The 52,495-nt window shown below is 40.6% G+C and carries 56 protein-coding genes and 1 pseudogene; 34 read left to right on the top strand and 23 right to left on the bottom strand.

The features are described from left to right. Positions 1–18: 18 nt before the first annotated feature. The 4 genes from E0H79_RS12525 to E0H79_RS12510 are packed head-to-tail and all read left to right on the top strand — an operon-like array spanning position 19 to position 1,901. Complete coding sequence (locus tag E0H79_RS12525) at positions 19–744, top strand: leucine-rich repeat protein (RefSeq protein WP_131261794.1); 726 nt, start codon at positions 19–21, stop codon at positions 742–744. Positions 745–792: 48 nt separating this feature from the next. Then, on the top strand, positions 793–1,065 hold the full coding sequence (locus tag E0H79_RS12520) for a holin (protein ID WP_131261793.1): 273 nt from the start codon (positions 793–795) through the stop codon (positions 1,063–1,065). After that, on the top strand, positions 1,049–1,336 hold the full coding sequence (locus tag E0H79_RS12515; RefSeq protein ID WP_131261792.1) for a hypothetical protein: 288 nt from the start codon (positions 1,049–1,051) through the stop codon (positions 1,334–1,336). The genes E0H79_RS12520 and E0H79_RS12515 overlap by 17 nt, the downstream gene beginning before the upstream one ends. Further along, entirely contained in the window at positions 1,317–1,901 is a 585-nt protein-coding gene (locus tag E0H79_RS12510; RefSeq protein ID WP_131261791.1) for an N-acetylmuramidase family protein, read from the top strand. Before E0H79_RS12515 ends, E0H79_RS12510 begins: the two co-directional genes overlap by 20 nt. A gap of 77 nt (positions 1,902–1,978) precedes the next feature. Here E0H79_RS12510 and E0H79_RS12505 read toward each other — a convergent pair whose 3' ends face one another. Then, positions 1,979–2,965, bottom strand: coding sequence for a site-specific integrase (locus tag E0H79_RS12505; protein ID WP_131261790.1), 987 nt, complete (start codon positions 2,963–2,965; stop codon positions 1,979–1,981). A 349-nt stretch (positions 2,966–3,314) separates the two neighbouring features. Between E0H79_RS12505 and E0H79_RS12500 the strand changes: the two genes are divergently transcribed. Both E0H79_RS12500 and E0H79_RS12495 read left to right on the top strand, forming a co-directional pair. Further along, positions 3,315–3,512, top strand: a complete 198-nt coding sequence (locus tag E0H79_RS12500) for a hypothetical protein (RefSeq protein WP_004972905.1) — start codon at positions 3,315–3,317, stop codon at positions 3,510–3,512. A gap of 532 nt (positions 3,513–4,044) precedes the next feature. Continuing rightward, positions 4,045–4,263 (top strand): hypothetical protein, encoded by a 219-nt coding sequence (locus E0H79_RS12495; RefSeq protein ID WP_004972907.1) that lies wholly within the window; start codon positions 4,045–4,047, stop codon positions 4,261–4,263. A 114-nt stretch (positions 4,264–4,377) separates the two neighbouring features. Here E0H79_RS12495 and E0H79_RS12490 read toward each other — a convergent pair whose 3' ends face one another. The 3 genes from E0H79_RS12490 to E0H79_RS12480 all read right to left on the bottom strand — a co-directional run bounded on the left by E0H79_RS12490 (position 4,378) and on the right by E0H79_RS12480 (position 6,500). Then, positions 4,378–4,746 (bottom strand): hypothetical protein, encoded by a 369-nt coding sequence (locus tag E0H79_RS12490; RefSeq protein ID WP_371971679.1) that lies wholly within the window; start codon positions 4,744–4,746, stop codon positions 4,378–4,380. A 229-nt stretch (positions 4,747–4,975) separates the two neighbouring features. Then, the gene (locus E0H79_RS12485) at positions 4,976–5,692 is read right to left on the bottom strand and encodes a hypothetical protein (RefSeq protein ID WP_131261789.1); all 717 of its coding nucleotides are present in this window, start codon (positions 5,690–5,692) and stop codon (positions 4,976–4,978) included. Positions 5,693–5,801: 109 nt separating this feature from the next. Continuing rightward, on the bottom strand, positions 5,802–6,500 hold the full coding sequence (locus tag E0H79_RS12480; RefSeq protein ID WP_131261796.1) for an exonuclease domain-containing protein: 699 nt from the start codon (positions 6,498–6,500) through the stop codon (positions 5,802–5,804). Between the two features lie 251 nt (positions 6,501–6,751). Here E0H79_RS12480 and E0H79_RS12475 point away from each other — a divergent pair, with 251 nt between their 5' ends. From E0H79_RS12475 to ahpF, 7 genes are all read left to right on the top strand, one after another. Beyond that, positions 6,752–7,984 carry an alpha/beta hydrolase gene (locus tag E0H79_RS12475; protein ID WP_131261788.1) on the top strand — a complete coding sequence of 411 codons (1,233 nt, stop codon included), beginning with the start codon at positions 6,752–6,754 and terminating at the stop codon, positions 7,982–7,984. Positions 7,985–8,161: 177 nt separating this feature from the next. After that, positions 8,162–9,415 (top strand): serine hydroxymethyltransferase, encoded by a 1,254-nt coding sequence (glyA, locus tag E0H79_RS12470; RefSeq protein WP_019836649.1) that lies wholly within the window; start codon positions 8,162–8,164, stop codon positions 9,413–9,415. 163 nt (positions 9,416–9,578) lie between these two features. After that, positions 9,579–9,983, top strand: coding sequence for a nucleoside diphosphate kinase regulator (gene rnk, locus E0H79_RS12465; protein WP_004972920.1), 405 nt, complete (start codon positions 9,579–9,581; stop codon positions 9,981–9,983). 213 nt (positions 9,984–10,196) lie between these two features. Further along, positions 10,197–10,988 (top strand): tellurium resistance protein, encoded by a 792-nt coding sequence (locus E0H79_RS12460; RefSeq protein WP_131261787.1) that lies wholly within the window; start codon positions 10,197–10,199, stop codon positions 10,986–10,988. Between the two features lie 30 nt (positions 10,989–11,018). Beyond that, the gene (locus tag E0H79_RS12455; RefSeq protein ID WP_104852204.1) at positions 11,019–12,146 is read left to right on the top strand and encodes a toxic anion resistance protein; all 1,128 of its coding nucleotides are present in this window, start codon (positions 11,019–11,021) and stop codon (positions 12,144–12,146) included. A 56-nt stretch (positions 12,147–12,202) separates the two neighbouring features. Beyond that, the gene (locus E0H79_RS12450) at positions 12,203–13,120 is read left to right on the top strand and encodes a hypothetical protein (RefSeq protein ID WP_131261786.1); all 918 of its coding nucleotides are present in this window, start codon (positions 12,203–12,205) and stop codon (positions 13,118–13,120) included. 216 nt (positions 13,121–13,336) lie between these two features. Beyond that, the gene (ahpF, locus tag E0H79_RS12445) at positions 13,337–14,902 is read left to right on the top strand and encodes an alkyl hydroperoxide reductase subunit F (RefSeq protein WP_096901839.1); all 1,566 of its coding nucleotides are present in this window, start codon (positions 13,337–13,339) and stop codon (positions 14,900–14,902) included. Between the two features lie 236 nt (positions 14,903–15,138). On the opposite strand, the gene E0H79_RS12440 is transcribed toward ahpF, so the two are convergent. From E0H79_RS12440 to arsC, 3 genes are all read right to left on the bottom strand, one after another. Beyond that, positions 15,139–15,408, bottom strand: coding sequence for a YfhL family 4Fe-4S dicluster ferredoxin (locus tag E0H79_RS12440; protein WP_004972931.1), 270 nt, complete (start codon positions 15,406–15,408; stop codon positions 15,139–15,141). A gap of 27 nt (positions 15,409–15,435) precedes the next feature. Beyond that, positions 15,436–16,818: a tRNA 5-hydroxyuridine modification protein YegQ gene (gene yegQ, locus E0H79_RS12435; RefSeq protein WP_131261785.1), complete on the bottom strand. Its 1,383-nt coding sequence runs from the start codon at positions 16,816–16,818 to the stop codon at positions 15,436–15,438. Positions 16,819–17,042: 224 nt separating this feature from the next. After that, the gene (gene arsC / locus E0H79_RS12430; RefSeq protein ID WP_004972934.1) at positions 17,043–17,471 is read right to left on the bottom strand and encodes an arsenate reductase (glutaredoxin); all 429 of its coding nucleotides are present in this window, start codon (positions 17,469–17,471) and stop codon (positions 17,043–17,045) included. A 98-nt stretch (positions 17,472–17,569) separates the two neighbouring features. Here arsC and E0H79_RS12425 point away from each other — a divergent pair, with 98 nt between their 5' ends. The 3 genes from E0H79_RS12425 to arsH all read left to right on the top strand — a co-directional run bounded on the left by E0H79_RS12425 (position 17,570) and on the right by arsH (position 19,727). After that, positions 17,570–17,887 (top strand): ArsR/SmtB family transcription factor, encoded by a 318-nt coding sequence (locus E0H79_RS12425; RefSeq protein WP_004972936.1) that lies wholly within the window; start codon positions 17,570–17,572, stop codon positions 17,885–17,887. Between the two features lie 4 nt (positions 17,888–17,891). After that, positions 17,892–18,950, top strand: a complete 1,059-nt coding sequence (gene arsB / locus E0H79_RS12420; protein WP_004972938.1) for an ACR3 family arsenite efflux transporter — start codon at positions 17,892–17,894, stop codon at positions 18,948–18,950. Between the two features lie 72 nt (positions 18,951–19,022). Beyond that, positions 19,023–19,727 carry an arsenical resistance protein ArsH gene (gene arsH, locus E0H79_RS12415; protein WP_004972939.1) on the top strand — a complete coding sequence of 235 codons (705 nt, stop codon included), beginning with the start codon at positions 19,023–19,025 and terminating at the stop codon, positions 19,725–19,727. A 49-nt stretch (positions 19,728–19,776) separates the two neighbouring features. On the opposite strand, the gene cadR is transcribed toward arsH, so the two are convergent. After that, positions 19,777–20,178, bottom strand: coding sequence for a Cd(II)/Pb(II)-responsive transcriptional regulator (cadR, locus tag E0H79_RS12410; protein ID WP_004972941.1), 402 nt, complete (start codon positions 20,176–20,178; stop codon positions 19,777–19,779). Positions 20,179–20,253: 75 nt separating this feature from the next. On the opposite strand from cadR, the gene E0H79_RS12405 reads away from it, so the two are divergent. The 3 genes from E0H79_RS12405 to E0H79_RS12395 all read left to right on the top strand — a co-directional run bounded on the left by E0H79_RS12405 (position 20,254) and on the right by E0H79_RS12395 (position 21,561). After that, on the top strand, positions 20,254–20,874 hold the full coding sequence (locus E0H79_RS12405) for a cation transporter (RefSeq protein ID WP_131261784.1): 621 nt from the start codon (positions 20,254–20,256) through the stop codon (positions 20,872–20,874). 226 nt (positions 20,875–21,100) lie between these two features. Beyond that, positions 21,101–21,355 carry a hypothetical protein gene (locus tag E0H79_RS12400; protein WP_004972946.1) on the top strand — a complete coding sequence of 85 codons (255 nt, stop codon included), beginning with the start codon at positions 21,101–21,103 and terminating at the stop codon, positions 21,353–21,355. A 20-nt stretch (positions 21,356–21,375) separates the two neighbouring features. Beyond that, complete coding sequence (locus E0H79_RS12395; RefSeq protein WP_004972947.1) at positions 21,376–21,561, top strand: hypothetical protein; 186 nt, start codon at positions 21,376–21,378, stop codon at positions 21,559–21,561. A 59-nt stretch (positions 21,562–21,620) separates the two neighbouring features. Here E0H79_RS12395 and E0H79_RS12390 read toward each other — a convergent pair whose 3' ends face one another. Beyond that, positions 21,621–22,400, bottom strand: coding sequence for a ferredoxin--NADP reductase (locus tag E0H79_RS12390; protein WP_004972950.1), 780 nt, complete (start codon positions 22,398–22,400; stop codon positions 21,621–21,623). A gap of 102 nt (positions 22,401–22,502) precedes the next feature. On the opposite strand from E0H79_RS12390, the gene tsaA reads away from it, so the two are divergent. Beyond that, positions 22,503–23,258: a tRNA (N6-threonylcarbamoyladenosine(37)-N6)-methyltransferase TrmO gene (gene tsaA, locus E0H79_RS12385; protein WP_131261783.1), complete on the top strand. Its 756-nt coding sequence runs from the start codon at positions 22,503–22,505 to the stop codon at positions 23,256–23,258. On the opposite strand, the gene E0H79_RS12380 is transcribed toward tsaA, so the two are convergent. Next, on the bottom strand, positions 23,255–24,457 hold the full coding sequence (locus E0H79_RS12380) for an MgtC/SapB family protein (RefSeq protein WP_096901885.1): 1,203 nt from the start codon (positions 24,455–24,457) through the stop codon (positions 23,255–23,257). The genes tsaA and E0H79_RS12380 overlap by 4 nt on opposite strands. 248 nt (positions 24,458–24,705) lie before the next feature. Between E0H79_RS12380 and E0H79_RS12375 the strand changes: the two genes are divergently transcribed. From E0H79_RS12375 to E0H79_RS12360, 4 genes are all read left to right on the top strand, one after another. Next, positions 24,706–26,463 (top strand): GspE/PulE family protein, encoded by a 1,758-nt coding sequence (locus E0H79_RS12375; RefSeq protein ID WP_004972956.1) that lies wholly within the window; start codon positions 24,706–24,708, stop codon positions 26,461–26,463. Between the two features lie 112 nt (positions 26,464–26,575). Next, on the top strand, positions 26,576–26,932 hold the full coding sequence (locus E0H79_RS12370) for a NirD/YgiW/YdeI family stress tolerance protein (protein WP_131261782.1): 357 nt from the start codon (positions 26,576–26,578) through the stop codon (positions 26,930–26,932). A 131-nt stretch (positions 26,933–27,063) separates the two neighbouring features. Further along, a complete protein-coding gene (locus E0H79_RS12365) occupies positions 27,064–27,726 on the top strand; it encodes a response regulator transcription factor (protein ID WP_004972960.1) in 663 nt (220 codons plus the stop codon). A 17-nt stretch (positions 27,727–27,743) separates the two neighbouring features. Next, positions 27,744–29,093, top strand: coding sequence for a sensor histidine kinase (locus E0H79_RS12360; protein WP_131261781.1), 1,350 nt, complete (start codon positions 27,744–27,746; stop codon positions 29,091–29,093). A gap of 111 nt (positions 29,094–29,204) precedes the next feature. On the opposite strand, the gene hemP is transcribed toward E0H79_RS12360, so the two are convergent. Beyond that, entirely contained in the window at positions 29,205–29,375 is a 171-nt protein-coding gene (gene hemP, locus E0H79_RS12355; protein ID WP_004972965.1) for a hemin uptake protein HemP, read from the bottom strand. 138 nt (positions 29,376–29,513) lie between these two features. On the opposite strand from hemP, the gene E0H79_RS12350 reads away from it, so the two are divergent. After that, complete coding sequence (locus E0H79_RS12350) at positions 29,514–30,413, top strand: NUDIX domain-containing protein (RefSeq protein WP_096901851.1); 900 nt, start codon at positions 29,514–29,516, stop codon at positions 30,411–30,413. 78 nt (positions 30,414–30,491) lie between these two features. On the opposite strand, the gene E0H79_RS12345 is transcribed toward E0H79_RS12350, so the two are convergent. After that, positions 30,492–31,010: a hypothetical protein gene (locus tag E0H79_RS12345; RefSeq protein WP_096901888.1), complete on the bottom strand. Its 519-nt coding sequence runs from the start codon at positions 31,008–31,010 to the stop codon at positions 30,492–30,494. 72 nt (positions 31,011–31,082) lie between these two features. Next, positions 31,083–33,476: a penicillin-binding protein 1B gene (gene mrcB, locus E0H79_RS12340; RefSeq protein WP_131261780.1), complete on the bottom strand. Its 2,394-nt coding sequence runs from the start codon at positions 33,474–33,476 to the stop codon at positions 31,083–31,085. A gap of 179 nt (positions 33,477–33,655) precedes the next feature. Here mrcB and E0H79_RS12335 point away from each other — a divergent pair, with 179 nt between their 5' ends. Together E0H79_RS12335 and E0H79_RS12330 are read left to right on the top strand one after the other, a co-directional pair. Beyond that, a complete protein-coding gene (locus E0H79_RS12335) occupies positions 33,656–34,573 on the top strand; it encodes an NAD(+) kinase (protein ID WP_208012375.1) in 918 nt (305 codons plus the stop codon). Beyond that, complete coding sequence (locus E0H79_RS12330) at positions 34,573–34,842, top strand: YeaC family protein (protein WP_131261778.1); 270 nt, start codon at positions 34,573–34,575, stop codon at positions 34,840–34,842. The genes E0H79_RS12335 and E0H79_RS12330 overlap by 1 nt, the downstream gene beginning before the upstream one ends. Before the next feature lie 83 nt (positions 34,843–34,925). Here the strand turns inward: E0H79_RS12330 and E0H79_RS12325 are convergent, their stop codons facing one another. Beyond that, the gene (locus tag E0H79_RS12325; RefSeq protein WP_131261777.1) at positions 34,926–35,936 is read right to left on the bottom strand and encodes a glycosyl transferase family protein; all 1,011 of its coding nucleotides are present in this window, start codon (positions 35,934–35,936) and stop codon (positions 34,926–34,928) included. Between the two features lie 231 nt (positions 35,937–36,167). Here E0H79_RS12325 and E0H79_RS12320 point away from each other — a divergent pair, with 231 nt between their 5' ends. The 5 genes from E0H79_RS12320 to E0H79_RS12300 all read left to right on the top strand — a co-directional run bounded on the left by E0H79_RS12320 (position 36,168) and on the right by E0H79_RS12300 (position 42,686). After that, a complete protein-coding gene (locus E0H79_RS12320) occupies positions 36,168–37,310 on the top strand; it encodes an acyl-CoA dehydrogenase family protein (RefSeq protein WP_131261776.1) in 1,143 nt (380 codons plus the stop codon). Between the two features lie 350 nt (positions 37,311–37,660). Further along, positions 37,661–38,770, top strand: coding sequence for a prephenate dehydratase (gene pheA, locus E0H79_RS12315; protein ID WP_131261775.1), 1,110 nt, complete (start codon positions 37,661–37,663; stop codon positions 38,768–38,770). A 73-nt stretch (positions 38,771–38,843) separates the two neighbouring features. Continuing rightward, positions 38,844–39,935: a histidinol-phosphate transaminase gene (hisC, locus tag E0H79_RS12310; protein WP_004972978.1), complete on the top strand. Its 1,092-nt coding sequence runs from the start codon at positions 38,844–38,846 to the stop codon at positions 39,933–39,935. Positions 39,936–39,938: 3 nt separating this feature from the next. Next, complete coding sequence (locus E0H79_RS12305; protein WP_131261774.1) at positions 39,939–42,185, top strand: bifunctional prephenate dehydrogenase/3-phosphoshikimate 1-carboxyvinyltransferase; 2,247 nt, start codon at positions 39,939–39,941, stop codon at positions 42,183–42,185. A 135-nt stretch (positions 42,186–42,320) separates the two neighbouring features. Next, positions 42,321–42,686 (top strand): hypothetical protein, encoded by a 366-nt coding sequence (locus E0H79_RS12300; RefSeq protein WP_004972981.1) that lies wholly within the window; start codon positions 42,321–42,323, stop codon positions 42,684–42,686. Positions 42,687–42,760: 74 nt separating this feature from the next. Here E0H79_RS12300 and E0H79_RS12295 read toward each other — a convergent pair. Next, positions 42,761–43,506, bottom strand: a pseudogene (locus E0H79_RS12295) (IS5 family transposase). A gap of 450 nt (positions 43,507–43,956) precedes the next feature. Between E0H79_RS12295 and yaaA the strand changes: the two are divergent. After that, positions 43,957–44,736, top strand: coding sequence for a peroxide stress protein YaaA (gene yaaA, locus E0H79_RS12290; RefSeq protein WP_131261773.1), 780 nt, complete (start codon positions 43,957–43,959; stop codon positions 44,734–44,736). Positions 44,737–44,818: 82 nt separating this feature from the next. On the opposite strand, the gene E0H79_RS12285 is transcribed toward yaaA, so the two are convergent. From E0H79_RS12285 to E0H79_RS12275, 3 genes are all read right to left on the bottom strand, one after another. Continuing rightward, complete coding sequence (locus E0H79_RS12285; RefSeq protein ID WP_131261772.1) at positions 44,819–46,261, bottom strand: cryptochrome/photolyase family protein; 1,443 nt, start codon at positions 46,259–46,261, stop codon at positions 44,819–44,821. A gap of 254 nt (positions 46,262–46,515) precedes the next feature. Continuing rightward, positions 46,516–46,998, bottom strand: coding sequence for a peptidylprolyl isomerase (gene slyD / locus E0H79_RS12280; RefSeq protein ID WP_131261771.1), 483 nt, complete (start codon positions 46,996–46,998; stop codon positions 46,516–46,518). A gap of 286 nt (positions 46,999–47,284) precedes the next feature. Continuing rightward, positions 47,285–48,595, bottom strand: a complete 1,311-nt coding sequence (locus E0H79_RS12275; protein ID WP_131261770.1) for a D-alanyl-D-alanine carboxypeptidase family protein — start codon at positions 48,593–48,595, stop codon at positions 47,285–47,287. 204 nt (positions 48,596–48,799) lie between these two features. On the opposite strand from E0H79_RS12275, the gene E0H79_RS12270 reads away from it, so the two are divergent. Beyond that, positions 48,800–50,503: a M61 family metallopeptidase gene (locus tag E0H79_RS12270; RefSeq protein WP_131261795.1), complete on the top strand. Its 1,704-nt coding sequence runs from the start codon at positions 48,800–48,802 to the stop codon at positions 50,501–50,503. Positions 50,504–50,598: 95 nt separating this feature from the next. On the opposite strand, the gene E0H79_RS12265 is transcribed toward E0H79_RS12270, so the two are convergent. From E0H79_RS12265 to E0H79_RS12245, 5 genes are all read right to left on the bottom strand, one after another. Beyond that, positions 50,599–51,384 (bottom strand): rRNA large subunit pseudouridine synthase E, encoded by a 786-nt coding sequence (locus tag E0H79_RS12265; protein WP_096901872.1) that lies wholly within the window; start codon positions 51,382–51,384, stop codon positions 50,599–50,601. 107 nt (positions 51,385–51,491) lie between these two features. Then, entirely contained in the window at positions 51,492–51,695 is a 204-nt protein-coding gene (locus tag E0H79_RS12260; RefSeq protein ID WP_131261769.1) for a helix-turn-helix transcriptional regulator, read from the bottom strand. A 79-nt stretch (positions 51,696–51,774) separates the two neighbouring features. Further along, positions 51,775–52,026 (bottom strand): hypothetical protein, encoded by a 252-nt coding sequence (locus tag E0H79_RS12255; RefSeq protein ID WP_131261768.1) that lies wholly within the window; start codon positions 52,024–52,026, stop codon positions 51,775–51,777. 4 nt (positions 52,027–52,030) lie between these two features. Beyond that, entirely contained in the window at positions 52,031–52,246 is a 216-nt protein-coding gene (locus E0H79_RS12250; protein WP_131261767.1) for a hypothetical protein, read from the bottom strand. Further along, positions 52,239–52,495 (bottom strand): hypothetical protein (locus E0H79_RS12245; protein WP_213072766.1); only part of this gene is annotated, 257 nt, incomplete at its 5' end. The genes E0H79_RS12245 and E0H79_RS12250, both read right to left, overlap by 8 nt.

The raw sequence follows: 52,495 nt of genomic DNA, 5'->3' as shown, positions 1-52,495 counted from the left end.
TGAAATTCAGGAGTAAGAATGGCTATTTATACAGGTGTAGCGGACGCAAATGGGGACTTTACAGTCCCTTTTTCATCTAATTATACTGGCGGACAAAAAGTTACAGTGACTGCTGAAAAAGATGCAGCAACAAAGACTATTGAGATTTTTGCGCCAAGCCAAGTGCAAAGTGCAATGATCGCATTCTCAGGGGATTCTCAAAACTTCCCTGGCAATATCGGAGATGTGACAATCAATATCAACGGAGCAATAGGCTCAGATGCTATGAGATCACACTCAAGCAATAGTTCGATATGGAGGAGAGTTACAGGATTAACCATATCAGAAGGGGTTACATCAATCGGTAGTTATGCGTTTGTAGATTGGGCTCAGTCTAAATTCTTATTACTACCACAATCGCTAACATCACTTGGAAATAATGCATTTCAAGGCTGGGGCAATGCGTTAAGTTTAGTAATCCCAGAAGGTATTTCTAACATCCCCGCGGTGTGTTTCTCGGGTTGGTCATCAGCGTCATCTCTCGATTTGCCATCATCAATACAAACAATTGCTGGAAACGCATTTCAACTATGGTCATCTTGTTTGGAGATAATTGTTAGAGCAACAACTCCACCATCAATAGTCTCAACATCATTTCAATCATTAAATGCTGCATGTATTTTCAAGGTTCCAGCGGGGTCTGTCGCAGCATACCAAGCAGCACCCAACTGGTCGGCTTTTGCATCAAGGATTCAAGCTATCTAACACAGCACCTTCGGGTGCTTTTTTATTGCCAAAATTTAAGGGGGCATCGTGTCTGAAACGAAGCAAGCCGCTGCGGAAATTGCAGCAACAGTATCAGCAGCAGCAAGTAAAACCACATATCTTGGGGCAGGCGGTGGCTTCATCGCTTGGCTTTTATCAATAGACATTTTGCCGTGGTTAGGTTTTGCTGTGGCATTAGGCGGCTTTATTGTGAATCTGATCTTTAAGTTTTTAGAAAACAAGCGTGCAGCAGAATTGCACAGAATCAACATGCGCAAAATGATGTGTAGAAATGGAGAGTGTAATGAAGTTGATAGATAACTGGAAACAAGCTTGGAAACTCAAATCAGTACAAGTAGGCGCATTAAGCGCCTTTTTTTACGTCTTGATGTATGCGGCTTTTGAATTGTTGTGGTTGTTTGGTTCTAACTTTCCACAGTTTTGGGCAGCAGTACCACAAGAAATTAAAGAGCTATTACCGCATTCTTGGGTGCTATGGCTTGGCTTTCTGAACAATGTGCTAAGTGTTTTCTCCCGCTTGAAATATCAGCCTGAATTGCATGGAGAGAATGATGAGCAAGAAATTAACTGAAGCACAGATTCAAGCACAAGCCTCAAAACTTGGTATCGAAGTCGCAGCATTAAAAGCCGTGATTGAAGTTGAGTGCAAAGGCTCAGGCTTTAATGTAGATGGCACGCCAGTGATTCTGTTTGAGCGGCATGTATTTCGGCAACGGCTGATTGCTAACGGTAAAGCAGCTACATTAGACAAGGCCATGCGAGAGCGTCCTGATCTGTGCAGCAAAACCACGGGTAACTATGGCTTATATTCCGCACAGCACGGACGTTTGAATGCAGCTGCTCAATATCATCGTGAATCAGCTTTAGAGTCTGCATCATGGGGCATTGGTCAAGTCATGGGCTATCACTGGAAAGTTTTGGGCTATCCGACTCTGCAAAATTTCATCAATGCCATGTACCGTGATGAAGCATCACAGCTTGAAGCAATGTGTCGTTTTATCAAAGTAAATGGCTTAGTAAACGCACTAAAAAACAAAGACTGGAAAGCATTTGCACGTGGCTACAATGGTCCCGCTTATGCTAGAAATTCTTATGATGTGAAGCTTGGCAATGCGTATAAGAAAGCCCTCAAGTGATGGCTTTTGGTGCAAACCCTACGCAACTCGGCGTGCTGGGGTTTGCTGTTTTAGGATACATTAAAATGCGGCTAAAGCTAATCCAATCGATTTGCAATCTCGCTTGCAGTTGCATTGTAGTAAACCATGAGGCTGCGTAAATCCTTGTGACCAATCATTCTCGCCAAGTCCAATACTTCAAGTTTTCTAGCAAGTCTGGTGCATGCTTCATGTCTTGAGTCGTGAAAATGCAAATCCTCAATTTCACACTTATCTCTTAACTTTCGCCAAAGCGTATCAAAACTAGCATCTTTCACAGTGAATACGTTATGGCTATCTATTCCCTTCATCAATTCAAGTAGTTCAACGGCACGCTTAGAAAGTGGAACGTGCCGCTTTGTACCATTCTTTGTTTCATCAAGCGTGACATACCTATCTTTTAAATAAACCCGATCCCAAGTTAGTCCACGAATTTCACCAGCTCGCATAGCTGTTTCAAGCGCAAGCAAAAAGGCAATAATAACTTGCTGAGTAAAGTTTTCAGGTTTCTGATTGTTGAAGTCGGCAGCAAGACACAATCGCTCGATCTCATCTTCTGTGATTCGTCTATCACGATGTGCAGGCGGTGGTGGCATCTTTAAATCACTCATGGGTGACTCATACACCCATTTCCATTCTGTACGTGCTACTGTAAACAAAGCTGACAGTATATTTCCCTCACGTCTAACCGATGCAGGCTTAACTTTCTTTAGTCGCTCATCTCGCCAAGTCACAAAGTCATCTGTAGTAATTTTGGCAATGTGCTTTTTGCACAGCTTAGGGAAGTTTTTCTGAAATGCCTTGAATCGCTTAATCTCAGCATCGCAGCCTTTATGCTTTGGACACACTTCCGCAATGTATCTTTCAATTGCACAATTTAATGTATAATCAGGTAGCTTTCCGCGTGATAACTCTCGTAGTTCAGTTTCACGTTTTGATGCCCATGCGCGTGCTTGAGTCTTAGTATCGAATGTCGCACTTTCCCGAGTACCATTCACACTAAGCTCTGCTCGCCAGGCATTACCCCTTTGTCTAAAGGTGGCCATATTTATCTCTCAAAAAGTCGTGGCGTAATTTTGGCGTAATCGATTTATAAGGAATGATAGGGAATAATAAGGAAACATGAAACTATATAGTTAAATAGCGGTGCCTAAAACTATAATAATAAAGTAAAAATAAGGAATAGTAGGGAATAGTAAGAAAACCCTAAATTTCGGAAAGTGCCCGCTGAGCGCACCAAATTAGTATATAAGCATTGAACTGTAATATAAAAAATAGTTGAAAAGTATATAAAAAATTAAGATAAACATTCGATCTTATTTGCCATAGCCTGATCACGTTTTTCAGCATATAAAACTCACATATTTTAAAACTGAAAAATCTGAGGGCAGCTTCGTGGGCTATATCGTTAAACTCATTCCAGAAAACTTATATTTTGTTCCGCATGATAATGAAATTGGTACCACGGAATTTCGCAGTAAAGCCGTCGCAGAAGGTTTGTTCTACGATTATGCTGAAGCAACAGCAATGGTAAAGCTATACAATAAAGATATGCTGCAAGATGTTGATTATGAAATTGAGTTAATTGAATAATCGTCGACTTCTTATTATTTGAAAGTATCGCCAAGTTATGCAGAAGCTAATCGCAAAGCTGGAGCTTTTAACCGCATAAAATTATGCCGTAACTGAAAATTAAATCAATTGAAATTTTGCTGTGTGAATGTGTTGAAATGTAGTGGGCTATTGCAGCAAAAAATAAGTTTCACTATATTAAAACTACAGTAGGTCATTCAATGTAATAGACGCTACGATGCAGTTGGACGGATCAATGACAGCTCGTTGAGTTTGTAACTCTTGTTCAAACAATAAAATCAGCACTAGCCTTCCAACATAAAAAAACTCGCAGCAATGCGAGTTTTTTCTGTGCTAGAATGAAAAACAAGCAAATTTACTGTGGTTTTGTAAGTTGTAAATAAAATTTTAAAAAATATGTGTTTGAATTTATTAGATAATTTAAATTTAGTTTAAAAAAATACTACATTGTCAAACAATCTAACAACTCACTTTTTTAAAAAATTTATAAGCTATGGTATAAAAAATTTCCGTCAAGAAAAAGGGAACAACAATGACGCAAATCATCGATATTAAAGTTAAAGACCAGTTTAGCCATATTTACGAAGCAAAAGCATTGCTACGTAATATCCCAGAAACTTCATTGGCAGCGGGTTTGGCACTATTTCACAAAATTGAACACATTATTGTGGAAGGTGAAGTGATTTTACCAAGCATCGAACTTTTGTTTGAAAGCCGCGAGTCTGATAGTATTTTTCGTGTGTTGGAGTAAATATTTGTGAGACTACTTTATTTTTAGAAAAGCTCATTTCGATGAGCTTTTTTGTGCGCAGGATTTTTAAAGCACACGTAAATAAAGTGCTCATTAAGTGTAAAACATATCGCTTTAAACCGTCTGATCTTCTACAAGTTGGATATTTACATCGTATTTATCAAACTCTTGAATAATTTTTTGAATGACCGCTTGCCCAATGTCATCATCGGGTTGAAAACTCAACTCTTGATTGGTTTGACTATCAAAACATTCAATTTGCAAGATTTGCCAGAGCTGGGCATCTGTACTTTGTTGAATCACTATGCGTCGCGGTTGTAAATGTGCTGAAATTTGACGCGGCAACACATTGGTAATCGCTAACTGTATTTGGCTTTCCTGATCTTTTGGGCTTAAAAAGGTAATCACCCAATTGCCAACTTTACTGAGTTGCATTGGATTGTCATAAGCATCAAACGCTAAAAAAAATGCATGATTCATCATGACCCTGTGCCTCAACAATTCTGGAAAATACTATATCGCTGATTTTTATGAGTCGGGGCTATGCCGCTAAAGTCTTAGCTTTTATAGGGATAATGAATCTAAGGTTTAGATGTGGATTTATATGTGTTTTTAAAGTGTTGAAAAGTAATAAAAATAAATTAATCCATATATCCCTGAGCATGGTTTTAATTGTTAAAAAGACTTAAAACTAAGTAAAAAAATCTAAGCTTTAAGTCGGATTAAGCTTTTGTAGGGAGTGATTGATTTGCTGCAAAATCTGATTGAGTGCTTTTGGCGGCAAACGAGTTTCTTGTAAAGAGGTAATCCATTGCATTTGGCAGAGTTTTAAGCTGCGAATATCCTGCGCTTGTAAAATTCGCTGAATCAGTTGTTTTGCCATTAATCCACAATGACGCTGTAAAGTATCCATCATGAGAAATTTTACATCTTCAAAACTCAAGGCAGTAATTTCAGGCTGTATTTCTGCTTGTGGTTCAGGTTGTTCAGCGGGCTGTTCTGTATTAATGGCAGCTGCAACACGTGCTTCTAAATATGCAGGAACTGAATTTACTTGAAGATGTTGGGTGCGGATTGGTTCTGCCAAACTCTCAGCATGGGCTTGCGGGGTGCTGCTTGCAAGTTGGCTATGAATTTCTGTGTGTAAAGTGGTAGATGATGCCTCTTGCTCTTGTTGCAGCAGAATGTTAGCCGTTTGCTCTTGGTGTTGCAAAGTGTCTTGCTCAAGCGCAGCAGGGGCAATCAGGTGCATATCTAATAGCTGTTCAATCAATTCAGGTGGTGCAAGACGTTGCTTGAACTGATCTCCGAGTAAATCAAAATCTTCAGTACCAATCAGTACCAATAAACGACGTTGACGTGCATTTAAATCACGTGTGCGCTGTTGTAATGCATCTAGACCGAGTTGAGTTTTTTGATAATTAAACATGAGCCTTAATTTATTTCCCCAATAAATTAAGGCAAAGCATAGACTTTGAAAATTACAATAATATGAATAATTTATGACAGGTAAATGCAATAAGATTCACTTGAAACATTTATAAAGTCAAAATGCTGGTATTTTCGAGCGCCTTGCGTAAGTAAGGATCTAAATCTTCTTGTCTTAATAACCATTGCACATAATCGGCAGGAAGGTCGGCAATTGCCGTACCACGATGTTTACCAAAATTGATAATTTGTGGAATACGTGCTTCTTCTGAGGCAGTGTAGAGTTCTTCAATACTTTGAATTTGTAATTGATGAACTTCGTGCATCAAAATATTGGCCGTTAAAATAATATCCATATCGGCACGATGCGCTTTTTTAATCATATCACGCGCTTTTTCGCTGCCTTTGGTAATCATATAAATTAAAGCTGAAATATTGTGTGCTTCGGCGTTTGGCCATACGCGACGTGCAAGTGCCAAAGTGCAAATGGCTTTAATTTTAGAAGTATCCACACCACATTTTTCTAAAGCGCGAATATCGTAATCAATATTATGCCCAATGATATAGGTGGTTTCGGCAGGTAATTCAAAACTGCTGTAATGCGGTTGATCAATTAAATCCGATTCTAAAATATGATGCACCGCCATCGCTGCGAATGAAATCGGCTCATCGACTTGATATAACTGATCGAAAATTTTAGTTTTATCTAGACTGATTTTGCCATCTTGAATTTGAATGGGGGCGTAGGCAATCTCAATGGGTTGTCCATTTAAAGTATGGGTTTCTGTGTCGAGAATAATTGCCTGCATGTCCTGATTCGCTTGCGTCATTCAATAAAAATGCAATCTAACATTAGCCGCTGCGTATGACAAATTGAATTGAAATTTAATAGGCACTTGTATATGTGATCAATTTACTGATTTTTACCGTAAGTGTTTAATTTTAAATAAAATACACTTGCATATTAATTGTTGAAATCTTGCCTGATACGATAAAAAAGCGTACAAATAAAGATTGCGAAGGATGCAATTAATAAGAATATGAAGACAAGGGTAAGCAAATGAAAAAAATATGGTTAAGCGTGGCTTTAGCCAGCAGCAGTTTGTTTTTAACTGCGTGTAATGATGATCATGACGATACGAGTGTTGTGGTTATCGAGGATGGCATTCCGAAATATAATATTAGTCAGCCATTAGTCGTGACGCCTGAAAACTATGCATTGTCTGATATGACAGCAGTGACTGGGCAAAGTGTCAAAATGACCTATAGGATGTTAGGCGTAAATGGAAGTGAAGTACAAGCGACTTCTTTGTTATTTACACCTAAAACAACGCCACCAATCACAGGTTGGCCTATTGTGGTTTGGGCGCATGGTACAACAGGTGTAGCAGATAAGTGTGCTCCAAGTAAAACAGCATTAAATCTACATGTTGAAGACATGATTAATAAGCTGTTAGCTGCAGGCTATGTGGTAGTCGCACCAGATTATGAGGGTTTAGGTGAGCCAAGTTCAAATGAAGCTCATCCTTTCTTAAACTTGCAGAGCGCTGCATTTTCAATTACAGATGCAGTGGTTGCAGCGCGTAATTATTTGGGTAATCAAGCCGCTAAAAAATGGGTAACTGTGGGGCATTCACAAGGTGGACATGCTGCATTAGGGGCTGCGCAGTATGCATCACGTGTTCAGTTGGATTATAAAGGTACGATTGCGATCGCACCTGCTTCTAATTTAGCTGCAATTTTGACTGTGGGAGAACAGAGAGCTGCTCAACTAACAAATTTAGAAGACAAAATTAATACCTTAGCTATGTTGGATACTTATACCGCATTGATTACGGCGGGGCTAAGAAATAAAAATCCTAGTCTAAGTTATCAGCAAGTATTTAAATCTCCAACTGATGGGATTGCAGCACTTGCAGACACGGAATGTTCAGATGTTTTAGGTGCAACACTAGGGGCAGCAATGGGGCAATATGCTGCGGGAAATAAGTGGAGTATCGATGGATATCCGCGGACGCAACCGAATTTCTTAAGCTTGCCAGATGTGAGTCAATTTTTATCGAAAGATTCGCAACCATTACAAGTCAAAGTTAATCAGCCAGTTATTATTTACCAAGGTGGGGCTGATGCGGTAGTACCTAAAGATGCAACAGATTTATTATTGAGTGGTCCAGCAGCTAAGCAATCGAATATTCAATACCATGTAGATATGACTTGGAACCATAGTACTGTGTATGAGAAGAATTTGGATGAGATTGTTAAAGATGTTCAATCACTAATGCCTATTCAATAAGTTGTTGAATTACGATAAAGATTGATTTGACCTAAAATAGCTCGTGTTTTATCTGAAACATGAGCTATTTTTATGTAAAACTGAGCAAAGTTCATTCTCTCAGTTCACAAACTTTATGCTACAATACGCGCCAATCTTAGCACGGCTTAAAAGCCCTAAATTAATAGGACCTCGCTAATGTTTGCCAATATTTCTATTGCCGAATTTGATCCAGAATTAGCTCAAGCGATCACCAATGAAGATGCGCGCCAAGAAGCTCATATTGAGTTAATTGCTTCTGAAAACTACTGCTCACCTGCAGTAATGGAAGCTCAAGGTTCAAAACTTACCAATAAATATGCAGAAGGCTACCCAGGCAAACGCTACTACGGCGGTTGCGAATACGTAGATATTATTGAACAATTGGCGATTGACCGTGCTAAAGAACTCTTTGGTGCAGATTATGCTAACGTTCAACCACACGCTGGTTCACAAGCAAACTCTGCAGTTTACTTAGCTTTACTTAACCCAGGCGACACTGTGTTAGGTATGAGCTTGGCACATGGTGGTCACTTGACTCATGGTGCAAAAGTAAGCTTCTCAGGTAAAACATATAACGCTATCCAATATGGTTTAAACCCAGAAACTGGCGAAATTGATTACGAAGAAGTTGAGCGTTTAGCGCTTGAACACAAACCACGCATGATTGTTGCGGGTTTCTCTGCGTATAGCCAAATTGTAGATTGGCAGCGTTTCCGCGACATCGCAGACAAAGTTGGTGCTTATTTATTTGTAGATATGGCACACGTAGCAGGTCTAGTGGCTGCTGGTGTATATCCGAACCCTGTGCAAATTGCTGACGTAACGACTACTACTACACACAAAACATTGCGTGGTCCACGTTCTGGTCTAATTCTTGCGAAAGCAAACGAAGAGATCGAGAAAAAATTACAATCTGCTGTGTTCCCTGGTAACCAAGGTGGTCCATTGGTACACGCAGTTGCAGCAAAAGCAATTTGTTTTAAAGAAGCAATGGCGCCTGAATACAAAGCGTATCAACAACAAGTTGTTAAAAATGCGCAAGCGATGGCTGAAGTTCTTATTGAACGTGGTTATGATGTAGTATCTGGTGGTACGAAAAACCACTTGTTCTTGCTTTCTTTAATCAAGCAAGATATTACAGGTAAAGATGCAGATGCATGGTTAGGTGCTGCGCACATTACTGTAAACAAAAACTCTGTACCGAACGATCCACGTTCTCCATTTGTAACTTCTGGTATCCGTATCGGTACTCCAGCGGTAACTACACGTGGTTTTGGTGAAGCAGAAGTACGTGATCTTGCAGGTTGGATTGCAGACATTCTTGACAGCAAAGGTGACGAAGCTGTAATTAATACTGTAAAAGCAAAAGTTGAAGCTGTTTGCGCGAAATTCCCAGTTTACGCAAAATAAGCACAGCCTTGAGAAAAGCCCCTCAAGGGGGCTTTTTTTATGGATGTAAAAAATTGATTTTTCGTTCAATAAGCTGAATTTCTGTTATAACTTAAGCGTATTGAATATGATTGTAGGCAAGCTGATGATGACAGTATTGTCGGAATGACAGGAATAAAAGTAAATGATTAGACCAAAGATTATTATTTCAGAACAAGATTTGCACCGTTTGGAAACGATGCTTGAGCATCAACCTAAATTGACGCCAACGATGCAACATCTAGAAGATGAATTGGCACGTGCTGAAGTGGTTGCGCCACAAGATGTACCGAATAATGTGGTGAGCATGAATGCCCGCGCATTGATTACCATTGCACCTGCAAAAGAACCGACTGAAATTACCTTGGTTTATCCGCATGACTTTAAAGGTGAGAAAGGGCAGGTGAATGTGGTTGCACCTGTCGGGACTGCCATTTTAGGTTTAGCTGAAGGTCAGGAAATTGAATGGCCACAGCCCGATGGTCATATGATGAAAGTCAAAATTGAGAAGATTTTGTATCAGCCAGAGCGTGAAGGCGATTATTTATAATCTGTTTATCATCCTGCGTTAGGAACATTGAAAGCCATGTTGATCATGGCTTTTTTATGCACTGGTGTTTTGAATCAGGCATCTTGTGACTGATGTTATGCGAATCTATAAAAAAGCATTTAAGCAGATCGAAATAAAAAATTGCAAAATATTACATGACCTTAGCCGAAAAACACGTACTATAAAATCATGTAAAGAGGGTTGTTATGGTCTATGGCTCAGTTTGAAGTGTTACTGCCTTTGCAAGAGATTACGGTGGATCGTGCAGAGCTTTTGGCGATTCAACGCAATGATTTAGTTCCGTTGTTGAATGATCAATATCGTCTAAATCATTATGCAGATCAGGTGATTCAAGCGCAGTCAGTTTTATTGGATGGGGTGGATCCACATTTAACTCAGCAATTGAGTGTGACCATTGAGCAGTTGATTCAGGCGCTTGGCAAATCTAAAAAAGTGTTAAAGCAACGTAAGTTTAATGCACTACAAAAGTGGCTAGGCATAGATTTGGAATATGGTGCGGGGCAAGTGCAATATTATAAAAACCTAGATCATTTATTAGGACAAGCAGATCGTTTAAGCCAAAAGCTGCAAATCGAAATTCAGAAATCACAATCACGTTTTCAGCAGTTGGTTGGTTTGCGTGAGCAAATGGCGAAATACATTCAAGCTGCCGATGAGTTTTTAGTGGAATATCCACGATTTGTGCGCAATCAGCATCCTTTGGATAATTTTAGCGAACGACTGGCCAAGAAAATTTATAGTTTAAAGACTTTGCAAAGTAGTAATGATATTGCGATTACTCAAATGCAATTTTCACAGCAACTCTCTTTTAGTTTGTTAGATCGCTTTAAAGAAGCGCAGCAGGTACTCATTCCTGCATGGCAATATCATGTCAAACAAAGTCAGCAAAGTGGCTCACACAGTCAGCTAGAAAAGCTGGATCAAAGTCGTGAGCATTTAATTAAGACATTAAGAAAATCCTTAGAAAAACCTGCGCAATCATAAGGCATGGTTTTGATTAGATAGAGGCGAAATATGACAACTTCTGAACAACGCAACGTCGCTGTGCAAGTGAGTGATGAACAGACTCAGCAACAATTTCAGCAACTCAATTTGCAGGAAATTGGCTTACAGCCTGATGACTTTCAGGAGGTGCTGGCTGCGCGTAAAGAATTAAGCGATCTTAGCCATCATTCGGTTGCAGAATATGGCAAAAATATCGCCACTAAAACGTCAAGTTATACCGATGAGCTTTTAGGTTTGGTGCAAAATAAGGATTTGGATGTCACAGGGCAAAAGCTGAATCAGGTGGTGCAGGTTGCACAGCAGTTAAATACCAACAGTATTTTAAATCCAAACAAAAGCAGTGGCTTTTTGGGTGGTTTATTCAATAAGTTAAAAGGCGCTAAACAAAGTTTTGATCAAAACTTTAACAGCACCAAAGCGCAAATTGATAGTCTGGTCACAGAAATTGAAAGCTCACAAAATGGTTTAAAAAACCGTGTAGATACACTGGATAAAATGTTTCATGGTGTGCAAGATGAATATAAACAATTGGGGATTTATATTGCAGCAGGTAAGTTAAAACAGCAGGAAATTCAGCAGCAAATTTCTGAATTTTCCGCGCAGCCGCAGGATCAGACCACGACTCAAAAAATTTATGATCTCAATCATCTTGCTAATAATTTAGAAAAGCGGGTGAGTGATTTGCAGGTGTTGCAACAATCTGCCATGCAAACTTTGCCGATGATTCGGATTATCCAGTCCAATAATTTAATGTTGGTCGATAAATTTTATGCGATTAAAAACATTACCTTACCTGCGTGGAAAAACCAGATTAGTTTGGCGATTTCTTTAAATGAGCAGAAAAACAGTGTGCAACTGGCCAACAGTATTGATGATGCCACCAATGAATTGCTGCGCCGTAATGCAGATTTATTGCATCAAAACTCGGTTGATACTGCCAAAGCCAATCAGCGTTCGGTGATTGATATTGAAACCCTTGAACACGTACAAAATACCCTCATTAAAACAGTGAACGATGTGATCCAGGTACAAAAAGAAGGCATGCAAAAACGTGCAGAAGCGACTACGCGTTTGCGAGCCTTACAGGAGAATCTGAATCAATTGGTGATTGGTTCAAGTCAACAGTCTGGTCAATAAATGCATTTTGACAATGACTTCATTTAATCTGAAATTTACCTGATAAGGAGTCGGATTTGCCCCCACTTGATGAATATGCCATTCAGCCACAGCAGCTAAAAACAGGTGTTGTGGCATTACAGCAGCGTCAAAAAAAGCTCAGTTTTTTGGCTGTGCTGTCTATGACGGTGGTGCTTATATCGGCAATTGGCTTTTTTATTCAGCAAGATGTGATTTATAGCTTCTTTGGTTTAAGCACTGAAGTTCAGCAATTACACATGCCTGCAAGTGTCGATGCGACTTTGGCAAATTTAGGGCAGCAACCTGATTATTTTTTCAGTTTGTTGAACTGGTTGGGTTGGTTGATTTTAAAACTGTCGGTGTCATTTATTGGTGCATTCGTTCTAGTTCATCTACTCAAGAAAATTCGTTTTTTTTATATTCGCTTTCAGTCCTTTGTCTTGAAATTTGTAGCTTGGTTGCTGAGTTTTATTTTACTTTGGTCGGCATTGAGTTATGTTCAGCATGACCGACAAGATGATACGCAGCAGGTATATGCCAAAATTGTGCATTATGAAAAGCACATTCAAGAAAGTGAATTGGCGCGTTATTTACAAAATGCAGAAATGGCAGCGCCTGTTAAAGCCTATTTGTTGGCGCAAACGGCATTGATGCATCATCCCGCAGATAAAGATGCAGCCATTCCGCAAGTGTTGACCTTGGTCAAAGCAGAGCAGCAAGATCCGCAATTTTTACATTATGGATTTAAACCTGAACAATTATGGACGATGCAGCAGCAAGTTTATGGCAAAGCTTTAACGCCTATGGCGCAAAGCGTACATAAGCAAGTGCAGCAAGCACAGCAATTAAATACGCTGGTTTATTATATGAATCTCGCGGTTATGGCGCTTATGTTAATACTGTCTGCGGTACTCTGGTTTTTATCGCGACATTTACAGCAGCGTATTCTGCGGATTCAACAACAACTTGAATAAAAAATGATTAGGCTCAATTGCTTAAGGCAGACATTCAGTTTTTATGTTAATGTCTAAATTGAATAGCTTTAGGTATTTTAAATGAAATAGTAAGCTTGAAACTCACTATCATTTAAAAAAACGATCATAAATATAAAAATAAACCGTTTCCCCTATGTAACTATTTTTCGTAAGATGACATCAACAAATAAATTTACTCCCTTGGAGACGTTAGCCATGTTAGACCAAAATACTTCTACACAACTTAAAACTTTATTAGAACGTCTTGAAAGCCCAATCGAGCTTGTCGCGACTTTAGATGGTTCTGATAAATCTGCCAAAATTAAAGAATTGGTTGAAGAAATTGCAGCACTTTCGCCACAAGTTACTGCACGTTTTGACGGTAACAACGCACGTGCACCAAGTTTTGGGATTGCAAAAGTAGGTGAGCAACCGCGCGTATTCTTCGCAGGTTTACCAATGGGGCACGAGTTCACTTCATTAATTTTGGCTTTATTGCAAACTTCTGGTTATGCACCAAAAGTATCGGATGAAGTATTAACGCAAATCAAAGAATTGAATCTTTCATCTCACTTTGATGTGTTTGTATCGTTGAGCTGCCACAACTGTCCAGATGTAGTACAAGCTTTGAACCTCATTGCGATTTACAACCCTGGCACAACAGCAACCATGATTGATGGTGCATTCTTCCAAGAAGAAGTTGAGCAGCGCAAAATTATGGCTGTGCCGATGGTATTCCAAGATGGCAACCACATTGGTCAAGGTCGTATGACTTTGGAAGAAATTGTAGCTAAATTAGATACAGATTCTGCGAGCAAAGATGCAGCGAAACTGAATGCCAAAGAGGCGTTTGATGTCTTGGTAATTGGTGGCGGCCCTGCAGGGAATACATCTGCAATCTATGCAGCACGTAAAGGTATTCGTACAGGTATTGTGGCTGAGCGGATGGGCGGTCAGGTGATGGATACCATGGATATTGAAAACTTCACTTCTATCCAAAAAACACAAGGTCCAAAGTTTGCGGCAGAAATGGAAGCGCATGTGCGTGAATACGATGTCGATATTATGAATCTACAAAAAGTATCTGCCATTAAAGGTGCTGATGAAACTGCCAATGGTTTGGTCGAAGTGACTTTGGAAAATGGCGCAACACTTGAATCGAAAACGGTGATCTTGTCTACAGGTGCACGTTGGAGAGAGATGAATGTACCTGGTGAAGCAGAATACCGTACCCGCGGCGTGGCATACTGCCCACACTGTGATGGCCCGTTGTTTAAAGGCAAACGTGTTGCAGTGATTGGTGGTGGTAACTCAGGTGTAGAAGCAGCGATTGACCTTGCAGGGATTGTAGAGCATGTGACTTTGGTAGAGTTTGATACTAAATTACGTGCAGACCAAGTCTTGCAAAACAAATTGAACAGCTTGCCAAATACTACTGTAATTACCAATGCATTATCGACTGAGGTGATTGGTGATGGCGCACAAGTGACTGCATTGAAATATAAAGACCGTGCGACAGATGTTGAGCATACTGTTGAACTTGCAGGAATTTTCGTACAAATTGGTTTATTACCAAATACGGACTTCTTAAAAGAGTCAAAAGTAGAGCTGACGAATCGTGGTGAGATTGTGATAAATGAGCGCAATGAAACCAATGTAAAAGGTGTATTTGCGGCAGGTGACTGTACAACTGTACCGTACAAGCAAATCATCATTGCAACAGGTGAAGGCGCGAAAGCATCACTTTCAGCATTTGATTACATCATCCGTTCAGGTCAATAAGTCTGAACGAATACATCTGAATACGCGGATTAACCATCCTTAAATTGTATTCGCTAAAAAGATAGCGCCTGAGTTCCCCAATACTCAGGCGCTATGTTCAGTAAAGTGCGTTATCGCACAGTATTAAAAGTTTATTTATTCTATTTTTGGTTTTAAGAACTGAGTCGGCTAACAACTCAGTTCTTTTTTTATTTTTAACATCCAGTTTGATTTACAGCAGTTAGATTCATTTCAGTCTAATTAGCCTTATTATTTTGTCCAAATAAATTCAACTGATTAAACTTTTCCTGTAGCTGCTCTTTGGTTTCGACATGCTCAGGATGCGGAATAATACATTCAATTGGGCAGACTGAAACGCAGGTTTGATAGTCATAAAACCCAACACATTCTGTGCAACGCGCCACATCAATTTCATACACCTTTTCACCCTCATAAATTGCTTCATTCGGGCATTCGGGTAAGCACATATCGCAATTGATGCATTGGTCGGTAATCAGGAGTGCCATCGCAATACTCGCTTAGTTTATTGCCACTTAGTTGGCTTGATAAGCCAACGATGAGGCAGAAATATCTGCAGTCGAATTTGGTAAGTTGCGAATCAGCAGGGCATAACGCATATCGACATCTGCAGGTATAGGGATTTCTACAATATGCCCTGAACCTTTGGCATCTTCAATCAGATTGCCTTTTTTATCTTTAATTTCAGTTAAAGTGAAATAGATATTGCCTTGTGGCGTCATCAATTCTAGAGAATCGCCCACTACAAAACGGTTTTTTACATCAATTTTAATGTAGTCACCATTACGTTCTAAGACTTCACCACAAAATTGCTGATGATCAAAACTTGATGAACCTGTTTCGTAGTTTTGGTATTCGCTGTGCACATGACGACGCAAGAAACCTTCGGTATAACCACGGTTAGCTAGGCCTTCTAATTGAGTCATTAATGCAGGGTCAAATGGTTTGCCTGCAAGTGCATCATCAATGGCTTTACGGTAAATTTGTGCAGTACGTGCGCAGTAGAAATAAGATTTGGTGCGACCTTCAATTTTTAGTGAATGGATGCCCATTTTAGTTAAACGGTCAACGTGCTGCACTGCACGTAAATCTTTAGAATTCATAAAGTAAGTGCCGTGTTCATCTTCTTCGGCAGCAAACATATCTTCGTCATTACGTTGTAATAACACAGGCTCGTTAAATTGATGCTGTGCCTGCATGTGTTGTTCATCTGCATCGGCAGTTTCAGAAAGATTTTTGACAGGAATTACGTCACCTGTTTCATCTTCTTTTGCATCGTGAATTTTATATTCCCAACGGCAGGCATTGGTACATGCGCCTTGGTTGGCATCACGTTTATTCATATAGCCTGAAAGCATGCAACGACCTGAATAGGCCATGCACAGCGCACCATGCACAAATACTTCAATTTCCATGCCAGGCACGTTGTTTTTAATTTCTTCAATTTCATCAATCGACAATTCACGCGAAAGAATGACACGGGTTAAACCCATATTTTGCCAGAATTTCACCGTTGCCCAGTTCACCGCATTGGCTTGTACCGATAAATGTACAGGCATGTCGGGGAAATTTTCACGCACCATCATAATCAGACCTGGGTCAGACATGATCAGCGCATCGGGTTGCATGGCAACCACAGGTTCTAGGTCACGAATAAAGTTTTTGAGTTTGCTGTTATGCGGTTGGATGTTCACCACCACATAAAACTTTTTGCCTAATTCATGTGCTTCTTGAATACCAATTGCTAAGTTTTCATGATCAAATTCGTTATTACGCACGCGCAAACTGTAACGCGGCTGACCTGCATAGACTGCATCTGCACCATAAGCAAAGGCATAGCGCATGTTTTTTAAAGAACCAGCAGGAGAGAGAAGTTCGGTGACGTGGGAAATGGTCATGATCAAAAAGCAATAGCAGAAATATGGCTTTATTGTATGAATCTAAATTTAGGATTCAACCTAGTAAATAGCTCGGGATTCAGAAGAAAACTTGTGCTGAAACGCTGGGGCTAATCTTGATATAGAAAGTTCCTCATCCTGAGCTATACAAAACGCACGAGAAGGGACTTTCAATACCAATTTGACAGATTGCTTATAATCAATTTCTGATGGATGAAAGCGTGTTAACGTACACGTTGCCCATGTTTATCAATCACCACTTCACCATCTTCTTTGCTGAAGCTTTTTAATTGTGGTTGAGTGAGCAAGTCTAAGACCAGTTCAGAAGGGCGGCACAGTTTCACACCTAACTCGGTCACGACAAATGGACGATTAATTAAAATCGGATGCTCGACCATCAATGCAATTAATTCCGCATCGCTGTGTGAGCTACCTTCAAGTTGCAACTGTTCGTATGGTTCTACATTTTTGCGGATTGCATCGCGCACGCTTAAACCTGCTTGTTGAATCATGCTAGTAAGTTCAGCTTGTGTAGGTGGGGTTTTTAAATATTCAATAATTTCAGGTTCTTGTCCTGTATTACGAATTAATTCTAAAGTATTGCGTGACGTTCCACAGGCAGGGTTATGAAAAATTTTGATGGTGTTGCTCATGCGTAGTGACTCGTTTTAGGTCGATAAAATTTCAATATTGCATTTATATATGGATATGCGTATATTCGCAATAGTTAATATTGAAGTGCAGATAAAAAATGAATCAAACTGATTTTTTTAAATGTTTGTCAGACCCAACCCGACTGGACATTCTGAAATTGGTGATGGCTCAACACAATATTTGTGTATGCGAATTGACAGAACAATTGCAGTTAAATCAACCGAAAATATCACGTCATTTGGCGTTGTTACGGAATTTATCTATTTTGCTAGATCAACGTCAGGGGCAGTGGGTGTATTACCGTTTGAACCCAGATTTACCCGAATGGGCGTTTGCTGTTTTAAATATTATCGCGCAGCAAGATGTCAGCCCGATGACGCACATCAACCCTACAATTGCAACACATTGCGAGTAAGCACATGGCACAGTCCAAACTTTCTTTTTTAGATCGTAATCTGACCTTATGGATTTTTATTGCCATGGGGCTAGGTGTTGCGATTGGCGTGGTATTTCCTGCAGTATCGGCAAGCTTAGATCAAATGAGTGTGGGAACAGTCAATCTTCCCATTGCGATTGGTTTGATTTTGATGATGTATCCACCATTGGCAAAAGTCGATTACGCAGCTTTGCCAGAAGTGTTTAAAGACCGCCGAACCTTGTTGTTGTCTTTGGTACAAAACTGGTTGATTGCTCCGTGTTTGATGTTCGCTTTGGCGATTATTTTCTTGCAAAACTATCCTGAATATATGACAGGTTTGATTTTAATTGGTCTGGCACGCTGTATCGCGATGGTCTTGGTCTGGAACAACTTGGCTTGTGGTGATAACCAATACGTGGCTGCATTAGTTGCGTTTAACAGTATTTTTCAGATTGTATTCTTTAGTACTTATGCATGGCTGTTTCTGAGTTTCTTGCCGCCGTATTTTGGCGTGGCAGGACAAGTGATTGATGTTGGTTTTTGGACAATCACCCAAGCTGTTTTAATCTATTTGGGTATTCCTTTTTTGATGGGCTTTTTAACACGCTTGATTTTAGTGAAAAGCAAAGGCTTAGATTGGTATCAAACGTCTTTTTTACCCAAAATTAGCCCATTTAGTCTGTTGGCATTGCTATTTACCATTGTGGCGATGTTCGCACTAAAAGGCGCAGAAGTACTGAGCTTGCCGATGGATGTTTTACGCATTTCCATTCCATTGATTATTTACTTCGTTGCCATGTTCTTTATTAGCTTCTTTATGAGCAAATGGATGGGCAATGATTATCCACGGACGACCGCCATTTCCTTTACCGCAGCAGGGAATAATTTTGAATTAGCACTTGCTGTTGCCATTGCAACGTTTGGCTTGGCTTCTCCCGTTGCATTTACCACGATTATTGGCCCTTTGGTTGAAGTGCCTGTGTTGATTGCTTTGGTGAGTGTGTCTTTATGGCTGCGTAAAAAGTTTTATCAAAATGAGTCGATTGTCAGTTCAAAGTAATTTTCTTCATTTTGAGGTTTAAGATAAAAACATGGGCATGCGTTGCCCATTTTAGTTTTAAGAGTATGCAGCATGGTATTACCCAATATTGATTTAGATTTATTGCCTACACCAAGTTTTGAACAGGTGCAGGCAAAGCCGTTGAACCATCCGCCACGTATTTTATTGATGTACGGTTCAAACCGTGAGCGTTCTTATAGTCGTTTGGCGGTACAGGAAGCGGGCAGAATTTTGGAGCACTTTGGCGCTGAGGTAAAAATTTTCCATCCCAAAGGTTTGCCTTTACCTGAAGATGGCGATGCTTCACATCCCAAAGTTCAAGAGCTGCATGAATTGTTGGCGTGGGCAGAAGGTATGGTTTGGTGTAGCCCAGAACGTCATGGTTCAATGAGCTCAATTTTTAAAGCACAAATTGACTGGATTCCGCTTGCCGCGGGCGCAATTCGTGCCACACAAGGTAAAACGCTTGCTTTAATGCAAGTGTGTGGCGGGTCGCAGTCATTTAACAGCGTCAATCAATTGCGTATTTTAGGACGTTGGATGCGGATGATCACCATTCCCAATCAGTCTTCTATTCCTAAAGCCTTTTTAGAGTTTGAGGAAGATGGCCGCATGAAAGCGTCTAGCTATTACGACCGTATTGTCGATGTGATGGAAGAGTTATATAAATTTACTTTGCTGACTCGCGGGCAAGCAGCATATTTGGTAGATCGTTATTCTGAACGTGTGGAAACTGCCGAGCAGCTATCGAAGCGTGTTAATCAGAAGTGTTTATAATCCAATTTTAGATACGTAAATACTGCATTACAAAAGGCTTAGAGAGCGATTATTCGGCTTCAAGTCGCTTTAAAATCTGACAATCATCAATGGTTGTTTGCGTGGTGCAGGCTTGTCTAAGTTGCTGAAGTTGTAGCTGAAAATGCTGCAACTCGGCAATTTTATCTTCTACATGCCTTAAATGTTCATCAATCAATTCATTCACAGCGCAGCAGTTTTGTTTCGGCTGTTTTTCTAATTCAATTAAGGCTTCAATTTCTTTTAAGTTCATATCTAAAGCACGGCAACGCTTAATAAAAATCAAACGTTTGAGTGCCTCATCATTGTAATAGCGATAATTATTTTCGGCACGAAAGCTTGGGGTGAGTAAGTGCTTCTTTTCATAAAAACGAATGGTATCTGTGCTGACACCAACTTTTTTAGCTAATTCATGAATTAAATATTGTGCCATGCTTGACCTTGGACTAAGTCTATAGTTTTAAATGAGCATAATCGAAACAATTTCATTTTGAAAGAAGGTGTGTCTATGGCATGTACGTGTAGTCATGAACCTGCGCCAATCAAACCGAATAGTAAATTTAGAACCGCGTTATGGATTGCATTGGTGATCAATCTCAGCATGTTTTTTATCGAGTTGATAGGTGGTGCCTATGCCCATTCATCATCCCTATGGGCAGATTCACTGGATTTCTTTGGAGATGCTGTCAATTACGGGATTTCACTTGCGGTGTTAAGTGCAAGTTTGTATTGGCGTGCTACTGTGGCTTTGGTCAAAGGCATCACGATGGCCTTGTTTGGTGTGGTGGTGATGGGCAAGGTTATCTATGCCTATATACAGGGTATTCCACCTGAAGCCATAACCATGGGTATTATTGGGATCATCGCCTTATTAGCCAATGTGGTTACTGTATTGATTTTATATGCATTTCGAGATGGTGATTCGAATATGAAATCGGTGTGGTTATGTAGCCGTAATGATGCGATTGGTAATTTCGCAGTTATTTTGGCGGCAGTGGGTGTATTTGGTACGGGTAGTTTGATTCCAGATCTTGTGGTAGCCGTGATTATGGCGAGTTTGGGCTTAACAGCGGGGTATCATGTGATTCAGCAAGCTTTGGCTGAACGAAGAATGAATGTACCAGAATAAAGAATAAACGTAAAAAGCACTCCATCTGATTTGAGTGATTTAGATGGAGTGCTTTTAATTTTTTGTAGTCGCAATAATTTTAAAATTTGAAGTAAAAATAACGATAAGTTATTCCAAATTGCTATTTACAAAAAATAATATATAACTAAAATTAAAAATAAATTGATGTATTTAAAAATAATTTACACGATGAATAATATTTAATTTTTTTTAAATTGAGGGTTAAATGAAACTAATTAAATTATTTTCTATAGCAAGCCTGATTGCTTTGGCTGGCTGTAGTTCTAAAGTAGTGACTTATGATACTGCAGGGCAAGTGATTGGTTCATGTGTCGCTACACAGGGCTTTATTTTGGGGGCTAAAGCTGTGTGTTATGGTGGTGCCAACATACAAGGCATTAACTATTCTAAAGTAGATGAGCGCACGGGTTTATTGCCAACCATACCAAATAATTCGCAGATTTCACTGCAACAAGACTAATTTTTTAGAGGGGTAATACAATGAAAATTTCTAGTTTAATCGCATTAACAGCGGCTATTTTGATGACAGGTTGTGCTTCAAAAGTGACAACTTATGATTCGAGTGGTCGTATGATTGGTTCATGTCAGGCAGAGCGTGGGTTTGTAATTGGTGGTGGTGCACACTGTGAAGGACGTGCTAACCAAGAAGGTCGCAGTGTACGTTAATTGATGCTAATGACAAAAAACCGAGCTATTTAGCTCGGTTTTTTTAGATTCAACAGCTTTTATTTTTCAACGAAAGCACGTTCAATCACGTAATCGCCCAATTCACCCATACGTGGTGATTCTTTTAAACCATGTTGGTCAAGTAATGCTGCAACATCCTTTAAGAATGCAGGGCTACCACATAACATGGCACGGTCAGTTTCAGGGTTAAAACGTGGTAAACCAATTTTTTCAAAGATTTCACCCGATTCAATTGCCGTGGTCACACGTCCTTGGTTTGGATATTCTTCACGTGTAACGGTTGGGTAATATACCAGTTTTTCACGAATACCAAGTTCTTGGAAAAACTCGTGATTTGGTAATTCATTTAGAATTAAATCTTGATAAGCCAATTCAGAAATGAAACGTGTACCGTGAACCACAATCACTTTTTCAAAGCGTTCATAAGTTTCAGGGTCGCGGATGGTTGCCAAAAATGGAGCTAGACCTGTACCTGAAGAAAGTAAGTATAGGTTTTTACCAGGATTTAAATCATCCAGTACCAAAGTGCCTGTAGGTTTTTTAGAAACCAGCAATTCATCGCCCACTTTTACTTTTTGTAAAATAGACGTTAAAGGGCCATCAGGTACTTTAATTGAGAAGAATTCTAGCTCTTCTTCATAGTTAGCACTGGCAATCGAGTAAGCGCGCATTAAAGGCTTGCCATTTACTTCCAGACCAATCATCACAAATTGACCGTTTTTAAAACGTAGTGCGGTATCGCGAGTCGTTTTAAAACTGAATAAAGTGTCATTCCAGTGGTGTACGTGAGTAATCTTTTCGACGTTGAAAGCAGCCATTAAAGGTCTCAATAAATTATCAAATTAGAACAGCTTGCTATTCTAATCTAAAATCATTCTCTATAAACTGAATATATTTAATTGAGCTTATCAGAAAAAGTGATGAAGATTGATCTAAAAATGCCAATAATCGGATTTATGCACTCTCCCTACCGAGAAAAATTTGGTATTCCTCGTCAACCAAATCTGGTACAGGTCGAATCGTATATTGAAATGCAAGCGCCTTATAACGATGTGTTGGCATTTCAAGGGATCGAAGCGTTTAGTCACTTATGGTTAATCTGGCAATTTCACGACAATAAAAACCAAACCGATGCTCATCCAACCGTACAGAAACAGCAAAACCCCTGTTTTCGTGCACAAGTGCGTCCGCCACGTTTGGGTGGTAATCAAAAAATAGGTGTGTTTGCGACGCGCAGCATGTATCGACCTGCACCCATTGGTTTGTCTGTGGTGCAATTTAAACAGGTCAAAAAAGTGGGTAAGTCACTGCGAGTTTATGTGACAGGAGCAGATTTGTTGCATGGCACGCCTATTTTGGATATTAAACCTTATATCCAATATTCAGATGCTGTGCCTGATGCACAAAGTGGTTATGCGCAAGATGAACCCATAAGAAAAACAGTGCTATGGATGGACACAGCAGAAGCGCAAAAAAATCAGTTACTCGGCTCAGGCGTATTGCAACCACAAATTGTGCAGGAATTGGAACAGGTCTTGTCTTTAGATCCACGACCTGCATATCAGGATGATGCTGAACGAATTTACACCATGAATTTTGCAGATTTTGATGTCAGTTTCCGTGTTGATCAGCACGCAGTACATATCCTAAAAATTGTTTTAATCGCTGTCGATTAAACCAGCATATATAAAATAGCCACCAACGCCAGCATGTGCAGAATTTGGGCAGGGGCGAAATACAGTGCAAAGCGCAAACCACCAATGAGCGCGGCATTGACGCATTTGGCAATCGCATGTGCCACCACACCTAAAATTAAGGCATACAAAAGTACCTGCTGGCTCGGTGGACCTTGCATCACCACGGTTGCAATTGCGGCATGAACCTCAAATAACGAGGCGAGCAGGGTACCAATGATTAAACCTGCATCCCCAAGGGTTTGTTCCAAGCCGTATACCATCGCTTGAATTGCGGTCAATGTCGCCACAATAATTGCGGCTTCTTTAAGGCTAAACATACGGGTATCGGTTTCTGGCTTTGCCGTTGCCGTACTTTTATGTTTTTTGAGCAACCAGACACCCGCTACAACCAAAATCGCGATTCCGACCAAACTTGGAATAATTAATAACTTAAACCAAATCAGATTGACACCCGCCACAATAATCAACATTTGCGCTAAAGTTGCCACGCAAGACATCAGCGCTGCACCTGCATTGGCACGTGCGTCGCCACGACCTGCGCGTACTTCCATGCCTAAACTGGCAATGGTTGCGGTGCTTGATACAAAACCTGAAGCAATTGCAGATAATATGAGGGCGTTGCTGCTTGAGAGTAAACGCTTGGCGATATGCGCCAAAGCCTGCACACTTAGAATTAAAATCAATAATTTTAAAATCACATAAGGATTAAGCACATTGCCCCATAGTGCAGTATTAGGCGTCAGTGGCAAGGCAATTAACACCAAAGCCAGTAAAAACAAGCCATCACGTAGTTCAGCTTCGGTAATCCACTGACTGACAATGCCATGCATGGTGTGCTTGGTCATGAGTAAACCTGTCAAAATGACCGATAAACCTGCTGCCAATGGAATATTCCATAAACACAAGGCACCAATAAAATAGGTCATGACGAAGGCCAGTTCTGTGGTTGCACCTGGGTCATCTTCCGCTTGATTTTTGAGGGAATATAAGCCTATTCCGCCAACAATCAGTGCGCCTACAATGGCAATGCTCATGCCCAATAAGAAGCAAATTGCACCTAATAATGCGCAAATTCCAAAGGTGCGTACGCCTGCAAAATGATGATGTTGTCCATTTTTTTTACTGCGTTCGCGCTCTAATCCAATCAGTAAGCCACAGCCGAGTGCTGCTGCAAACATGGTGAGCAGTTCGGGAAAATTGGTTGTAACCAAAGATGGAGGAGTCAGAAAATCCACAGCAACATTCCAAATACAAGGTGTTATTTTAAACATCATATATTTGAATTGTGTTTATCGCCATTTATGAATCTATTTTCACTCTAAAATTATGGCTTAATCGAACCATACAAGATTACTGTATTAAAGAAGTCATTCAGCCCTGAAAGCAAACTCTGCTATAGTAAACCCAGATTTTGGGGCATATAACAATGAATTTTAATTTTGAAATAGACAGTACTTGGTGCTTAGAACAATTAGTCAAAGATGGTAAAATTACCGAACGTGATCAGGCTTTGGTACAAACCACGCATCGTCAACGTGATCAATTAAAATGGCATCCGTTACAATGGATTGCCAACTTTAATTTGGTCGATCAAAGTCATCCCCAAACCACTTTAACTTTAAACCGTTTATGCCAATGGCTGGCTGATAAATCAGGCTTGCCATTCTATATTATTGATCCGTTAAAAGCCGATGTTGCTGCTTTAACAGCTGTGATGTCGCAGGAATTTGCACTGCGTAACCGTATTTTAGCGGTGGAAGTGACTGCAGATGCGGTGTTAATTGCGACAGATCAACCTTATAAAAAAGAATGGGTTGCCAACTTAGAACATAGTTTATTGCCCAAAAAAATTCAGCGAGTTTTACTCAGCCCAGATCAATTACAGCGTTATTTGATCGAATATTACCAAGTGAGTCGCGCAGTACACTCATCACAAAAATCTTCTGCACATGACCGTGAAAATAAAGGGGTCGAGGCTTTATTGCAATTGGGCGATACCCAAAACCCAGATGCCAATGATCAACATATTGTGAAGTTGGTGGATTGGGTGCTGCAATTTGCCTTTGAACAAGGCGCAAGTGATATTCACCTCGAACCACGTAAAGACACAGGCAAAGTACGTTTTCGTATTGATGGCGTGTTGCACACCATCTATAACATGCCTGCCAATACGCTTACCGCAGTCATCTCACGGATTAAAATTTTAGGGCGTATGAATGTAGCCGAAAAACGTAAACCGCAAGATGGACGTTTAAAAACCCGAACTCCAAAAGGACAAGAAACTGAACTGCGTTTATCGACCTTACCAACGGCGTTTGGCGAAAAACTGGTGATGCGTATTTTTGACCCAGAAGTATTGGTACGCAGTTTTCAGCAATTGGGTTTTGATAGTCGTTTGTTGAATGAATGGCATGCCCTGACTGCACATAGTCACGGCATTATTTTGGTTACAGGCCCTACAGGTTCGGGTAAAACCACCACGCTGTATTCATCGCTAAAGCAATTGGCTACCGATGAAGTCAATGTCTGCACCATTGAAGACCCGATTGAAATGTTAGAACCGAGTTTTAACCAAATGCAGGTGAATACCGCAATTGATTTAGGTTTTGCCGATGGTGTGCGTGCCTTAATGCGTCAAGACCCTGACATTATTATGGTCGGAGAAATTCGAGATCAGGATACCGCAAATATGGCGATTCAAGCGGCACTGACGGGGCATTTAGTTTTATCGACACTGCATACTAATGATGCGCCGTCAAGTTTGACTCGTTTGCATGATTTGGGCGTGCAGCCATTTTTGACTGCTGCCACAATTTTAGGCGTTTTGGCACAGCGTTTGGTGCGTAAGCTATGTCCGCATTGTAAGCAGGAAGGCTCAATAAATGAAAAAGACTGGGAACATTTGACCTTTGACTACATTATGGAAATGCCTGCACAAGTGTTTAAACCTGTCGGATGCGATGAATGTCGTCAAACGGGCTATAAAGGTCGGGTCGGAATTTATGAGTTTATGCCTTTAAGTTTAGACACCAAACAGCTCATCAGTGCCAATGCCAATTTAAATGAATTACGTCAGCAAGCTAAAAAAGAGGGCATTGAACCGTTGCGTATTGCGGGCGCGCGTAAAGTTTTAGAAGGCATGACCACTTTAGAGGAAGTGTTGCGCGTAGTGCCATTAAATTAGCAGATTCAAACTTTTTACGATGAATTTTAAAAAAATGGAAATCTTAAGATTCAGTTCATCTTGCTTTGTTTTAATCACCATAACGAAATGAGCAACACAAAAAGGTGAAGCAATGAAATTTACAATGAAAGCAATGTTGATGGCAGGTTTAATGGCAGCAGCTTCAATCACCATGGCAAACGACAGCATTAATACCCAAGCACTACATCAAAATGTAACGGTAAAACAAGCATTAAGCCTGAAAGATGATAGCAAAGTGCAGTTAAAAGGTTATGTGGTGAAATCTATTGGTGATGAAAAATATCAGTTCCGTGATAACACAGGCACCATTACGGTCGATATTGATGATGATTTATGGAATGGCAAAGCCGTTTCTGCCAAAACGCCTGTTACCTTAATTGGTGAAGTGGATATTGATCACAAGCCTGCAAAACGTATTGAAATAGATGTCGATCAGGTTCATTTCTAACATTCAATGCGTGCGCATGATTTACTTCAAGCAGCATTCATCACTGAAAAACCACATACCTCACAGGAGGGATGTGGTTTTATAATTCTTAGATTCTTAATTGAAGTACATCAAAAATAACAGAGGATGGCATGCGACTACTCTTGGCTGAAGATGATGTATCACAAGCAGAAAGTATTAAAACCTGGCTGGAAATGGATGGTTATAATGTCGATTGGGTCGAGCGTGGCGATCACGCCATTTTAGCCATTCAGCAGCATCATTATGATTGTGTGTTGTTAGACCGTGGGTTGCCTAAAAATAGCGGTGATGAAATTCTGCACGCTTTACGACAGCAGCAACAGGATACTCCTGTTATTTTCATTACTGCGCGCGATAGTATTCAAGATCGGGTACAGGGACTTGATTTAGGTGCCAATGATTATTTGGTCAAACCGTTTAGCCTTGAAGAACTATCGGCGCGGGTACGCAGTCAGTTACGCAGTGCGCAAAGTCATCCGACACAGCAGCTTGAATTTGCCAACTTGGTTTTAGATACGCAAAGCAAACAAGTGAAAGTGGATGATCAACAGGTCAATTTAACGGCCAAGGAATTCCAGATTTTACATAAACTGATGCAAAACCCGCAGCATGTGGTGACTCGTGAACAGCTCGAAGAGTCTTTATATGCATGGGGCGATGAAATTGAAAGTAATGCGATTGAAGTATTTATTTATCAATTACGCAAAAAAATTGGCAGTAGCCGCATTAAAACCATCCGAGGTTTAGGCTATCGTATGCAGCAAGATAACTAATTCAGTTTGATCTCCGCATGTCTAAACAGGTCATTTCTTTACAGTCCAAACTGGTTAAAAGCTCCGTTTTAAGTTCGGTCTTGGCGGGTGGACTCGCCCTGATTTTATTATTGGCGGTTGCCAGTTATCAGACCATGCGCGTGCATGATGACATTATGGATGAAATAGCCGATATGTTGCTGCGAGCAGACTTGCGTGACCATGCAGGCAATCAGGTCGATGAGTTGAGTGAGCAATTTCATATTGCCTATCAATTGGGATTAGATGATCTGATTTTGACTACCTCTGAAGATGAACATGACATTTCTCAGCTTCACTTGTCTCAGCTTGCCGTGGTATCTGAGCATGGTTTTTCATTTCACTGGCAAGATGGACAAATTTGGCGCAGCTATGTGGCAGAGGAAGATGGCTTGCATGTGATTGTCGCGCAGCCGCTTAAATATCGCTTCAAGGAAATTGCTGCAACCAGTTTAGGTTATGCCGCTATTTTATTGCTGTTGTGGTTGCTGCAATGGGCCATTGTGCATTTTATGATTGGTCGTCAATTTAAGCGGATTCAGCAACTCTCCCAACAAATTGCAGAAAAAAATCAACATGATTTGACGCCAATTATCCCCACACAACCTGAATTGAAAGAACTGCAACCCATGCTGCAGCAATTGAATAAATTGTTGGGGCGAGTAGAGCAGTCTTTAATTGCAGAACAGCGATTTACAGCAGATGCTTCGCATGAATTACGCTCTCCTTTATCTGCCATTCAATTGCGTTTGCAGGTGCTAAAACGTAAATACCAACAACAACCTGAGTTGGCACAAGATTTAGAGCAAATTCAGCGTGATGTCAGTCGTGGTACACAAGTATTGGAAAATTTGCTGTTATTGGCACGTTTAGACCCGACAGATGCGGCATCGTTAAATAAAAGTGCGGTATCTATAGCAGACTTGGTGCAGGAAGTTTTACAAAGTCTGACGCCGTTTATTCAGGAAAAAGCCATTCAGATTCAGTCAGATATTCAACCGATACAAGTGCAAGGCAATCCTGAATTGCTATTTAGCTGCCTGCGCAACTTGATTGACAACGCAGTGCGTTATGCAGCACCTCAAGGACGTATTTGGATTGAAGCGAAACCGCATGAATTGATGCAGGAAATTTGCATCGCCGACAATGGTCATGCAGTGACTGATGACGTTTTGGCACGTTTGGGCGAACGCTTTTACCGTGCTTTAGGCAGTAAAGCTCAAGGTTCTGGTTTAGGACTGTCGATTTGTAAGAAAATTATAGAGTTGCATGCAGGAAAAATTGAATTTTCACGTGCTGAACAAGGTGGTTTAAAAGTGCGTATTTTGTTGCCTAAAGCCCAGTTGTAAATATGATTGGTTTTAGGAAGCAAGTTAAAATTAAACAAGTCAGAACTTAAAAGCAGTATGCGCTGATTCATACTGCTGTTTCCACGTTTATTATTGTGTTGATTATTTTAATTATTTTGTGAGAATAAGACGATTGTTACGGGTTAAGCGTAAACGATATTCTTCGCCTGCATGCAAAATACGAATTTCGCGTCCTAGCGCAAACAAGTTATTTGAATGTAACATAGGTAGGGCATGCTGAGTGTCTGAATGACGTGAAAATAAATTAAATGGGGCGTTCATTTTGAGTTACTCCGTGGTGTGTAAGAATTGTTTTAAATGATAATCATTATCATGTAAACCTGTCAACGGATTATTTTTAATTTTATAAAAGTCTACAATTTGCAGTAAAACGTACATTGCAAAAAAGGAATCGGGTTCATGTCCAAGCCAAATATTCATGTGGCAATTGCGCTGTTATTTCATCAAAACAAAGTGTTGGTGGGTTGGCGCGAAGCCAAACAACATCAGGGCAATAAACACGAATTTCCAGGTGGGAAAGTGGAAGCAGGCGAAACTCCTGTAGATGCTTGCCGCCGTGAAGTGTTTGAAGAAGTTGGTGTTGGCATACAGCATTGGCATGCTTTTGATATTATTTGCCATGAATATGATGATGTGATTGTCAATCTGCATATTTTTCAGGCTGCTGTACCCGCAGCTTTATTAAAAGATATTCAAGTGCCTTGGACATGGTTTAGCCGTCCGCAACTTTTAGAGCTGAATTTTCCACAAGCCAATCGTGCAATTGTGCAACGACTAGTGTGGCAACAGGCAATTAAAGTCAGTGAAGATTTAAAACATTTAGCAAATTTGCCTAAGCAAAAACTGCTGTATTGGCGGGTTGAACCCAATGCTGCATGCAAGGTCGAATTGTCAGAATATTGCATTGAGCAACTGGGGCAAGTGATTGTCAATTTGGAATTGTGGAAGCAATTAAATACGATTCAGCAACACGCCATTGCAGCAATTCATTTAAAACAATCGCAACTGATGCAATTACAAAAGGGCGATTTAAAAGTTGGGCAGCGTTATATTGCAGCGTGTCATGATATTGTTTCGGCACAACATGCACAGCAAATTGGTTGTGAAGCAATTTTACTCAGTCCTGTTTTAGTAACCACCACGCATCATGATGCCACACCTTTAGGATGGGAAAAATTCCAGCAGATCGCTGAATTTGTCGATATTCCTGTTTTTGCTTTGGGTGGCTTAACTCAAGATGATTTAACTACCGCAGAGCAGCATCATGCCTATGGCATTGCAGGTGTACGTTTTATTTGATTTTTTCTAGTTTGCGCAAATAAAAAAATCGCTGATGTAATCACACTCAGCGATTTTTAGTTTATTAAATTATCGTCCTTACAAATCTTTCAAAGCTTGTTGGGCTTGCGCAAGGCTTTTGGCATTATTTTGTTGCTGTGCTGCTTTTTGAATGACTAGCCATAATTGACGTTTCATAGCATCGCTTTGTGCATAGCTTAAACCACGACGTGCCAAGGCTTCTGCATTAGCGGGTTGCTTCTTTTGGTTGGCAATTAAAGCCAAATATAAATAGGTTTCAGCCGCTTGCGGGGCAAGTCGCTGCGCTTGCAAAGCTGCTGTTTCGGCCTGATTGAATTGACCTTGTTTATAAGCGGTCTGGGTTTGCTGCATCAACTTTTGAAAAGCAGGCAAACTACGACCATCCTCTAATTTTTGTTGCACGGTTTGTTGTGGCACCACCACTTGCAACGATTGACGCTTAATTTCTTCACGTTCATAAGGACGAATCACCACACCTTCTGGTGTCGTCACAGTTTTAGGTTTTTCAGGCACAGGCTGAGGAGCAGGCGGTTCAGGTAAACTCTGGCAAGCTACAATCGTTGCCATCGCACCCATAGCGAATGTGGTGAAAAAAACTTGTCTTAAACGTGATAATTTCATAAGCGTAACTGACCGATATCCTCAAGTTTAATTGATATAACTGCCACTTGAGATGACACGACCATCAGTATTGTCATCTGTTACGGGTTCAGTTTCACGGATATAATTTTCGATACTGTCACTGGTTTCAGGAGCTGTTTGCTGAGTTTCAGTATCGGGTTGGTAAACGGGTTCAACTTGATAGTGTGAAAAACCACATGCGGTTGCCTGACGCGGTACATTATTACGATTCACTGGAATATACATCGCACCTTCACAGCCTTGTGCAGATAAATGCCCAGAACTGCGGTCAATCCAATGCCATTGAATTTGTTCGGTCTGACGTAAGTTGACAGGTTTTTGACGCAATTGCTGCATCACATTACTCCAGACAGGCAAAGCACCAGACGAGCCTGTTAAGCCTGTGACTTTGTTATCATCCAAACCAAGCCATACAACGGCTAAATAATTGCCTGAATAGCCCGCAAACCATGAATCACGAGTATCATTGGTTGTACCTGATTTGCCTGCCAATTTTAAATCTGTCGATAAGCTATTGTAAGCTGAACGACCTGTACCAGAACTCATCACTTGCTGTAAGCCATAATTCAAAATATAGGCGGCAGAAGGATCAATAGTTTGTTGTACGGTTAAACCATAACGATCCAGTAAACGTCCATTGGCATCGACTACGGTGCGAATCGCTTTGGTCGGATATTTAAAACCACCTGTGGCAAAGTTACCGTAAATGTCCATCACTTGCATTGGTGATAAATCTACCGCACCCAAGAAAATAGATGGATATTGCGGAATCGCATCACTTGGTACACCAAATTTAATGAGGTGATTACGGAAGGTGGATAGTCCAAACTCCTGACCCAAACGAACTGCAGACAGGTTATAAGACTGCGATAAGGCTTGTGACATAGACACAATCCCATGGTCGCTGCCACTGTAATTACGTGGTGTCCAAGATTTACCATCAATTGGGATGCTGATCTGACTGTCTTCTACAGGACTTGCCCAATTATAACGACCAGACTCAATTGCACTTAAATAAATAATCGGTTTGAGCAGTGAGCCAACTTGACGTTTGGCGTCCAAGGCACGGTTAAAACCCGTAAAATCTTGCGTAGAACCTACCGCTGCCACTAACTCGCCATTTTCAGGATGAGAAATCAGCACCGCGCCTTGTAAATCTTTTAAACGCTTTGGATTGGCTTTACTTAAACGCTCAACCGATGCTTTAAAAGCATTTTGTACGTTGGTTTGTGCAATCGGATCAAGCGTCGTGAAGATACGCAAACCCTGATTGGTCAAATCTCCTTCTTGATATTCAGTACGTAATTGACGGCGGACAATATCTAAAAAGTCAGGGAAACGGGCAGGGCCAATGGTCGGTTTTGTAATGACATTTAAGGGACGCGCAGTTTCTTTTTCATATTGTTCTTGGTTTAAATAACCCATCACCAACATATTGTTTAGCACAATGTCACGGCGCTTTTTGGCAGCTTCTGGGTTACGCCAAGGATTATATAATGATGGGCCTTGTACCAAACCCACCAAAAAGGCTTGCTGTGAAATGTTTAGCTCACGCAACGGCATACCAAAATAAAACTGTGAAGCCAGACCATAACCATTAATAGAATAGTTACCGTTTTGACCTAAATTCACTTCATTTAAATAGGCTTCTAAAATTTCATCTTTGCTGTAATGCAACTCAATTAGCATAGCCATGAGTGCTTCATTGGCCTTACGTTTTAAAGTGCGCTCAGGACTTAAATAAAAGTTTTTCACCAATTGCTGTGTAAGGGTAGAACCGCCCTGACGTTTGCCACCCGTGACGTTGCTGACAATAGCACGCGCAGTACCACGAATTGAAACGCCGTGGTGTTGATAGAAATTACGATCTTCAGTAGCAATAAGTGCTTCAATGAGCGGTTTAGGTACTTTATTCAGTTTAATCAGCACACGATCTTCATTGTGCTGCGGATAGATTCCGCCAATCAACATCGGTTCTAAACGTGCAATACCTGTATTAGAAGGTTTGGTGGCACTCACTTCACTAATTTGATTATTGGCAAAGCTGACTTTTAAAACCTGTTCAGGCTCGACACTGTCGCCAAAGTCAAAACCACGGGTATGTACAAATAAAGTATTGCCATCGCTAACATAACTGCCTGATTTGGCGTAATTATCTGTATTTTTATAGCCGAGCAGTTTTAGTTCTTGAGTAAAGTCGGTCTGGCTGACAGGTGCATTGCTATACACTTCTAATGGGCGTGCAAAAACCTTGGCTGGAATATCCCAACGCTGGCCTTCAAATTTGTCTCTGACAATATTATCCAGACGAATCAAGTAAATACTAAATGCAATAAATCCACCGATAACGATGATGCAAAATAGTAATGCAATTATGCCTATGCCACGCTCAGACTTCATAAATCGCGATAAGATCCTGATAAATTTTGCTAATCATGCGAAGCTTTTACTGAATTTGCAATAATTAATCTGTGACTGAAGGGAAAATATCGTCATAAAATTGAGCAGAAATGTAGTTTTAAAGTTTTTTTAAATCAACTAGGTTAATGCTATGATAGGCGTCGAATCGTAGCGGAGCGATATCGCAGGTGCAAATTTCACATAAGAACTTTCGGAACATTGGACTGATTGGTCGTCCAGACAAATATTCTGTCGTAGAAACACTATGTCTGATTCACGACCATATTTTAGGATTGGGTTTGCATCCCGTTTTTGATTCAGAAACTGCTCAACTTGTACCTTATAACAATACCCAAACGGTCAGCCGTGCTTTATTAGGTGAAGTGGTCGATTTGGTGATTGTAGTTGGTGGTGATGGTTCATTGCTGCATGCAGCGCGCGCTTTGGTTAAATACAATACCCCTGTAATTGGTGTGAACCGCGGGCGTTTAGGCTTTTTAACCGATATTAAACCGACAGAAGTAATCTTTAAACTCGATCAGGTTTTGCAAGGACATTTCCAGTCAGACCGTCGTTTTTTACTGGAAATGGAAGTGCGCTCTAAAGGCGAAATCATTTATGAAGCGATTGCCTTAAATGATGTGGTGCTACATTCGGGTAAGTCGGTTCACATGATTGACTTTGAACTGAATATTGATGGGCAATATGTCTATCGTCAGCACAGTGATGGTTTAATCGTTTCAACCCCAACAGGTTCAACGGCTTATGCCTTGTCAGGCGGTGGCCCAATTGTGCATCCGAGCATGGATGCAATTGCATTGGTGCCTATGCATCCTCATACCTTGTCTTCACGCCCAATTGTAGTGGGTGGACACAGTGAAATTAAAATCAATATTCGTGAAAACCGTGTGTTGCCGATGGTCAGTGCCGATGGTCAACATAGTGTTTCATTAAATGTTGGAGATAGTTTGCATATCCGCAAACATCCTTATAAATTAAATTTATTACATCCACCAGGTTATGACTTCTATATGGCTTGTCGTACTAAGTTAGGGTGGAATCAAGATTTTGAATCAATGCAACAGCAGGATGAATGATGAATATTGAACAAATGCTTGCCGTACTCGATCCTGAAATTGTTGGACGTTTAAAAACGGCAATTGAAATTGGCAAGTGGCCAAACGGTGTTGCGCTGACCCAAGAGCAACGTCAAATTTGTATGCAAGCAGTATATGCGTGGGAAATGAAAAACCTGCCTGAAACTGAGCGTAGTGGTTATATTGACCGTGGCACTAAAGAAGAAGGCGAGCAGTGTGATGATGATCATCACAATCATGAAGAATTTAAACCAATTCGTTTTGTTTAAACGATGCAAAACTGCTTTCAGAAAAAATGAAAGATGAAAAAGACACCTGAGATGGGTGTCTTTTTTGTATCTTCAATAAAGTTTTAGTTGTGACGATTTTGCCAAAGCTGCTGTGCGTTTCGCATTGCTGCTGCATAATCATCACAAACGCCCATGGTATATAACGCGATACCCATGGTTTCGGTAATGGCAACTTCACCATATTCATGGACTTGCTGACCTAGCCAGACGGCTTTAAATACTGCCAAATCCAATTCTTCTTCTACAGGGCTACGGTTATCGGTCAGTTTAGGCAGTTCGTGTTCATATAAAGCGCCATTTTTGATGCCACAAATTAATGTCTTGGCATCAGGGTTGCGCTCAAATTCACCGCCTTCGCCTTTAATTACTGCACTGTTTTGATAACCCAACTGAAATGCGGCTTGTTGATGCGAGCTGCGATAAGCGGGGTGGAAGATCGCCTGCATGGTGGCTTTGGCATTAAATGGATTGATTAAACGGGCAAGGGTATGAATAGGAGAACGTAAACCCATCACATTGCGTAAATTAATCAACTCACTCAAAATCGGTGAAATAACATCTAAAGGTAAATAAGCAAAATTACGCTGCGCTAATTGTTGCTCAACGTCTAGGTCATTTTGGCAAATTGGATAATCTAAATATTGCAGTGCTTGTTCGGTATATAAACGGTTGATGGTATGCCCAGAAGCACCATGCATCACCACTTTATAGCCATGTTTTGCTAAAGTCAGCGCTGCCAATAAAAACCACGGATAATGTCTGCGTTTACCTGCATAAGATGACCAGTCTAAATCGACCTGAAGCGGTTTAAATTGCAGTTGATCATGGGTAGCTTGTACAAAACCTGCCAACTCCTCTACAGATTCTTCCTTCACACGCAGCAACATTAAAAAAGCACCCAATTGCACATCCAACACTTCATTGCGCAAAATCATAGAAAAAGCTTGATAGGCCTCGTCATAGGTCAGTGAACGTGCGCCTGTTTTGCCTTTGCCAATAATTCGAATAAATTGTGCGAATGGATGTTCTGCATCTTTATAAATATTTCTTTTATTGGGGTTTGTATTTGGCATAAGCGAGTTCACACACATCTTTAGTTAGTATACTAGTGTATAAACTTCGGCAACAGTTTGCAGCACTATTCATAGCTTCAGCTTATACAAGCTTCGTTTGCACATCTGAAATGACGACTAAAGTTTGACTGTAAAGTAAGACAATCTGTAGGGATAACACATGACAGCCTGCATAAAAATGCATAGCATGGATACTGTTGAAAACAACAATTGAAAAATAAAGGATTGGATATGCTGGCTTATGATGCTGATTTAGAATTATTTAGAGATAACTTTCGACGTTTTATGCAGGAGCATATTGCACCGCATTATGCTGCGTGGGAACGTGAGGGCATCATGCCGCGCAGCGTGTGGAATCTGTTAGGTGAAAATGGTTTTTTATGTATTGATGTGCCTGAAGAATATGGCGGCTATGGTGTTCCAACGCATTATTCCCTAATGTTGGTCGAAGAGTCGGCACGTGCAGGTTATAGCGCACTCTCTACAGGTATTTCCTGTCACTCTGAAATTGCTGCGCCGTACATTTTGCATATTGGTACAGAAGAACAAAAACAATACTGGCTACCTAAAATGGTGTCGGGTGAAGTAGTTGGTGCAATTGGCATGACCGAGCCAGGTGCGGGTTCAGACTTACAAGCCATGCGTACTAATGCCATTTTGCAAGAAGATCATTATGTACTGAATGGCTCTAAAACCTTTATTTCCAATGGTCAGCATGCAGACTTGGTGGTTTTGGCAGTAAAAACTGATCCGCAAGCACGTGCCAAAGGCGTGTCGCTCATGTTGGTCGATACTCACTTGGAAGGCTTTAAAAAAGGCACCAATTTGGAAAAAATTGGTTTGCATTCACAAGATACGTCAGAGCTATTCTTCGACAATGTCAAAGTGCCGAAAAACCAACTGTTGGGACAGGCAGGGCATGGTTTTGCCTATTTAATGCAAGAATTGCCACGTGAACGTACCGCGATTGCAGCCACAGCATTGGGTGCTATTCGTGGTTCAATTGATGTGACCACACAATATGTGCAAGAGCGTCAGGCGTTTGGACAAGCCATTGGTCAGTTCCAGAATACCCGTTTTGTATTGGCACAGGCTAAGATTGATGAATTGGCAACTGCTGCTTTTTATAATCAAAACGTCGAATTGTATATGCAGGGCAAACTGGACGTCGAAACTGCAGCCGCTTTAAAAAGCTTTGCGACAGATATGCAAATGAAAATTGCCGATCAATTGCTGCAACTGTTTGGTGGCTATGGCTATATGACGGAATATCCAATTTCTCGTTTCTTTGTCGATGCACGAATCCAGCGGATTTACGGTGGAACCAATGAAATTATGAAAGAAATTGTCGCGCGTGGTTTATTGGGGCGTTAAATCAATGCCTTAAAACCCGAATGAATAAAGCTCAATGATCATCACCAGAGTCAGCCCAGTGCTGGCTCTTTTTTTATGAATTTGATCAGACTTAAAAGCAATGAGCTGATTGATAATTACACTTAAAAATAAAATTACTCCGCTTAGAATTAAAGATGTAAAAGGGAAAAGCGTAGTTACCCAGTTTTAGCAGTACGTTGTGCAAAGTTGCGGCTTAAATGTATAGATTGGTGATGCTTTGATCAACTGTATGTTTTTAAATCTGAAACACTGAAAGTTGTATTGCGCAACATTTGAAAGCTAACTATTGTTATACTATTTGCAAAATGTTTATGAAGGGCGACATAACAATGATCCAAGACGATCAGAACACAACGACTTCTCTTGATCTCGCTAAAATCCGTGAAGATATTGACTCTGTAGACCAACAGATTCAACAGCTGATTAACCGTCGGGCACGACTTGCAGAGGCGGTGGCGAAAGCAAAATTTGCAGCAGAAGAGAATCCGTTGTTTTACCGTCCTGAACGTGAAGCACAAGTTTTACGTAATGTTATGGAACGCAACGAAGGGCCGCTGTCTGATGTGACCATGGCACGTTTATTCCGTGAAATTATGTCGGCATGTTTGGCACTTGAAGCGCCACAAAGTATTGCGTTTTTAGGGCCAATTGGTACTTATACGCATTCCGCAGTACTTAAACATTTTGGTCAAGATGCGATTGTGCGTCCTTTGCCTACTATTGATGAAGTTTTCCGTGAAGTGGAAGCAGGCAGTGCACACTATGGTTTAGTACCTGTCGAAAACTCATCTGAAGGTGTGGTGAACCATACTTTAGATTGCTTTAAATCATCGCCATTAAATGTGATTGGTGAAGTAGAATTGCGTATTCATCACCAATTCCTTGTGTCAGAAAACACTCGTAAAGACAGCATTAAACAAATTTATGCGCATCAGCAAACTTTGGCACAATGCCGTAAATGGTTAGATGTGCATTATCCGGGTGTAGAACGTGTGGCACTCAGCTCCAATGCAGAAGCAGCGCGCCGTATTCGTAATGAATGGCATTCTGCTGCAATTGCTTCTGAAATTGCGGCCAATATTTACGAACTCGAAATTTTACATAGCAATATTGAAGATAACCCAGAAAATACCACACGTTTCTTGGTGATTGGTCGTGAGAAAGTTCCACCAAGTGGCAATGATAAAACTTCATTGTTGGTGTCTGCACATGACCGCGCAGGGGCATTGCTTGAGATTCTTGCACCATTTGCGAAGCACAATATTAGCTTGACCAGTATTGAAACACGTCCTGCCTTGCCTGAAAAATGGGCCTATGTATTCTTCATTGACCTAGAAGGGCATGTCGAGCAAGACAATGTACGTGCAGCGATTGAAGAAATCCGTCCATTGGTGAAAGAAATTCGTGTCTTGGGTTCTTATCCTGCTGCCGTGTTATAACCGTATTTAATTTAGTGGTGTGCATGTTTGTCATGCGCGCCACATTCACCACCTAGTCAACTGGAAGTGTAAAATGTCGTTTGTCCCAGCCAATGAAGGCATCTCGAAGTTAAAGCCTTATCAACCAGGTAAACCAATCAGTGAACTTGAGCGTGAGTTGGGGATTACAGATATCGTCAAACTTGCTTCAAATGAAAACCCATTGGGCTGTTCAGACAAAGTCAAAGAAGCCGTTGCAGCAGAAATTGCTGAAATTGGTCGCTATCCAGATGGTGGTGGTTTTATTTTAAAAGACCAAATTCAAAAACAATTTGGCTTTGCGCATGACCGTATTACTTTGGGCAATGGTTCAAACGATTTGCTAGAAATGTTTGCTCGCGCATTCGTTTCAGATCAAGATTCAGTGTTGTATAGCCAACACGCCTTTGCAGTATATGCTTTGGTGACACAAGCGATTAATGCTCAAGCGATTGAAGTGCCTGCCAAAGGTTTTTCACATGACTTGGATGCTATGGCGGCAGCAATTCAAGACAACACCAAGTTAATCTTTATTGCCAACCCAAATAACCCAACAGGCACATGGTTTGAAGAGGCTGAATTTGAAGCCTTTATGCAAAAAGTTCCTGCACGGGTGATTGTGGTATTAGATGAAGCCTATGTGGAATATTTTCCAGAGAACTTCAATAGCCTTAAATTCCTTGAGCAATATCCAAACTTAATCGTGAGCCGTACTTTATCTAAGTGCTATGGTTTGGCGGCGCTGCGCGTTGGTTTTGCTTTAGCTTCTGCAGAAGTGACCGATTATTTAAACCGTATTCGTCAACCATTTAACGTCAATCACTTGGCAATGGTGGCTGCGGTTGCGGCATTAAAAGACGAAGATTTTATCGAAAAATCACGTATTGCCAACAAAGCAGGCATGGCGCAATTGGAAGCAGGCTTTAAAGCATTGGGTCTGAATTATGTGCCTTCACGTGCTAACTTTATTTTGGTAGATGTAGAAGCCGATCCAGGTCAAACTTTTAATGCCTTATTGAAAGAAGGTGTAATTGTACGTCCTGTGGGTATTACGACCCATTTACGTGTTTCAATTGGCACAGAAGCAGAAAATGCCAAGTTCCTGCGTGCATTAGCCAAAGTATTGGGCAAGGAAGCGAAGGCATAAAACATGGCGCAACCATTGTTTGAAAAAGTTGCATTTATCGGACTCGGGCTAATAGGCTCGAGTTTGGCACGTGTAATGCTGGCAGAAAACTTAAGTCGGCATATTGTGGCATCGACCCGTTCTGAAAAAACGCTGCAAGATGCTTTGGAATTAGGATTAATTGAACAAGGCTTTAACAATCCTGTAGATGCGGTACAAGGCGCAGATTTAGTGGTGTTGGCGCTACCTGTGCAAGCCACAGAAAAAGTCTTGCGATTAATTCAGCCACATTTGGCAGATAATGTAATTCTGACCGATGTAGGCAGCACCAAAGGCAGTGTCGTGGCTGCAGCCAAAGCGGTTTTTGGAGAACATTTACCTGCAGGTTTTGTACCCGGGCATCCAATTGCTGGGGCAGAGCATACAGGCGTGCATGCAGGCAAGGTTGATTTATTTGCCAATCACAAAGTCATTTTGACACCATTGCCAAGCAGTGCGCCGTGGGCAGTCAATAAACTGATTCAAATGTGGGAAAGCGCCAAAGCCGAAGTAATTTGCATGGATGTGGAAAAACATGATGAGGTATTGGCGTATACCAGTCATCTTCCACATTTAATGGCCTTTAATTTGGTCGAACAATTGGCAAATCGGGAAGATAATTTAGACATTTTCCGCTATGCTGCAGGTGGCTTTCGTGACTTCTCACGTATTGCTGCCAGCGATCCACAAATGTGGCATGACATTTTCTTGGCCAATAAAACTGCATTGTTAAAAGCGGTGGATGGCTTTGAAAGTCAACTCGCGATTATTCGCCAACTGATTGAACAAGAAGACTCGCATGCTTTAATGGGCTTGCTTGGACATGCACAAGCGGCACGACAGCATTTTAATCATATGCTCGCCAAGAAACCTTTTATGGAGAACAATAACGTGACACAACAATTTACGATTTTGCCAGGTGCTAAGACTTTCCAAGGTAAATTTACCGTACCGGGTGACAAATCTGTGTCACATCGTTCAATTATGTTTGGTGCAATTGCCGAAGGCACTACGCATGTGACAGGTTTCCTTGAAGGTGAAGATGCATTGGCGACTTTGCAAGCATTTCGTGATATGGGTGTGAGCATTGAAGGCCCTAAAAATGGTGAGGTCACCATTCATGGCGTAGGCATGCAAGGTTTAAAAGCACCTGCAAGCGCAATTTATATGGGCAACTCAGGCACATCTATGCGTTTGTTGGCAGGCATGTTATCTGCACAGCAGTTTGATTCTGTTATGACTGGTGATGCGTCATTGACCAAGCGTCCAATGGAGCGTATTGCAAAACCATTGCGTGAAATGGGTGTGCAAATCCAAACGACAGGTGAACGTGGCACACCGCCAGTATCTATTACAGGTGCGCAAGCGCTAAAAGGTATTCACTATGATTTACCAATGGCATCTGCACAGGTGAAATCAGGTATTTTATTGGCAGGGCTTTGGGCAGAAGGTGAAACTTCAGTGACTGAGCCTGAACCAACGCGTGACCATACCGAACGTATGTTACGTGCATTTGGTTATGAAGTGAAAACTGAAGGTAACCGTATTTCATTGCAAGGCGGCGGTAAATTGGTGGGTACAGATATTCAAGTACCTTCTGATATTTCATCTGCGGCATTCTTCATGGTGGGTGCAGCCATTACAGAAAATTCAGATGTAACCTTAGAAGCGGTGGGCATTAACCCAACCCGTACAGGTGTGATTGAAATTCTGAAACAAATGGGTGCAGACCTGAGCGTGGAAAATGAACGTATTGCAGGCGGTGAACCAATTGCAGATATTCGTATTCGTGGTTCACGTACTTTAAAAGGGATTCATGTTCCTGAAGATCAAGTGCCATTGGCGATTGATGAATTTCCTGCATTGTTCATTGCTGCAGCTTGTGCTGAAGGTCAAACTGTACTGACAGGTGCTGCAGAATTGCGCGTAAAAGAATCAGACCGTATTCAAGTGATGGCAGATGGTTTAAAAACTATGGGCATTGACTGCACACCAACTGACGATGGCATCATCATTCAGGGTAAAGGCAAAGCAGGCGACTGGTCAGCGATATTTACAGGCGGCGAGATTGAATCACATCATGACCATCGTATCGCCATGAGTTTCTCTATGGCAGGCTTGCGTACTTCTGGTGAAATTAAAATTGTAGGTACAGAAACAGTAGCAACAAGTTTCCCTACCTTTACTGAGCTTGCAGGTGTGGCAGGTCTGAATATTCAAGTGACAGAATAAGCCAAAACGATAGGGGCTGCGATGAAGAGTCGCAAAGCCTAGACTTTATGCTGAAACAGCCAAGCTTTTGCTTGGCTGTTTGCGTTTTATTGCTTATGCTAAACCCATACAAGAAAAAAGCCTTTGGGTTCGAGCATGCGCAAATTAAAATTTATGGCGAATTGTGAAAATAAACAAGAGTTACAAGATTGCACTCTGGCACAGAATTATGTGGCGAATTTACTTTCACAAAACTTATCTCATTATGGCTTTCAAACGTTGCCGCAGAGTGGTGCACAAGTCGCTGTAAGTGTAGATCAACATGCGCTGCCTTTGGCAGTAAACTGTCAAAGCCGTGGTGAAGATGGGCATCTTGTTTGTGAAATTACTTCATACCCAAATGAGGAACAAGACTGGCTAGAACGAATTACCGAGCAAAGTTTATTAAATCAATTGGCGCAAGCGGTAGAAAATACTCTGAAAGAAGACCAATCTTTTAGTGAGTTTGAATGGAAAGGTTAAACCAAGCTGCAAAGACGTTGGATGTTTAAAATTTATACTTGATTTTTAAATTAAAAATAGGGTCTGTTGACATTTCATAAAGGCAGCCACAGATAAATACAAGCTAAGGCAACTGCGCTTCGAAAGTTTCGCTTTAGTTTATCAAACCGTGTAGCAATTCCTCGGAATTGCTTCAAACGGCAAAAAGCATTCTCAACTAAGTGTCTGATTTTATATAAATACCAGTCCATATGATCATTACTTGATTTCGTGTTTGATTTCTTCGGTATATTCGCTTTAGCACTTTAATTTTTAATCTGCTCTCTTAATATTTCAGAATCATAGCCTTTATCCATACAGACTATTTCAGTGTCAGTTAAATCTAATTGTTCGACTAAAATAGGGGCAACTTTGACATCATGGGTGGTTCCATCTGAAATAATAAATTCGATCGGGTTACCGTGAGAGTCAACAGCTAAGTGAATTTTAGAACTATTACCCCCAACACTTTTTGAAATATCCTGATTAGGGATTCCTGCTGAATGTTGGTGTGCTCTAACATGAGTAGCATCAATAAATATCCATTCACGATCAGCGTTCTCTGAGAATATTTTAAATATTTTCATTATCTTATCTTTATTAGACCAGCGATTGTACTTTTTAAAAATTGAGTTTGGATTACCAAAAACCTCGGGTAAATCTCTCGAAGGGCATCCTGTTCTAATACGATATAGGATTGCCTCAAAAAAATTTCTCAAATTTGATTTGAGATAAATATTAAAATTGCGAGAATAGCTTTTAACTTAGACCAGTGTTGATCATTCAACATTGTACGAGGTATAGCGAGTAGTGAATTTGGTTTGGCGATTGAATTTTACTATCTCGCTATTTTTTTATACAGCAAATGTCAACAGATCCTATTCATTTTTTAATTGAAATGTCATCTAAATGACACATCGCAACCGTATATTAAGCAGCAAGAACAATACAACAAAATAATTTTTATTTAACCCGCTTAATTTGGGAGAGTTAAGTGGGTTTTTTATTGCCTAGAGAAATGTTGCAAGTACTATAAAAAAAATAAGCTCAACTGATCAGAGTGAATCAATGTTTTTTTAAAGCAGACACTGAAATAAAAGCACCTCAGCCTCCACGTTGGATTGATCTAAGAGATCATCTTCTAGCAATACAACGCAACGTGTTTTTCCGATAGGGTTAAACAAAAACACGCATTGGAGTTTGTTGAAAGCTGCTGCTATAGTGAGCGCAGTATTTTTTATTTAGGTGGTTTATGCTCGCTTTAATTTCTCCAGCCAAGACTTTAGATTATGAAACTGCATTACCAAGCGATGAATATACTCAACCTAGATTACTTCAACATTCACAAGAGTTAATTGATGTAGCACGTAAACTTTCTGCTACAGAAATTGCCAGTTTAATGAGTGTCAGTGAAAAAATTGCCACTTTGAATGTCGAGCGTTTTCGTGACTGGCAAGCAGAGTTTGATCTTGCCAATGCACGTCAGGCCATGTTTGCCTTTAAAGGTGATGTGTACACAGGCTTAGATGCTTATAGTTTATCTGCTGCAGAGATTGAGTTTGCTCAACAACACTTGCGCATGCTTTCTGGCTTATATGGCTTATTGCGTCCATTGGATTTAATGATGCCGTATCGTTTGGAAATGGGCACTAAATTGCAAAATGCGCGCGGTGAAAATTTATATCGTTTCTGGGGCGATATCATCACCAATTTAATTAACCAAGATTTAAAACACAATCAGTCAGCATTATTGGTGAATCTAGCTTCCGATGAATATTATAAGTCAGTGCAGGAAGCAAAAATTCAGGCTGAAATTATTAAACCTGTATTTTTAGATCAGAAAAATGGTAAATATAAAGTCATCAGTTTTTATGCCAAAAAAGCCCGTGGTTTGATGGCGCGTTTTATCATCGAAAATAAATTAGAACGCGCAGAAGACTTAAAAGCCTTTAATAGTGAAGGTTATTACTTCGATGCAGACAGTTCTTTAAAAGGCGAATTGGTCTTTAAACGTGACGAGCAAGCCGCCTAACTGTCGGTTTAATCGTTGAATCTCCCATCATGCTAACCTATGGCAGATGGGGGCGAGACTGACCAATCTCCTGTTTGTACTCTTAAAGCTGTTTAAAGGCTTCTATGGCACGTAATCGGCTAAGTTTTAAATCTACAATTGGATGCGGATAATCCAGTTTTAGATTTGGATTTTTCGCATATGGTTCATGAATATTTTTGGCATCTAAATGAGCCAGTTTAGGTAGCCATGTGCGAATATAATCACCATTGGGGTCAAACTTTTGTGATTGGCTCACAGGGTTGAAAATCCTAAAATAGGGCACTGCATCTGTACCAGTCGAGGCACACCATTGCCAGCCACCGTTATTGGCAGCCAAATCACCATCAATTAAATGTTGCATAAACCACTGTTCGCCCAAGCGCCAGTCAATTAACAGGTTTTTGCACAGAAACATTGCGCAAATCATTCTGACTCGATTATGCATCCAGCCCGTTTGCAAAAGTTGTTGCATGCCTGCATCCACAATGGGGATGCCTGTTTTTCCTTGTTGCCATGCTGCTAAACCTGCAGGATCATTTCGCCACGCCACCTGTGCGGTCTGATCTTTAAAAGGGCGGTGCTTTGAAACTTTGGGATAATCAAACAAAATATGTTGATAAAACTCACGCCACAGTAATTCATCTAACCAAGTTTGTTGCCCTGTATTTTCAAGATGAAAATGTCCTTGTGAATGCGCAAAAACCGCAGCCAGACATTGCCGAATGGAGAGAATGCCACAGTTTAAATACGCAGATAATTGGCTGGTACCAGACAACGCTGGAAAATCACGCTGTTGCTGATAATCTTGCATTTGTTTACGCGTAAAATCATCTAACAATTGCTGTGCATGTTGTTCCGTGACTGCCCATAAATTTTGTTGTGCCGTTGGAAGTGGGTCGAAACCTAAGTGTTCTAAACTTGGTACAGTAGAGAGATATTGTTCAGGAAGTTGAATCGACGTTTGAGCTTGTGGCAGAGGAAAGCAACGCGGAATACTGACACTCAACTGTTGATAGGCATACTTTTTAAATGCACTGAATACCTGATAAGGTTTCATGCTCTGATTGCGCACCGTACCCACAGGAAAAAGCGTACGGTCATGGTACAAAATCAAGTCCTGACCGTGTTGGTTTAAGGTTTGTTGAACTTCAAGATCACGTTTTAGTTCATTCACTCCTAATTCAATATTGGCATAAATATTTTGAATCGGATGAGAGTCCTTCAATGTTTGGCATAGTTGGAGCAGTGTTTGTGCAATGTCAGCCCAAGATGGTGTAATTTGAACAATCAGTGGGATATTGAGTTGTGCGAGTTCGTCTTTTAGTGCATTTAATTGACGCAAGTAAAAGTCAATTTTAATGGGCGCATCGTGATGTAAACGATATTGCTGAGGCGAAAGAATCACCACGCCAATACAAGCTCCTGCTTGGCTAGCATGCCAAAGTGCGGTGTGATCTGAAATTCTTAAATCTTGTCGGAACCAAACTAAATTATAGTTTTGCATGGGAAGAATGCTTGATGTGAGCGCTAGAAAGGTGACTTCATTATAAGCATGACTGGGTAAAATTGTCTTAAATGCGAAGGGTTTAATTGTCCAATAAAACGACAATGTGCTGTGTTGATTTTTCCTGTAATGATCTTTCCGCAATAGTCTGCCTGAAAGGATCTTTCAGTCATGTGCTTATCCTGAATTTTAGAATGACAAACAAAAAAGGCAAAGTAAAAATACTTTGCCTTTTGCTTCGATCAATACTGATCTTAGTGGTGATGACCACCCGCACCGTGTACGTGACCGTGATCTAATTCTTCTTGAGAAGCTTCACGGATTTCAACGATTTCTACTTCAAACGTTAAATCTTGACCAGCAAGTGGGAAGTTTGCATCAACAATTACGTTGTCACCTTCAACTGCTTTTACAGTTACGATTTGAACGCCATCATCAGTTTGCGCTTGGAACTGCATGCCTGCTTGGATGTTGTCTACACCTTGGAACATTTGTACAGGAACTTCTTGTACTAAGTCTGGGTTGTATTCGCCATAACCTTCAGCTGCAGGTACGTTTACAGTGAACTTTTCGCCTACTGTTTTACCTTCTAACGCTTTTTCTAAACCAGGGATGATGTTACCTGCACCATGCAAATAGGCAAGTGGTTCACCTTGAGATTTGTCGAGAGTTTCACCCTCTGCGTTAGTCAATGTGTAGTGGAAAGAAACCACGAGGTCATTTGCAATAGCAGTCATGTTATTGATCCATTCAATTTTTTAAGGGTACATCATAATAAAGTGAAACGTGGAATTTGTTATAGACATTTCTGCAAATTCTTCACTTTTCCGAGTTTTTTATGACATTTTTTAGTTAATCGGGGCAATTTTTATAATTTCAATGCAAATTTGTGCGTCATACCTATAAATTTGCAGATTTTATTGCAGGCTCATTTTAAGCCCTTTGTATGATGTGTAGATGACAATAAAAAAGATGGGACATTGCCCATCTTGGTGATATTTAATTCTTGAGGATCATCGGCTTCTAACCGAGTGAAGTTTTCTCATCTTCTACAGGTTGATGGCTAAAGAAATTAAACAAACTGCCAAACCACATCATGATTCTTTCAAAAATATTGGCTTCAACAATGTTGACCTGTTCTTCAATTGCAAAGCTGTTAATCAATTGATTATTTTGATAAACGTGTACGGTTGCCAGTTTCATAACCTGTGCCAATGGCGCAGTCAGTAACTTTTCAGACAATTCAATATTGACATGCGTTTGTGTACGCTGTGCAGGTTCAAGTGTTTCTAATTCGCCCTGTGCATTCACAAGTTGTAGACGTTGAGTACTTTGATCAAACTGCGACAAGTTAATTGCATATGGCTGTTCATACAATGATGTCGTCACAAACTTTGGCTGACTGCTTTCAATCTTAAACATGCGTAAGGTCGATTTCACCACAGGCAATTCTGCAATCATTTGTTTGGGTTTAATCGCGACTTCATTACGGGTATAGCTATAAGCTAAATTTAATAATTGATGTGCCACTTCAGCACGTTTTTGCGCACTCTTGGTTCCCATCACCACCACCACTAAACGACGCTCAGGTGCAGCACTATCCAATGTTGGGCGGTTTGCAGTTAAGGCAAGGTTGTAGCCTGCAGCTTTGGTGAAGCCTGTTTTTAACCCATCTACACTTGGGTCTTGTTTTAATAATATATTGGTCGCACGGTGAAAGTGCTGATTGTAGGTAAAACTAGTTTGTTTTGAATAAGCCAAATAATCGGGTGTTTCAGTCACTATCGCTTGTGCTAAACGTGCCATATCTGCCGCAGAAGAATAATGACTAGGCATAGTCACACCAGATGGATTCTGAAAATGTGTATCTTGCATGCCCAAAGCTTGCGCTTCCTGATTCATTCGGGCGATAAACTGCGGAACACCACCTGCAACACGTTCACCTAAAGTGAGTGCAGCATCGTTAGCAGACATAATAATTAAGCCTGCCAATAGCTGATCTATCGAAATCTGTTCACCTGCTTTTAGATACATTTGTGATTCATCCCACATCACTTGCTGCACCACAGGTGTTGCGGTCAAGATTTCATCTCGGTCTAATTTACCTGCCTGAATATCTTTGAGCACAATATAAGCCACCATCATTTTAGTGAGTGAAGCAGGTGCACGTTGTACGTGACTATTGTGCTCTGCAATCACTTGCCCAGATTGTGGGTCTAAAATTGCCCATGCTTCGGCTTCGACACTTTCAGCTTGAATATTCAATAATGCGGCATGCGTGATTGCGCTGTATAGCCAACAGAGCAGCGCAATCAGATAGATAACACGTTTCAAAGAAGTTCCTTATTTACACCAATCCATTGGTGTCACAATGGTTTTAAGCAGCAAAAACAATGTCAATAGACTAGGGAATGCTATGCCTTTTTTGCGCAGTTGGCTAGCCATAAATGCAGACAAATCTCGTCTTGACGCATCAAATGCTAAAAAAATGTTAAGCTTGTGGCCAAGTTCTTATTTATACATTTTGTATTGCCCATTATGTTGCATTATCAAATCGAATTTGACGATTATCGTCAGCATCTTATGCATGTCACCGTGCGTTTTTTGGCTAATCCTACTCAGGTTTTATCTCTACCCACTTGGATTCCAGGCAGCTATTTAATTCGTGAATTTTCCAAACATCTTGAGTCGGTACGTGCTTATGATGAAGCGGGGCGTATCCTTAAAATTCAGAAATTTGAAAAGAATAAATGGCGCTTATTTAATATCGATCATGAATTGATTACGGTGGAATATGATGTCTACGCTTATGATTTGTCAGTGCGTGGCGCTTATGTCGATCAGACGCGTTTATACGTCAATCCTGCCTGTGCCTGTTTGGGCTTAGATGGGCAAGAAGATAAAGCTATTGAAGTTGAATTATTTTTACCAGACGAGCTGAAGCATTTTCAGCTTGCGACAGGTTTGGCAGCAAAAAGTTTGGTGAAAGGGCGTTATACCTTAAAAGCCAAAAACTATGCCGAACTGATTGATGCACCGTTTGAATTGGCAGAACAAACCCGTTTTAGTTTTACCGCAGCAGATATTCCACACGAATTTGTGGTTTCGGGCAAACATGCAATGAACGCTGCGCGTATGCAGCAAGATATTGAAAAAATTTGTGCTACACAAATTACCATGTTTGGTTCTGCGCCATTTGAAAACTATACCTTTATGACCATGGCAACAGGCAATAGCTATGGCGGTTTAGAGCATCCAAACAGTACCAGTTTAATTACACCTCGTGATGATTTGCCGAAAGCTAACGAACCTGAACAACCTTCTAAAGATTATCAGCGCTTTTTAGGTCTGTGCAGCCATGAGTATTTTCATAGTTGGTTGGTGAAATTCATTCGTCCTGAAAGCTTTGTGAATTATGATCTGAATCAGGAAGGTTATACATCGCTGTTATGGATTTTTGAAGGCTTTACGTCTTATTACGATGATTTGTTATTGCTGCGTAGTGGTGTAATTGATCAGGCGGCTTATTTGGAGTTGCTCAAAGCACAAATTGATCGTTATTTGCAAAATCCAGGTCGTGCGATTCAAACGGTAGCAGAATCCAGTTTTGATGCTTGGGTCAAGTTCTATCGTCAAGATGAAAACTCGAACAATGCAGGAACCAGCTACTATAACAAAGGCTGTTTGGTGGCTTTATGTTTAGATTTGGGCTTGCGTTTACGTGGTTCAAGCTTAGATGCCTTAATGCAGAAATTGTACGCTAATGCGCAACAGGGCATTCAAGTGCATGAGCGCACTATCTTTGAGTTATGTAAAGAATTGACAGGAGATGATTGGTCGGAGCAAATCCATCATTTAATTAACACGACTGATGAATTGCCGCTCGATCAGTTATTGCCTGAATTTGGCGTTGATTATCAGCTAAAACAGGATAAGTCTTTGCCGTTTGGTTTAAAATTGGCAGATAAACCTGAAGGGGTGTTGGTACAAGCTGCCCATCGTGAAGGTGCTGCGGCAAAAGCAGGACTTTCTGCGCTTGATGTGATTGTTGCGATTGATGGCTTAAAGGCATCTGTAAAATCACTTGAGCAATATGCCAAACAGGATACAGCTTATACTGTTCATGCATTCCGCCGTGATGAGTTGATGACTTTTGAACTGAATGCTGCGCAGATTAAATTGCCAGAAGTGGCATTAAGCGTTACAGATCAGGCAAAAGTAGAACAGTGGTTAAAAGGCTGAGTTAAAGTTTAATTTAAAGTTCAGCTATAAAAAAATGGATGCTTCGGCATCCATTTTTGTATCTTGAACAAGTTGAGTTTTGACTCACCAACTCATTAACGTGCCCGACGTCCACGGCTTTTGGTATTAGGGCGTGTAGTACCATTGGTCTTACGACGAGGTTTCTCACTTTCTTCCATTTGCCAAATACGTGGCGTACCTGATTTTTTCTTGGTAGTGCCATCTTTATTTTTCTTTTGATGGATTGGCTTGCCACCCGTACCACCAGGTTTTTTCACATAAGAACGCGAGCGATACGGTTCAGCAGCAGGCACATCTTTAAAATCAGGATACAACAACGGTTCGATTTCTTTAGTTTCACCGGGTTGTAAACCCAACTGTACCAAGTCAATCGAACCAATTTTGGTGCGGATTAAACGCAAAGTTGGAAAACCAACCGCAGCCGTCATACGACGCACTTGGCGGTTGCGACCTTCACAAATTGAAATTTCAATCCACGAAGTAGGTACAGAAGCACGGAAACGTACAGGAGGATCACGCTCCCACAACCATTCAGGCTCATCGACTTTATACGCTTGCGCAGGCAAAGTCATGCCATCTTTCAGTTCCACGCCTTTACGCAATTGTGCCAAGGCATCTTCAGTGACATCACCATCGACTTGAACCAAATAGGTTTTGTATTTTTTATTGGCTGGATTGGTAATAAACTGATTCAAGCCGCCATGATCAGTCAAGAACACCAAGCCTTCCGAATCCATATCTAAACGACCAGCTAAACGTAAGTCTGGATCATCAACAAAAGCCGACATGGTGAGATGTTTTTCATCTTCACGGAATTGAGAGAGAACGTCATATGGTTTATTTAGGATAACTATTTTCACTGTAACCTACTAAAAAGAATCAATATATTGTGATGTGGTTTTCAAGTTACCCGTTTAGTTACCCGTTTTGGGAGATGGAGGGTAAAAGATTGATAAAGAAAAGCCCACTAAGTGTGGGCTATCATATCAGATTCTGTTTTGTGTTCTTCAACTTTATTCTTTACATAAGATGAATACCAAAATACATCCTTTTCAGAAAGTCGTACTGGCTGCTTAATATCCCCCGAGTTTACTAAGGCATAAAATTTATCTTTGCCAATCGCCAGTAACTGCATAAACTCTTTCGCTCGGATTCTACGATCAATTTCCATCCTCACACCTCACTTAAACCCACATTTACTACAAAACACACCACACCGCACGGTGAACCTTTTACACATGAAGCAGTATTCAGTCATTTCGATCCACCTTAACTTGAACAACACCACCACAAGAAAAATGTGCATTGCTGGTCATATCTTTCGCACCATCATCTTTCCAAGTGAAGCTATCAAATACAGCGTCACTCACAGGGATTTCAAAAGCTGCCATTTGAGCATGCATTAACTTCAAGCCATCTTTTAACTCATCCAAGCAATCATCAACTCGATCTACAGGAATGTTTAGCAGGTCTTTTAGTTTTGTAATTTTGTATTCAGTCATGGTTTTATTCCTTAATTTTTTCTAGCGTGTAGCAGTCTTGTAGGTGTTGATCTGCATCATGACCAAGCCCAAAATCCCAATCAATTTCTGAAACTTCAGGAGGAATTTCATATTCTTCATTTCTGATTTTTTCCAATGCTTCTTCATAGCTAGATGCACGAACACTAAAGGTTTCTCGACCAGAAACAGGCACGTCAAAATTGTAAATTTTTTCAGTCATTGGCTTGCTCCTGTGCTGCTTCTAGCAACCAATTAACACCTTTATTAATTTCATTTGCGTTAATTTGTTGTTCGCCAATTCTTGATAAATTGAGTTGATTTTTAGTTCCTTGGATAACAGGGTATTGACCAATGTCACTGCAATTTTTATAAACGAATTTGTCTATTTCAGACCATGTTTTGCACATGAATCTAGTTAAATCTAAAACACCGTGTGGCACCAACACGTAGCCTTCGAGTTTTTTGGATT

The organism is Acinetobacter sp. ANC 5045 (assembly GCF_004331005.1).
Taxonomy (GTDB): Bacteria; Pseudomonadota; Gammaproteobacteria; order Pseudomonadales; family Moraxellaceae; genus Acinetobacter; species Acinetobacter towneri.
This window is presented reverse-complemented; position numbering and strand designations above follow the sequence as displayed.

Bases quoted from the DNA above. Each gene is read 5' to 3' on its own strand.
- E0H79_RS12285 (WP_131261772.1), bottom strand. From the start codon at position 46,261: ATGCAAAACTATAATTTAGTTTGGTTCCGACAAGATTTAAGAATTTCA.
- E0H79_RS12460 (WP_131261787.1), top strand. From the start codon at position 10,197: ATGGCTCAGTTTGAAGTGTTACTGCCTTTGCAAGAGATTACGGTGGAT.
- E0H79_RS12300 (WP_004972981.1), top strand. From the start codon at position 42,321: ATGCGCAAATTAAAATTTATGGCGAATTGTGAAAATAAACAAGAGTTA.
- E0H79_RS12380 (WP_096901885.1), bottom strand. From the start codon at position 24,457: ATGTTTGCAGCAGCACTCGGCTGTGGCTTACTGATTGGATTAGAGCGC.
- E0H79_RS12485 (WP_131261789.1), bottom strand. From the start codon at position 5,692: ATGTTTAATTATCAAAAAACTCAACTCGGTCTAGATGCATTACAACAG.
- E0H79_RS12515 (WP_131261792.1), top strand. From the start codon at position 1,049: ATGAAGTTGATAGATAACTGGAAACAAGCTTGGAAACTCAAATCAGTA.
- E0H79_RS12255 (WP_131261768.1), bottom strand. From the start codon at position 52,026: ATGACTGAATACAAAATTACAAAACTAAAAGACCTGCTAAACATTCCT.
- arsH (WP_004972939.1), top strand. From the start codon at position 19,023: ATGGTATTACCCAATATTGATTTAGATTTATTGCCTACACCAAGTTTT.
- hisC (WP_004972978.1), top strand. From the start codon at position 38,844: ATGTCGTTTGTCCCAGCCAATGAAGGCATCTCGAAGTTAAAGCCTTAT.
- E0H79_RS12250 (WP_131261767.1), bottom strand. From the start codon at position 52,246: ATGACTGAAAAAATTTACAATTTTGACGTGCCTGTTTCTGGTCGAGAA.
- E0H79_RS12490 (WP_371971679.1), bottom strand. From the start codon at position 4,746: ATGATGAATCATGCATTTTTTTTAGCGTTTGATGCTTATGACAATCCA.
- E0H79_RS12365 (WP_004972960.1), top strand. From the start codon at position 27,064: ATGCGACTACTCTTGGCTGAAGATGATGTATCACAAGCAGAAAGTATT.
- E0H79_RS12390 (WP_004972950.1), bottom strand. From the start codon at position 22,400: ATGGCTGCTTTCAACGTCGAAAAGATTACTCACGTACACCACTGGAAT.
- E0H79_RS12370 (WP_131261782.1), top strand. From the start codon at position 26,576: ATGAAATTTACAATGAAAGCAATGTTGATGGCAGGTTTAATGGCAGCA.
- E0H79_RS12350 (WP_096901851.1), top strand. From the start codon at position 29,514: ATGTCCAAGCCAAATATTCATGTGGCAATTGCGCTGTTATTTCATCAA.
- yaaA (WP_131261773.1), top strand. From the start codon at position 43,957: ATGCTCGCTTTAATTTCTCCAGCCAAGACTTTAGATTATGAAACTGCA.
- E0H79_RS12375 (WP_004972956.1), top strand. From the start codon at position 24,706: ATGAATTTTAATTTTGAAATAGACAGTACTTGGTGCTTAGAACAATTA.
- hemP (WP_004972965.1), bottom strand. From the start codon at position 29,375: ATGAACGCCCCATTTAATTTATTTTCACGTCATTCAGACACTCAGCAT.
- E0H79_RS12325 (WP_131261777.1), bottom strand. From the start codon at position 35,936: ATGCCAAATACAAACCCCAATAAAAGAAATATTTATAAAGATGCAGAA.
- E0H79_RS12270 (WP_131261795.1), top strand. From the start codon at position 48,800: ATGTTGCATTATCAAATCGAATTTGACGATTATCGTCAGCATCTTATG.
- E0H79_RS12330 (WP_131261778.1), top strand. From the start codon at position 34,573: ATGAATATTGAACAAATGCTTGCCGTACTCGATCCTGAAATTGTTGGA.
- arsB (WP_004972938.1), top strand. From the start codon at position 17,892: ATGGCACAGTCCAAACTTTCTTTTTTAGATCGTAATCTGACCTTATGG.
- yegQ (WP_131261785.1), bottom strand. From the start codon at position 16,818: ATGACCATTTCCCACGTCACCGAACTTCTCTCTCCTGCTGGTTCTTTA.
- E0H79_RS12455 (WP_104852204.1), top strand. From the start codon at position 11,019: ATGACAACTTCTGAACAACGCAACGTCGCTGTGCAAGTGAGTGATGAA.
- E0H79_RS12395 (WP_004972947.1), top strand. From the start codon at position 21,376: ATGAAAATTTCTAGTTTAATCGCATTAACAGCGGCTATTTTGATGACA.
- E0H79_RS12260 (WP_131261769.1), bottom strand. From the start codon at position 51,695: ATGGAAATTGATCGTAGAATCCGAGCGAAAGAGTTTATGCAGTTACTG.
- ahpF (WP_096901839.1), top strand. From the start codon at position 13,337: ATGTTAGACCAAAATACTTCTACACAACTTAAAACTTTATTAGAACGT.
- E0H79_RS12495 (WP_004972907.1), top strand. From the start codon at position 4,045: ATGACGCAAATCATCGATATTAAAGTTAAAGACCAGTTTAGCCATATT.
- tsaA (WP_131261783.1), top strand. From the start codon at position 22,503: ATGAAGATTGATCTAAAAATGCCAATAATCGGATTTATGCACTCTCCC.
- E0H79_RS12305 (WP_131261774.1), top strand. From the start codon at position 39,939: ATGGCGCAACCATTGTTTGAAAAAGTTGCATTTATCGGACTCGGGCTA.
- E0H79_RS12510 (WP_131261791.1), top strand. From the start codon at position 1,317: ATGAGCAAGAAATTAACTGAAGCACAGATTCAAGCACAAGCCTCAAAA.
- E0H79_RS12405 (WP_131261784.1), top strand. From the start codon at position 20,254: ATGGCATGTACGTGTAGTCATGAACCTGCGCCAATCAAACCGAATAGT.
- E0H79_RS12425 (WP_004972936.1), top strand. From the start codon at position 17,570: ATGAATCAAACTGATTTTTTTAAATGTTTGTCAGACCCAACCCGACTG.
- slyD (WP_131261771.1), bottom strand. From the start codon at position 46,998: ATGACTGCTATTGCAAATGACCTCGTGGTTTCTTTCCACTACACATTG.
- mrcB (WP_131261780.1), bottom strand. From the start codon at position 33,476: ATGAAGTCTGAGCGTGGCATAGGCATAATTGCATTACTATTTTGCATC.
- E0H79_RS12320 (WP_131261776.1), top strand. From the start codon at position 36,168: ATGCTGGCTTATGATGCTGATTTAGAATTATTTAGAGATAACTTTCGA.
- E0H79_RS12440 (WP_004972931.1), bottom strand. From the start codon at position 15,408: ATGGCACTCCTGATTACCGACCAATGCATCAATTGCGATATGTGCTTA.
- E0H79_RS12360 (WP_131261781.1), top strand. From the start codon at position 27,744: ATGTCTAAACAGGTCATTTCTTTACAGTCCAAACTGGTTAAAAGCTCC.
- E0H79_RS12345 (WP_096901888.1), bottom strand. From the start codon at position 31,010: ATGGGTGCGATGGCAACGATTGTAGCTTGCCAGAGTTTACCTGAACCG.
- arsC (WP_004972934.1), bottom strand. From the start codon at position 17,471: ATGAGCAACACCATCAAAATTTTTCATAACCCTGCCTGTGGAACGTCA.
- glyA (WP_019836649.1), top strand. From the start codon at position 8,162: ATGTTTGCCAATATTTCTATTGCCGAATTTGATCCAGAATTAGCTCAA.
- E0H79_RS12480 (WP_131261796.1), bottom strand. From the start codon at position 6,500: ATGCAGGCAATTATTCTCGACACAGAAACCCATACTTTAAATGGACAA.
- cadR (WP_004972941.1), bottom strand. From the start codon at position 20,178: ATGGCACAATATTTAATTCATGAATTAGCTAAAAAAGTTGGTGTCAGC.
- rnk (WP_004972920.1), top strand. From the start codon at position 9,579: ATGATTAGACCAAAGATTATTATTTCAGAACAAGATTTGCACCGTTTG.
- E0H79_RS12525 (WP_131261794.1), top strand. From the start codon at position 19: ATGGCTATTTATACAGGTGTAGCGGACGCAAATGGGGACTTTACAGTC.
- E0H79_RS12400 (WP_004972946.1), top strand. From the start codon at position 21,101: ATGAAACTAATTAAATTATTTTCTATAGCAAGCCTGATTGCTTTGGCT.
- E0H79_RS12505 (WP_131261790.1), bottom strand. From the start codon at position 2,965: ATGGCCACCTTTAGACAAAGGGGTAATGCCTGGCGAGCAGAGCTTAGT.
- pheA (WP_131261775.1), top strand. From the start codon at position 37,661: ATGATCCAAGACGATCAGAACACAACGACTTCTCTTGATCTCGCTAAA.
- E0H79_RS12475 (WP_131261788.1), top strand. From the start codon at position 6,752: ATGAAAAAAATATGGTTAAGCGTGGCTTTAGCCAGCAGCAGTTTGTTT.